The organism is Chryseobacterium taiwanense (assembly GCF_000813825.1).
In the GTDB taxonomy this organism is placed as follows: domain Bacteria; phylum Bacteroidota; class Bacteroidia; order Flavobacteriales; family Weeksellaceae; genus Chryseobacterium; species Chryseobacterium taiwanense.
The window spans coordinates 1-57,671 of sequence record NZ_JWTA01000002.1; the positions used below are offsets into that span (position 1 = coordinate 1).

Genomic DNA, 57,671 nt, shown 5'->3' on the forward strand with positions numbered 1-57,671 from the left:
AGATTGCAATCTGAAAGGTTTCTGTATCTTTTTAAAATTTAAAAATTTACTGCGCTGGAGTCTGATTTACTAAAACATCCTGAAGCTCCTCGTGTTTCTGGAAGCTGGCTTTTGCAAAAGGACAAAGCGGAATAATGGTTTTTCCATTTTTTCTTGCGAATTCTACAGCTGCCAGAAGCATTTCTTTGCCAACACCTTTTCCGTTGTAAGCTTCTTCTACTTCAGTATGATCTATAATAAATCTCTCTTCTCCTGCCCAAGTGTACGTCATAAGCCCAGCATGGTTTCCGTCTATGAATGCTTCAAAATTTCCGTGTTTTTCGTCGTTGTTTTGTTTTACTTCAATCATATTATGAGAATTTAGTTAGTATTTCGATATCGTTTGTTAATATTTTATGGACAGGACAGGCATCTGCAATGGTGTGAAGTCTTTTTAGCTGTTCATCATCAAGATCGGTTCCTTCAAAAGTGATGTCTCTTTTGAAAACAGCTCTTTTGGTTAAAGGAAAGTTTTCCAATTCTACTTCTACATTTATTTTTTCAACATCCCATTCTTTTCTTTCAATATACATTCTTAGAGTAGCTGCGGTACAGCTTGCCAAAGACGTAGCTAGTATTTCGAATGGATTGAAGCCTTTATTTTGTCCACCTTTATCCACAGGTTCATCGGTGATCAATGTATTTTCACCAGCGACAACTTCTGTATAATATTTTTCTTTTCCTAAACTTGCTTTTACGGTGATTGCCATTATTTTTCTGTATTGAATTGATAACTTAATGCTCCGGAAGGACAGTGATCGATTTGATTCTGGAGCTCCTGAACCGATGCATTTTCTGCTTTTATCCAAGGGCGATCCTTGGGATTGTACACTTTGGGCAGCATTTTTACACAAACTGTGGAGTGAATACACTTTTGGGGTTGCCAAATAACAGTAAGGTTGCCATTAATATACTCGTGCTTTTCCATATTAGTCTTTGTTTAATGATTTTTCAATTCTTCTGTCCGGAATCAGCCACATCAAAGCCGTAAAATAATAAAACCCTATTGCAATATAAGGATAATAAAATGAAGTTACGATTCCGAGAGCATATAAAACAATGGAAGCATATTCTTTAATTTTAGAAGAAATGGCTTCTTTCAGTTGGGAACCTTCACCATCAGACTTGATAATTGTGTTTTCCAGAATTGTATAGGCTACGGCACACATTACCAATGTAATCCCATAAGTAGCCACTGGATTTTCTGCAAAACGGGTTGATCCGATCCATTCTGTTGCAATAGGCATTAAAGAAAGCCAGAACAGAAGATGAAGATTAGCCCAAAGAACTTTTCCGTTGATCCTTTTTACGGTTTGAAACAAATGATGATGGTTATTCCAATAGATTCCGACATAGATAAAACTGAAAATATAGGCTAAAAACTTAGGAAGAAGAGGTTTGAGGTCATTCCAGCTGTTACCTTCAGGAACTTTCAGTTCAAGAACCATGATCGTGATAATAATCGCTAAAACCCCATCGCTAAAAGCTTCCAGTCTTCCTTTTGTCATGAGTTTCCGATTTGAGTTTTAAAACTTTCAATTTTGGTTTTCAAGTCATTTAGCATTTCAGGATTGATCACTCCTCTCTCCAAATCAAAATTTTCGTAAAACTTCGAAAGAGAAAAGGTTTCTTTAATGTCTGCTCCAAAATTTGGAAAAAATGTTTTCGCGGTATTCATAACATTTCCACCACCATAACCACCTGGAGAAGTTGACATCAAAAACATGGGTTTATTTTGAAAAACTTTTACATTAATTCTGGAAGCCCAATCAAAAACGTTTTTAAACGCAGCACTGTACGATCTGTTGTGCTCTGCCAAAGAACAGATGATTACATCGCATTCTTCAATTGCTTTTAAAAAGTTGTGCGCTTCATCCGGAAAACCTTTCTTTTCGCGATCTACAGAAAAAACAGGCATATCAAAATTGTTGAGATCAATTAAATTGATATCCTCATTCTGAAAATCTTTCAGAACAAATTTTACCAGTTCTCTATTGATGGAAGTGGAAGAAGTGCTTCCTGCAAATGCTAATATTTTCATCATTTATATTTCTTAAGGTTTTCTGTTTAAAATTGCTTTCGGAAGCGGAACATATTCTTCTTCATCACCCGGAACTAAAGGAAAGGCCTCGTGATTTTGGTCATGCCAGTTTACTTTAGCTTCGTCTATGAGTTCTTTATTTGAATTTACAAAATTCCAGAATATAAAACGTTCTTCATCGAAAGGTTCCCCTCCGAAAAGATAAACCGTTCCGTTTTCGCTCATTTCAAATTCGCATAATTTCGTGTCTTTAGCAATCATTAATTGTTTTGAACCGTAAGAATTTCCATCCGTAGTCACCGTTCCGTCTAAAACATACATGGCTGCTTCACCGTAAAGATCTTTTCCAATGCTGATTTTTTTTGCCTCTTTTGTTTTGATCTCAATAAAAAATAATTTACTGTGAACCGGAACCGGAGATGTTCTTCCGAATGCTTCTCCTGCGATCAATTTATACTGAATTCCATCTTCTTCCCAAACCGGAATATCTTCTGCTTCGATATGATGGAACGTAGGTTCAGATTGTTCCAGATGTTTTGGTAATCCTACCCAGATTTGGAAACCGTGAAGTTTTTTATCAGAATGTCTTAGATATTCCGGAGTTCTTTCTGAGTGTACAACACCTTTTCCTGCCGTCATCCAGTTTACCGCTCCCGGTTTTATTTCTAAAGCACTTCCGATACTGTCTCTGTGAAAGATAGATCCTTCCAGAAGATAAGTTAAAGTTGAAAGTCCGATATGCGGATGCGGAGGAACGTCAAGATTTTGATAATCCTTTAATTCAGAGGGTCCCATATGATCGATAAATACGAAAGGTCCCACTGCTCTTTTCTCACGGAAAGGTAAAAGTCTTCCAACTAAAAAGTTTCCTATATCTGCTGATTTTTCTTCAATGATAAGTCCTATGTTTGACATGATGTGTAATGAGGTTTTTATATTTTGTTTAAACGAATGTAGTGATTTTTCTAATGTTTATGGTGTTTTGAAGCTTTTTTGCTATTATGAAATCCGGATTGAAGCTGATCTTTAATGAATTTAATTTCAATCTTAATTCTTCATACCTATAAAATTTTATTTTTATGAATGGTCTTTGATCATGTATGAATTTAAACCATTAAGATGTCTTAAGATTTTTAGAATATTAAGTGGAGCTTTGCTTTAAAGGATTTCGCTCGCAAAAAATCTTTGATTTTTTCTTAATTAACTTAGTAACTTAATATATCTTAATGGTTCAAATAAATATTTAATGCTAAGAACAATCTTTCCTTTTTTTTCAGAATGATAATATATAAAGTTAAGAAAAAAAGAAATAAATGAGTTTTAAGTTTAGTTTAATTCTTATTAGTCAGCTAAATACCCGAATTTTCCTAAATTATAATCTTCAAAAGCCTGTATGATTTCTTCTCTTGAATTCATCACAAAAGGACCATGAGGATAGATTGGTTCGTTTAGAGGCTGTCCGCTTATGATTAATACAATAGCATCTTCAGTAGCTTCAATCGTGAAATTTTCACCTTCATTTTTGAAGAGCGCTAAGTGGTCTGTTTTTACTTTTTCTTCTCCATTTACCAAAATACTTCCTTCAATCACTAAAGCTGCCGTGTTGAAATTTGCAGGGAAATCAAATGCTGCTTTTCCTCCTTTTTTCAGTTTTGCATTCATCATATGTACCGGGCTGAAAGTCGTTGCAGGCCCTTTTTCATCTTTATAGCTTCCTGCAATAATTTCTACCAATCCGTTTTCTCCAAGATCAACGTTTTTCATCTCTGAGTTTTTAATGGACTGATATTTAGGATTGCTCATTTTATCTTTTGAAGGAAGGTTTACCCAAAGCTGAACCATTTGGAAAATACCACCTTCTTTTGCCCAGTCCGTTTCATGGTATTCTTTGTGAAGAACTCCTTTCGCAGCAGTCATCCATTGTACGTCTCCCTGACCAATGATTCCACCACCACCTGCACTGTCGTGATGTTGTACTTTCCCTTGATAAGCTATGGTTACGGTTTCAAAACCTCTGTGAGGATGTACACCTACACCTCTTGGATTTTCAGTTCCGTTGAAATGAAATTTTGAATTATAATCAAGCATAATGAAAGGATCCATTCTTTTCATATCCATTCCGCTTACTCCGGGAATAAAATTATGAACTCTAAAACCGTCACCTACAAAATGGGCAGGTTTTGGAGCTACTACCATTTCTACTTTTTTAGTTGCCATATTATTGTAATTTATATAGCAAAGGTAGGGTAGTGAAAGATCAGATGCATTGATCTGTGGTAAGTAGTATAATCCTTCTAATCCTCCTTAGATTTCATGTTTTTTCCATCTGAAATATGAAGTCTTCTGAAAACAAATCCTGAAATAATCGTGAGGATTCCTACGGTAAGGAACGTGTATCGGAATGCATTGTGAATTTCGCCCTTGATGAGGTCTGTGTTTTCAAATATTTTTAAAACAATTAATCCAAAAGCAATTCCAAAACCGATTGCCAATTGTTGGTTTACGGATAATAATGAATTTCCGCTACTGGTCTGGAAGTTTCTTAAATCAGCAATAGAAATGGTATTCATGGAAGTAAACTGAATAGAATTGAAAAATCCTAAGACGGAAATAATGGGAATGAACCAGTATAAAGAAGTATTAATGTTTGGGATGGCAAGTAAACAAATTAATGTTCCAATGATAAAAGTATTGATCATTAAGGTTTGTCTATACCCGAATTTATCTAATATTTTAATGACATACGATTTTCCAAACATAGCGGTGATTGCCATGGGTGCAATGATCCATCCGGAAGTAACGGCCGATTGTTTGTAGGCAATCTGAATCATTAACGGTAATAATAAAGGAACAGAGCTGATTCCTAATCTTGTTGCAAGGTTTCCAATGATTCCTACACGGAACGTTCGCACCTGAAATAAATTTAATGGGAAAATAGGGCTTTCATCTCTTTTGGCATGTCTGTAATAATAGTACATAAAAAGAAAGCCCAAAATAAAGACAACCAAAACCGGTGTTGTATTTTGCATATCACCAAAGAGTTCCAGTGAAATGGAAAGCAGGAGAGAGGCTGCTGCAAAAATTAAAAATCCTTTCAGATCAAAGTCTACATCTTTTGAGGTGTAGTTGGGCATGAATTTAAGTCCTAAAACAATTCCCAGTACTCCGATTGGAATGTTAATTAAAAAGATCCAGTGCCATGAAAGGTAATCTACCATATATCCACCAACTAAAGGTCCTAAAACCGGTCCTATAAGTGCAGGAATGATGGCGAAGTTCATAGCTTTTAATAATTCGTTTTTATCGAAAGTTTTAATTAAAGCTAATTTTCCAACGGGCGTCATAAGACTTCCTCCAACTCCCTGAATCACTCGTGAAATAACGAGGTGAGTAAGGTTTTGTGATAAAGCACAAAATAAAGATCCTAAACTGAAAAGTACTAATGAAAAAATGAATACTTTCTTGGTCCCGAATCTGTCAGCTAAAAATCCACTAGCAGGCATAAAAACAGCCAATGTTAAAACATAACTGATGATGGCGTTTTGCATGTTGAGCGGAGATTCTTGAAGATCTTTTGCAATGGAAGGTAAGGAAGTATTTAAAATGGTGGAATCCAGCATCTGCATGAAAATTGCGGTGGCAAGAATCAGGGGTAGGATTTTTTTTATTGAATTGGGCTGCGAAATTACTTCTGACATTTTTTTAGATTTAGATTTCTCTGCGATAGGAATTTTCACCATTGTAGTATGAAAAATTTCCGACGCGATAACCTACTGTATGAATACAAGCTGTTACTTAGATAAAGAAATCCATATAAAATTAAAAAAGTCTTGCGAGATTTCACAAGACTTTTTGATTTATTTTCTAGGTTTTTCTACTCCTTTCCACTCGTCACCAGCTTTTCTGTACTGGCTTAAAATGTAAGTTTTGAAATCTTTTGTTTTATACTCTATATTATCAGTGTTTTGCTCGAATGGCATAATGTAATAATAGTCAGTGTCCGTTTTATCAGTTTTAGTTCCTTTTTTTACAGATGGAACGTATTTTGAAAATTTATAGTTCGGAAGATATTGTCTCAGTCTTGTGTAGAACGCTTTATCTTCTTTTTCGTTAGGAATAATGTCTACAATATTGAAATCATCCTTTTTCTTGTCAATCCAAAGATAATATGTTACCTCTTCCTTTGTTTTTTTGTTTAATGAATTGAAAGCAAATAATTCTTTCGGTACCAGTTCCTTGATTTTTTCAGGGTCAACTTTTGTGAAGTATTCACCTTGAGAAGGATCTACATACGTTTCAAGATTGTACATCAATACAGAATTGTTCTCAAAGTTTTTATTCTTGAAATATTGGTTAAGAGATAATTCCGCAGTAGCTCTCAGTTCTTTTCCTCTTGCATCTAATTTTTTAGTAGGATTCTGAGGATTTACTTTTTTTACAAATTCATAAAGAACTGCAGGTTTCACATCTTTAAGGTGCGGATATGTTTTAAGGTACTCAGCTTTTGCCAGCCAGTAATATTGTTGATAGTAATCATCTTTTTCGTTGTCTTTTACGGTTTTATACGCTAAAGCAAGTTTCTTTGAGTTTAAATATTTGGCAAATTTACCTTGTCCAAAAGCAAAACTCATGGATAATAAAGCAAAAAAGATAGTAATGTTTCTTTTCATTTTCTTATAATTGAATTTTCGATTTCCAAATATAATTATTTATTATATATTATTTTTGATTAACGGTTAAAATCTGACAATATTATTAACGTAAATTCAAAAGAAAATCCTGTATTGCTACAGGATTGATAAATTTTTATTGTAAAGCTGAAAATTGTAAGTCAAAAATTAGGTTAATTTAACTCATCCTTAACAACTTATCATTCATCACTATTTGTCGTATGATGTTTCATGTACCTTTACAGCTCTTCCGCTTGGATCGTTCATTTTCTTGAAAGCTTCATCCCATTCCAATGCAATAGGAGTAGAGCAAGCTACTGATGGAACAGAAGGTACTGTTGCAGCGGCAGTTTCACTTGGGAAATGCTCTTCAAAAATCGTTCTGTAGCGATATTCTTCCTTGTTTTGAGGAGTGTTTAAAGGAAATCTGAATTTTGCATTAATCATCATTTCATCGGTGACTTCCTTTTCAGCGATTTCTTTTAAAGTATCGATCCATGAATAACCCACTCCGTCAGAAAACTGTTCTTTTTGTCTCCATACAATCGATTCAGGAAGAATGTCTTCGAAAGCTTTTCTTAATACCCATTTTTCGATTTTACCTTCGGCTGTACTGATCATTTTATCTTTAGGATTAATGGTCATGGCAATATCCATAAATTCTTTATCCAGAAAAGGAACACGGCCTTCAATTCCCCAACTCATCAACGCTTTGTTGGCTCTCAAACAATCATACAAATGAAGCTTTCCTAATTTTCTTACCGTTTCATCATGGAATTCTTTCGCATTCGGAGCTTTGTGGAAATACAAATATCCACCGAATAGCTCATCTGAACCTTCTCCGGAAAGCACCATTTTGATTCCCATCGATTTAATAACCCTTGCCAAAAGATACATCGGAGTAGAAGCTCTTATTGTCGTAACATCATAAGTTTCCAAATGATAAATCACATCGCGAATAGCATCCAATCCCTCCTGAATGGTAAAATTAACCTCATGGTGAACGGAACCGATATGTTCGGCTGCTTTTTTTGCCGCGGCGAGATCCGGAGATCCTACTAATCCTATTGCAAAACTGTGCAATCTCGGATACCAAGCTTCCTGAGTATCTCCACTTTCAACTCTCTGTCTTGCAAATTTTGCTGTAATTGCAGAAATTACAGAAGAATCAAGTCCGCCGGAAAGTAAAACTCCGTACGGTACATCACTCATCAGTTGTCTGTGAACAGCATCTTCAAGCCCTTTTCTTAATGTTGCAATATCAGTTTCGTTGTCTTTTACGGCGTCGTAACTTTCCCAGTCTCTTTTGTACCATTGCTGAAGATCACTTCCGTCTTTGCTGTACACAAAATGTCCGGGAAGAAAAGTTTCAATGGTTTTACAAACTCCTTCTAATGCTTTTAATTCTGAGGCTACGTAATAGTTTCCGTTTTTATCCCAACCGTGATACAATGGGCAGATTCCCATATGATCTCTGGCGATTAGATAAACATTGTTTTCAATATCATATAGAGAAAAGGCAAAAATTCCGTTTAATTTTTCCAGAAAATCCTTTCCGTATTTTTTATAAAGCGCTAAGATAACCTCACAGTCTGACTGAGTCTGAAATTCATAATCAGGAAATTCTTTTTTCAGTTCCTGATGATTGTAAATCTCACCGTTCACAGCTAAAACAATATTACCATCTTTGCTGAATAATGGTTGTTTTCCTGAAGTTGGATCTACAATAGCCAATCTTTCGTGAGAGAAAATTATTTTATCATTTTGAAATACACCGCTCCAATCGGGACCTCTGTGGCGGATTTTTTTAGACATTTCCAAAACTTGAGGTCTTAATATTTCTGTTTTTTGTTTGGCGTTAAACAAACATACAATTCCACACATTTTTTATAATTTTTTTATATGTGACAAATGTATAAGGCTTGTGTAAAAATAACAAATAAAAAAGTATAATTGATTTATTATTTATTTTTTTTAATATGTTTTAGTTTAAAATTTTCTATATAAATAAAATTTTGTTTTATTTTAAAGGAAAATTTTAATTCGGGGTTGTTATTATTTACGAAATAAAAACTAAAAAAAAATTAATCTATGATAATTAATTTGACATTTTTTTGTCGTTTATTTGTTCTTCGAAATAATTTTTTTTCATCATTTGTGTTTTTACCTTCTTGCAGGAACTCCTGCAAGAAGGTTTTTTTTTATTCATTTCCTAGTAAAACCCCTGAAACGTTCCATGAACTGAAGCTTGTTCCTTCTGTTGATCCTTGAGGAATTTTTACCTGAATGGTATGTTTTCCGGCTTTTAAATCTCCAAGCGGAATGAAGTTAGGATTGGTAACGGTTCCGGGACACCAGTTTGATCTGCTTAAATCGGAAGAAGAAAGTCCATCTGCGAAATTTCCGGATGCAGGATTATAGAGACGGTAAGATCCGCAATCTGATCTCCATGGTACAAAAGAGAAGGTTGCTTTTCCGTCTAGGAAGATAGAGTTGGCTTTAGGAACAAATTCGTCCCCGTTTTCCCAACCGCCATGACCGGTGGTAATGTATCTCAACTGAGCATTTTTCAAATCTTTTTTCAAGGTAAATTCTACAAACAATCCTTTATTCTGATTGAACATCGTGGAATAATCCTGTCCTGCCATTTCCATAATGTTTAATGTATTAAACAAAGGAATTACCGTGTTGTTTTTATATATTGTCTGGTCGCTTTTGTGAATGGTGATTTCCATACTCACTTTGTGACCACCTTTATCATAATTCCCGATAAATATTCCGATCCATAATTCTTTTTCCGATAAAGATGGCTTCAATTCGGTTATATCCTGACGATAAGGACTGATGGTTTGCCAATTTTTATCTTTCAGCTGAATGTGATTGAATTTATTGATTCCGAAAGCTGTAAAAAATCTCATCATCTCAACAGCCGGATTGTAATTTTCCGTAGCAGCTACTCCAAAATACTGTTTCCCGTTTCCGTTGTCATAAACGGGAAGGGTTTTTGCTCCCTTTTCTAAACCATCGAAGAATGTTTGAGATTTATCCTGAGGAATAAAAAATACAGTTCCGGTTCTGTCGTAAGCGTCTCCGTTTGATTGTTGCTTTAATTCAACAAAAATATTTTCTCCTTCAGTGATTTTTGGAAACTTAATTTTTTTAAGAATGATGGTTCCGTTTGCAAATCGTTTTACGTTTTCATTAGATTTTGAGGCGTCGGAAAAGTTGATGATTTCATTATCAAAAACTTTTAAAATAGTGAATCTGCTTTTCCAAAGGAGATCTTTGTAGCCTAACTGATCTGTAGAATTAATCGAACCTTTAATAATATTGTCGATATCGGTTTTCTTAACTTTTTTAATGGAGCTTGCCGTGATCAAAGAGTTTTTATTTCTTTCGATTTCTAAAACAAAGCCAAGATTTTGTCCGATTGTTGAAGGTCCTCCCTGAATTTTTAAATCATTGGTATACCAAACTTCAATCGTGTTTGAGTTGATTTTCGTAACTGCTTTTTTACAAGTGTAACCTAAGATTTTCTTGGTTTCATTGGTGAATTCAAAAGTCTGTTTTCCTACAGATTCTGCATCGGAAGCTGAAATGGTCTCGTTGGGTTTTAAAAATGCGTAAGAAACAACTGTATTTGAAGGCTTTTCAACCTTGGTAAGTTCAAACGGGAAATCTGCTTTTTGCTCTCGGATTTTATTGTTCAAGATGAAATTTTCCTTTTCATTTGCCCAAACTAACGTTGAAGGCTGTTCTGTCAATACTTTCCCGTTATAAGAACTGGTATATTGCACTTCATAAGTTTGTGCAAAAGCAAGACCACATAAAAAGGTGAAAAAACTTAATAAAATTCTTTGATACATAATTAAAGCTGGTTTTTTACAAAGATAATTTTTAATTTATATTAAGAATATTCTTTATGAATTTTATATCTCTATTAGTATGAAATAATTTTAGAAATGTTACGTTCAAACAAAAAATAATAACCTTGACTCGAATTTTTCTTCTTTTTATATTTCTGCTATTTTCGGAAATTCTGACTGCTCATAAGCCTAAAGTTAAAGTTGCAAACTTTGGAAATGTGAAAACCTTTTATATTTCAGAATTCAACTTTGGTTCTAAAACAGTTTCTTCTGAAGAATTGAAAATGGAAATTTTTGGTAAACTTTCCCAGCGTATAGCAGAGAAATATGCTTATAATGACACAATTCTTATAGAAAGAATGACAATGCCTTATTATAATACTAAAGATTTTTTCATTATTGAGAATGAAAATTCTGCACATAAATTACCATGGTTGAATAATGGTTTTGTTGCAAAAAGCAATAAAAGAGGATTGGCGATTCGGATTATGAGTTCAAAAATAGAGGTTAAAACGGTTTTAAAATGTGTTGAATACGCAATTTTAAATCAGAAAAAATTAAATCGACATCTTATTACTGTAAATTTTCAGTATAATTTAAATGATAAAATACCTTTAGAAGTAAGCCCTGATGATTTTATTAATGAAATTATTGCTAAACCTTCAGGATTGGTTGGAGAATTGATGAATACTGAAATTTTATTGCTTAAAGATCAGCAAATCATACAATGGAAAAATGATGAGTTTGTTTTTGGTATAAATACTGAAGGGTTGAAAGATGATAATTTATATAAATCACTTTATTCCTCTCATAGAATTCATGATTTTTTATATTATATCGAATCCTATTATTCAGATTATTTTTTAATATTTAAAGACACTAAAACTTTTACTTTCTTTAATGGATTACGGGAAAATACTGTAGAGAATCTTAAGGTGGAAACTCAAAGTTGGGAACCTTTTCAACTAATAAAGGAAAAAATTGGAAGTAGAATAATTTTCTATGATACTCGTGATTATTTCTATTTATATCATGTAAACAAAAAACTACTCCAAAAAATAGAGTAGTTTATATATTGTATTTTCGATTATTTTAAGAAACTCTTTCGATCAGAGCCATATAGAATCCGTCATAGCCTTCACTTGGCATTACTTTTTCGTCTTTGATCATTTTGAAGTTCGGATTGTTTTTGATGAATTCGTCAACCTGCAAATTGTTTTCAGAAGGTAAGATCGAACAAGTAGCGTACACCATTTTTCCTCCTTTTTTAAGGATTTTAGAATAATCCTGAAGAATCTGCTGTTGTTCTTTTTTGATTCTGTCGATAAAATCCTGATCAATTTTCCATTTGCTGTCCGGATTTCTTTTCAATACCCCAAGTCCAGAACATGGAGCGTCAATCAGCAATCTGTCTGCTTTTTCATGAAGTCTCTTGATTACTTTATTATCAGAAATCATACGTGTTTCGATGTTGTGAGCTCCTGCTCTTTTTGCACGACGCTTCAATTCTGCCAATTTCCAGTCGAAGATATCTAAAGCAATGATTTGTCCTTTATTTTGCATTAAAGCAGCTAAGTGAAGTGTTTTTCCACCTGCACCTGCACAAGCATCAACAACTCTTTGTCCTTCTTTTACATCAAGGAAGTATCCGATTTTTTGTGAAGAAGCATCCTGAACCTCAAACAATCCTTCTTTAAAAGCTGTGGTAAGGAAAACATTCTTTTTCTCCTCAAGCTGAACAGCATCAGGATAATTTTTGATAGGATAAGAAACGATATTCTCATCGGAAAGATCAGAAATAAGCTCTTTTGGTGTCGTTCTCAAAGAGTTTGCTCTTAAAACGGTAGGAGCCTGCTCGTTCAAAGCATGCATCTCTTTTTCCCATTTTTCACCTAATTCTTTTTCTAATGTTTCAGCCAACCAATCAGGAATAGAGTGTTCTATTGCTTTTGTAGGAACGGTGTTCTTTTTAAGTTTGGTTAAAATATCAGCAATTTTGATCCCATCGAATTCTTCAAACTTTTTATAGTTGGTTTTGCTCCAAAGAAGATAAGCAATGATCAGTTTGTAAACATTATTAGGTTTTACGCCTTCCCCCATATAGTATTCCAAACGTTTTTTCCAACGGATGATATTATAGAAAATTTCAGAAACAACGGCTCTGTCCTGGCTTCCCCATTTTTTATGGGCTTTTAAAAGTCTTTCGATTACTTTATCGGCGTATTTATTTTTCTCGAAAAATGTTTCCTGTAAAGCATCGTGAATTCCGATGGCTAAGTTTCTGTGAATAAGTTCCATAAAATTGGGTTCTGCTATTTTGAATCTGCAAAAATACGAAAAATTTAAATTTTATTAGGTTATAAATTATAAGTTATAAATTATGAGTGGGTTTCAGTCCTATTTTAAATTTCAAATGTGGCGAACTTATAACTTATAATTTTTAACTCATAACTCAAAAACCCTACCTTTGCAAAAATTAAAAATATGAGTGATACTGTACTTTGTCCGAAATGTAGCTCAGAGTTTACGTATGAGCAGGATGGTTTGATGGTTTGTAGCCAGTGTTTCCATGAATGGGATCCTGCAGAAGCCGGAAATGATGATAAAATCTTAGACATTAACGGCAACGAACTACAAAATGGTGATTCGGTGATCGTAATGAAAGATCTTCCGGTAAAAGGAGCACCAAAACCTGTAAAAGCGGGAACTAAAGTGAAAAATATCCGTCTGAGACCAGACAGTGATCATAATATTGACTGTAAAATTGATGGTTTCGGCGCGATGGCTTTAAAATCAGAATTTGTGAAAAAGGCATAAAAAAAAGGAAAAAATTGGATAGGGTAATCTTTCAAAGATTCATTGCAGGATTGCTAATTTTATCTTTAAGGCAGAAAGAGAATTAACCAAAAGTTTCCTTATGCTGTGGAAGTACAAATGTAAGAAAAGTTTAAATTCAATTCTTGCATTTGTATTTTTTTTATTAAAATTTTAACAGTATAAGTGTAAGGAAATGTGAAGGTTGGGTTGATTTAAATGAAAGATATTTTGATAGAACTGTTTAGGCTTTTATCTGTATATAAGACAATCTCTTTGTTTTTTGCCTTTATTTTATTCCAATAAAAATTTCCGGCAAATCTACTTTCCAACACTTCTGCTTCGATACCGTTTTCAGAAATGCTGATTTCTTTCGGATAATAAGAGAATTTCTTTAGATCAAAATCGGCAACTTCTGTTTCGTTAAAAATATTCACTTCTCCAAAAAGCTTGGCAACATAAGCATTATACGGATTTTTAAATGTGTCTTCCGGATTATCATTTTGAATTAATCGTCCGTTTTGAAGCACAATGATCTGATCCAGCCAAGGAATAATATCCTGAAGCTCATGGGTGGAAATAATTAAGGAGATTTTATTTTGTTTTACATAAGAAAAAAGTCTTTCACGAAGTTCAATTTTTCTTGGGAAATCCAGATTACTGAAAGGCTCATCTAAGATCAAAAGTTTGGGCATAACGGAAAGAGCTCTTGCAATAGCGACTCTTTGTTGTTGCCCGCCACTTAGATATTTTGGTAAAACATTCGCATATTCTGATAGTCCGACTACTTCTAGAAGTTCTGTAACTGTTTCTTTTTTCTGGGCTAAATTAATATTAGAAATAAACTTTCCTACATTTTCAGAAACAGTAGCGTAAGGCATTAAGTCAAAATTCTGAGCGACAAATTTCATTTCGGCTTCTCCGGGAACAAGATTTCCTTTAGGACCCATTAGTTTTTCTCCATCAAAAATAATCTCTCCGCTTTCCCAATCCAAAAGACCATAGATCAAACTCAGTAAGGTTGATTTTCCGCATCCGCTTTCTCCTGCCAATGCAATTATTTTACCGGCTTCAAATTTCAGATTAAGGTTCTGAAACAGAGGTTTTTCTTTTGTATGTGAGAAGTATAAATTGTTTATTTCTAATAGCATAGTACAAATGTAATGAAATGATATGTTTGAAGGAGCAAAGATTTTTTATTATATTAGCTGTGGTAATGAAAATTTATGAAAATGAAAAAAAAGCTGTTTTTATTGGCGATTCCCACCTTTCTTGTTGCTGCTGTTGCTGTTTCTTGTAACAAGGAGAAACCATTGACGAGTGAAAGCAATGAAATTGTAACCACTAAAGATGGTAATCAGTTTATTCTCGACACCCTGAACAGTAGAGTAGAATGGAAAGGATATAAAATTTTAAAATCTGAAAGCACCAGTCATTTCGGAACGATAAAATTTGAAAGCGGAGATGTTACAGTAAAAGACGAAAAGCTTGAAAGTGGAAAATTTGTGGCGGATATGAACTCTTTAACGTCTGTTGATTTGAAAGATGATGCAGAGCAGCTGGAGAAATTAAACGGGCATCTGAAAAGTGGTGACTTTTTTGAAGTTGAAAAATTTCCTACCGCTTCTTATGAAATCACAAAGATTACTCCATTAGCAGAAGGAGATTATAATACGCTTTTGGATGGTAATTTGACCATTAAAGGAATTACAAAATCTATTGCCTTTAAAGCGAATGTGTCATTAAAGGATGGAGTAGTAAGTATAGCCACTGAGCCTAAAGATATACCGAGAGAAGAATTTGGAGTAAAGTTTCAGGCACCTGCTGAAAACGGGGTGATTAAAGATGAGGTCACATTGCAGATTAATGTGAAAGCTTTAGAAAAAAAATAATTTTTTTATTAAGATAAAATAAGTGATTATAGTCTGCCCCTGAAAAGAGGCAGATTTTTTTTAACAGTTTAAGGAAAATTATTCCGTTGAAAAATCGTATTTTTGCAAAACATTTTGAAAGGGTAAAACAATGATAGAAAAGATAGAAGAATTACTAGTTGAAGTAAACAGCTTCAGTACCACATCAAAAGAAGAAATTGAAAACTTCCGAATTAAGTACAATGGTAAAAAAGGAATTCTGAACGATTTTTTTGAAAAATTTAAAGAAGTTCCGAACGACCAAAAGAAAGAATTTGGACAAAAGATCAATACGCTTAAGAACGCGGTTAATGTAAAGTTGGAGGATTTAAAAAATTCTTCCGCATCTTCTATTATCTTAGAGAAAGAGGATTTAACAAGACCGGCTTTCCCATTAGATTTAGGTTCAAGACACCCAATCAACTTGGTGAAAAATAGAATTATTGAAATCTTTAAATCGATCGGTTTTGCTGTTGCAGACGGACCGGAAATTGAAGATGATTGGCATAACTTTACCGCATTGAACCTACCGGAATATCATCCGGCAAGAGATATGCAGGATACGTTCTTTATCGAACAGAATCCTGATATTTTGTTGAGAACGCACACTTCTTCGGTTCAGATCCGTTATATGGAAGAAAATCAGCCGCCGATCAGAATTTTGTCTCCGGGAAGAGTATTCCGTAATGAAGCGGTTTCTTCACGTTCGCACTGTATTTTCCATCAGATTGAAGGGTTATATATTGATGAGAATGTAAGCTTTGCAGATTTAAAGCAGACGATCCAGTTCTTTACCACTGAGCTTTTTGGAAAATCGAAAATCAGATTGAGACCTTCTTATTTCCCTTTCACAGAGCCAAGTGCTGAAATTGATGTATATTGGGGATTGAATTCTGAAACTGATTACAGAATTACAAAAGGAACGGGATGGTTGGAAATCATGGGTTGCGGAATGGTAGATCCTGCCGTTTTGAAAAACGTAAACATTGATGCTGATAAATATTCAGGATACGCTTTCGGAATGGGTATTGAAAGAATTGTAATGCTTCTTTACCAAATGAGCGACATCAGAATGTTCTTTGAAAATGATATCAGAACGTTGGAACAGTTTAAAACATTATAAAAAATCAACCCTCCGAAATTTTCGGAGGGTTTTTGTTTTTAATTACTGACCTAAGAAACAAAACGTAATTAAAAACTGTATTCATAAAAAATTACTTCGGTTATTAGCTTTTTACATTCTTTTTCTTCGTCCAGCCTTTCACGCGATTATAATCTAAAAAGTAGGTAAGCTTTAATGAAAAGTTATTTACGGTAGGCTCACTGAAAAGCATGTCATAATTCTTTGTCATATTCAATCTTGACATTTCGAGATAATTTGAAGTTGCATTTCTGTACAATAAAGTCAGTTGACTTCCCGGAGCAAACCACCATGAAAACCTTAGATCAACATTCCATGCGTTGTACGTTCCGTTTAGATTTTTGTTAAAAAGATCGGTTTCTGCCAAACTTCCATCCTGATTTAAAGTATAAAACTGTTTGTAGGTAACGTCAGAAAAATAATGTCTGAACGTTAAGGTAAGAGCAGTTTTTTCATTGAATGTATATTTTGAGGTTAAGGCATTTTCGTAGGTGTTTCTTTGTCTTCTTCCAATGAAAATATCGGTGTCGCTTTTCCCTGTAAAACCGGTTTCGTTATTACTGAAACTTGGATTAAAACTCCAGTTTACATTGAATCTGTCTGAAAATCGATAACGAAGCCCAAAGTTGGTAAATACCTGGTTTCTTCCTTTTTCGTCAAACGCGTAATAATCTATCGTGAAATTATATTGCAGTTTTTTTCGGCTGTCACTTTCAAACCAAACCCAAGAATCAAAATATCCGGGAACTTTAAGATGTCTTCCGAAGGTACGAGGCTCATAAATATCATTCTGACCAAAAGGGGTAAACTCAATTCCCCCACCGAAATTTCTGAAGTTCTTATCGGTAAAGCTGTTATTGTGATTGAAAACAAAATTCTGGAAGATAAAAGGTTCTAATCTATGATAATAATTCAGGTTAAAATTTAAATATATATTGTTGAATGTTTTGGTAGGCTGCAAAATTCTGTAACCGTACCAAGCATTATAATTTGCGAAGTTTGTTTTTGTTGAAAATCCTACATCATTAATATCCCAGTCTTTTGTCGTCAAATTCCCATTAAGGCTGAAACGATGTTTTCCTGATATTTTTTCCAGCCCGGCTTCAGCTTTTGTTCCGAATTTTGTTCCTTCATCCATTACCCAGCTTCCTTTCACACTTCCGAAGGTTTTATACGTGTTTTTCTTATTGTTCAGATCCCAAAGAAGCCCTGTTGCATTCGCATCCCTGAAATTTCCGTCTCTCGTAACATTTGTGTTGATTAATGATACGGATGAATTTCCGTTAAATCTTTGGTCAAAAACCAATACGTTATAATTCGTCCACGGTTCTACTACTTCCTTTCTGGTTTCTCCGGTTTCAAGGTTAAGGATAGATGCTTCCATTTTCTGAGTGACTCCATTGAAAAAGCCGATTCCCAATCCTTTTTTTGTTCTTCCTGAAATTTTAAAAGCATTAAATAATTTTACTTTTGCAGGATATTCGGTGACTTCTTCATGGTCATTGATTGCCGGATAATGTGACGGTTCTCCGCCAACTCTTCTTGAGTAAAACATTCCTCCTTTGCTGAATAATTCGGTTCCTTCCGTAAAGAAAGTTCTTTGCTCAGAAAACTGCTGTTCAAAAGGGGTTAGATTTAAGATTGAATTATCAAAATTAGCCTGTCCAAAATCCGGAATCAGGGTCATATCAAAAGTGAAGGCATCATTAATTCCATATTTTACATCCATTCCACCGTTGAAGCTTGAAGTGGTTTTTCCGTCAAAACTATTCACATACGTAGAAAAATAAGGGGTGAAAGACAATCGGGTAGGAGGATTGATGTTTTCAATTCCTTGTAAAACTCCGTCAAAAAGAGTGTAAGAATTCTTGGCATTGTCTACGAAATTCCAGTCATAAGATGCTTTAATTCTCTGAATTCTTCGGAATATATTCATACCCCATTCCTGAACATTATTTTTGGGAAACCTGAGTTCCGAATAAGGAATTTTTATTTCTACCGCCCAACCTTTCTCATTAATTTTTGCGCCACTGTACCAAATCGAGTTCCAGGTATCGTCTTCACCATCTGTAGTAAGTTTTGCATCGTACTGAACACCTGCAGCGGTCACTACAAATTCTAAACTCTGCTGCTTATCATTATAACCGTTCAAAGCTACGCCAAAGAAATCATCATTGTTGATCCCATCTCTTTCCGTCAGTTCTTTAGCAATTTTATTGGGAGTGGGATCATACATTTGCGCTCCGAAATAAATACCAGTATCATCATATAAAATTCTGACTTCAGTTTTTATAGAATCTGCTTGTGGTTTTCCGTTATTGGGATTTCGTTCAATAAAATTGGTGGCAATGGGAGCATTTTGCCATACTGCATCATCTAAAATCCCATCAATCTTTGGGGAAGATGAGGTTTTTGCGATGAGCATTTTCTTTCTTACAATAGCTTCGTCTTCCTTTTTCTGGGAATATATGAAACAGGAAAATAATAAGAGTGTAAAGAGCAATTTGGTTTTCATGATGTTCTTAGGCTTATACATTCATGACAACCGATATTGAAAATGTATTACATCACTCAGGAAATAAAAATGAAAAATTTTCATTTTATTCAATTAGAAAAGGTAAATGTTGTTGAGGGAGAATTAAAACTGGTTTCGGCTGCCCTTTGGGCAGCCGAAACCAGTTTTATATCAAAAATTGACGCTGTTATTTTACAAACTTTAAAGGGTATTTTACATTTTTAAAATCATCAATACTTGCCTTTAAAGAACCAACCGCCAACTCCGCTTTTAAGAGCATAGGAATATGGTTGTAGTCATTAGAAACCCACATCGTTACTCCTTCTTTCTCTTTAAAAACTCTTCCGCTTTTTACAGATGGAATAATTTTTAGACAGTTTATAGTTCCGAATTTTGTTTTTAAATTTTCTGTACCTACTACTTTTAACTGAAAGGGAAACATCTCATCATCAATCCAGACATTCATGTTGATGATGGTACCTGTCTTTAATTCGGTAGGACTTTTACTTCTTAAATAATAAAAACAGGAAAGCATATCCTGAACTCCTTTCACTGATTTTATGACTTTAGAACCGTTTGCAGGTGTTTTTTTATCAGTTAAAATCAAAGTGTTATTATCATGATTGAAAGTGGTTTCAAAATGCTGACGATAGCTTCCTTCTTTTACGTTTCTTACATAGAAACTGGGTAATCCCGTATGGATATTTATATAACTTTCGTATAAATCATCTACTTTGAAAAAAGCTCTTACAGCACCTGTTGTTTGTCCTGTTCCTTTTACGTAAAGATGAGGTACTCCTTTGTAGTTGATATTTTGAGCAGTAAGATTTGCACTTCCTGCATTCAGAAACCCGTAATGAATTCTAAGTGTGATGGATTCACCGTTCGCAATATTGTCTATTTGAGCAAAACTCAGAGAGAATATAAATATCGCAATAAGGTTTAAAATTTTCTTCATGGTTAGACATTTACAAAAAGGTTGCCAAATTTTTAGCCCTGTTTTTCTTATTATTTGACAAATCTCAGTTTTTTATTTAGAATGAATTAAATATGCTTCGCATTAAAATTAGTAAATTTGCAGCTACAAGTATAATTAAATTATCTTATAATTATGATAACTACCGATATATTGATCATAGGAGCAGGACCAACGGGGCTTTTTGCTGTATTTGAAGCAGGATTATTAAAAATGAAGTGTCACATCATTGATGCACTTCCTCAACCAGGAGGACAATTGGCAGAGCTTTATCCTAAAAAACCTATTTTCGATATTCCGGGGTATCCGTCTGTAAATGCAGGTGAATTAGTAGATAACTTGATGGAGCAGATCAAGCAGTTTCAACCAGGATTTACATTAGGCGAAACAGCGGTTTCTTACACTAAAGTAGATGATGAGTGGTTTGAAGTGGTGACTAATAAAGGAACTGTTCACAGAGCTAAAGCTATTGCTATTGCAGGAGGTTTGGGAACTTTTGAGCCTAGAAAGCCAACAATGGATAATGTTGCAGACTATGAAGAAAAAGGTCTTGAATATTTCGTAAAAGAACCTGAACATTTCAGAAATAAAAGAGTAGTGATTGCCGGAGGAGGAGATTCTGCACTTGACTGGAGTGTTTTCTTATCTAATGTTGCAAGTGAAGTTACATTGATCCACAGAAGAAATGAGTTCCGTGGTGCTTTAGATTCTGTAGAAAAAGTTCAGGATTTAAAAAATCAAGGAAAAATTAAATTGATCACTCCTGCTGAAGTTACAGCGATTAAGGGGGACGGAAAAGTTGAAGCGATCACGGTTGCTGTAGATGGACAAGATCCTTATGATATTGAAACAGATTACTTTATCCCATTATTCGGTTTAACTCCAAAATTAGGGGAAATCGGAAACTGGGGATTAAATATCGAGAAAAATGCAATCGTTGTAAATAATGCATTAGATTATCAGACGAACATCGATGGTATTTACGCAATCGGTGATATTAACACATATCCTGGGAAACTGAAGTTGATTCTTTGTGGTTTCCATGAAGCGACTTTGATGTGTCAAAGTGTTTATAACAGACTGAATCCGGGTAAAAAATTCGTATTGAAATATACAACAGTAAGTGGAGTAGATGGTTTCGACGGAAGTAGAAAAGAAGCAGAGAAGGCTGTTGTGAAAAAAATTGACTAATTTTGCAAAATTATGTCAGATATTAATATAAAAATCACCGACAGAGAAGGTGTAACTCACGATATTGTAGCTCCTACGGATATGTCCATGAACTTAATGGAAATTATCCGTTCATATGAATTGGCAGAAGAGGGAACGATCGGAGTTTGCGGAGGAATGGCAATGTGTGCTTCTTGTCAGGTATATGTAATAAACGATCCAGGATTGGTTGAAATGGGTGCTGAAGAAGATGCAATGTTAGCTGAAGCATTCCATGTGGAAAGCAACAGTAGATTGGGTTGCCAGTTGCATATGGTTCCTGAAATGGAAGGACTGGAAGTGGAAATTGCTCCTTATCCTTAGAAGAATTTTTAATTTAAAATAAACAAAACCTCCTGAAGAAAATCTTCAGGAGGTTTTGTTTATCTTATTTTTTAGAAGGCTGAAAATCAGGATGTCCAACCTGCCACAATGCAAAAGCAAAAATATCTGCATATTCTTTAAAAATAACATCATAATCGCTGGTAAAGTGACCGTTATCATAATTTGCATAAAGTAAAACCGGTTTTCCGGAAGCTGAATTGTTTTGTAAAGCTGCTGCAAATTTACCAGGCATCCAAGGAACCACTCTGGAATCGTTCATTCCTACACGTACGATTACTGCAGGATATTTTACTCCTTTTTTTACCTTACTTTGAGCATCCATTTCAATCAGATGCTTTGTATCTTCTTCATTTTTTAATGTTCCAATTTCCGGGATTTGGTTGGGCCCATTTGCAGTGATTTCTGTTCTTAAAGCATTAGTCAAACCAACTTCAGGAATGGCTACTGCATAAAGATCCGGTCTTGCAGTGATCGCTCTTCCGATAAGAATTCCGCCTGCGCTTACTCCGTTTCCGATTAATTTTGAAGGAGACGTATATTTTTGATTGACCAGATATTCTGAACAGGCAATGAAATCTTTCCAGGTATTGGGTTTTGTTGCTTTCATTCCCGCTTCATGCCATCTTTCCCCTTTTTCTCCACCACCTCTTACGTGAGCTACAGCAAGGATAACACCTTGTTCCAACAATACGGAAAGTCTTGCTGAAAAACGAGGCTCGTAAGAAAAACCGTAACCGCCATATCCTGTAATATATGCAGGATTACTACCATCCATTTTCATGTTTTTAGGATAAATGATAGAAAGAGGTACCATTACACCGTCATGGCTTTTCACTTCAATTTCTTTTACCGTGTAAAGTGCATTGTAATCAGGATAATTTGTTTCGGAATTAAGGTATTTGCTTTTTACAATATCTCCTTTTTCCGGATTGTATTCATAAGTGGTTAATGGAGTCAGCCAATTGACATTATTACAAAATATATTGTCATTTTCTCTTTGGTTAAGAGATAATGAGCTGTTGACTCCGGTTGGAAAATCAACCTTTTTCCCTACCAGTGTATTGATATTTACCTGATATTTATCTCTCACGATACCGTCTCCTAAAGAATAATAAAGGTAATTTTTAGAATTATGAATGCTGATAATTACTTTGTCTTTGCTCTCGGGAACAACCACTTTTGCATTGTTTAAATCAGGTTTTGAAAGGCTTGTAAGCGTTATTTTGTAATTCGGAGTATCTTTATGGGTAAGCAGGAAAAGCTTGTCGCCAGAAATGAATACATCGGTAATATCATCCGAAGGTTTTATAATCTGTCTCCATTTTACTTTTTTATTCTTTAATTCTGAATAAGGGGCAACAAAAATCGGACTTTCTGATTTTACAGAACTTAATCTCAGAACAATATATTTATAGTCATCGGTAAAATAAACACTTGTGAATTGCTCTGTTAAAGCATTCAGTTCCGGATATTCTTCTCTTGAAGCCAATATTTTATCGGTTTTTGTATCCATTCCGATTACATGAAGCATCGCTTTCATATCTTTTAAAAGCATATTGCTGTCGGGATCCGAAGTACTCATTTTAGTGTAAAGGATTCCTTTATCATCCTGTGTGAATTCAAAACCAAATTCACTCCAGATAGGCCCGATTTCATCCTTTAACAGTTGGTGAGTCGTGAGATCTAAAATCCTCAAATTACAAATTTCACCACCGGATTTTGAAAACAAAATAGCAATTTTTTTTGCTTTAGAATCAATAGCGAAATTGGTGATCTGAGTGTCTTTTCCAAGGGTTTCAGGGTCGAAAATTAATGTTTCTTTTCCTGAAGAAAGGTCTCTTGAATATAATTTAGAAAGATTTTCGTTTTTCTTGGTTTTTGTATAGAAATACGTGTTTTGTCTTTGAAATATAGCATCGAAAGAATCACCGTTCATTTCCTGTACTTCCTTCATACGTTTGTATAAATCTTCACGATGAGGGATTGTATTAATGATGCTATGACTAAAATCCGATTGAGATTTGAACCATTTTTCTACTTCAGGGTTTTTAAGATCTTCCAGCCATCTGTATTGGTCTGTGATTTTGGTTCCGAAATAATCATCTACAACCGCTTTTTCAGGGGTTACAGGGTAATTGTACTGCGCAGAAATGATTTGACTTAAAAAGAGTCCTGCTGCCAGAAAAATATTTTTCATTATTATATTTCTTTTGTGTGTGAAAAATTTAATATTGCAAATATATTAAACTTCACCTTTCGAAATCCATTTTCCGACTGTCGGAGCTTTGTAATTTCTCATCATCTCCAACACTTCATCAATATTGTCACTGATCAGCAACATCTCCCGATTGATCTGTTTTAAAAATCCTTTATCAACCATCGTTTGTACGAGTTTAATCAAATCATCATAAAAGCCGTCAATATTCAAAAGGACGATTGGCTTTTTATGAAGACCAAGTTGTGCCCATGTGATCATTTCGAAAAACTCCTCCAGAGTTCCGTAACCTCCCGGAAGAACAATCACGCCGTCACAGAGGTCGTTCATTTTAGTTTTTCTTTCGTGCATGGTTTCTACCAAAATTAATTCAGTCAGTTGTTTATGAGCAATTTCTTTTGACTGTAAAAAGTGGGGTAGAATTCCAATCACTTTTCCACCGGAATGCAAGGCTCCATCTGCAACAGCGCCCATCAAACCTACATCTGCACCGCCATAAATCAACTGAATATCTTGTTTTGCCAACGTCTGCCCAAGTAAAGTCGCCTGTTCTTTAAAAACATCATCCGAACCAAAGCTTGAACCGCAAAATACTGTGATACTTTTCATAATTATTTTAAATATATCTTAATGATTAAAATTAAAAATATCCAAAATCTAATGACTTTGGATATTCAATATTGTATTTCTCTATTTTATTTTAAAGGAATATTCGCTAAAATATCTTTTGTAAACGCCCAGAATTTCTGAGCCGAAGTAATATTGGCCTTTTCATCAGGAGAGTGAGCTCCTCTGATGGTAGGTCCGAAGCTTACCATTTCCATTTCAGGATAATTAGCTCCGATAATTCCACATTCTAAACCAGCGTGACAAGCCACAACGTGTGGTTTTTCATTGAATTTTTCAACATAGATCTTTTCCATCAGCTGAACGATCTCCGAACCTGGTTTTGGCTTCCATCCCGGATAAGAACCACTGAATTCTACATTCATTCCTGCTAATTCTGCTACTGATTTTAACTGCTCAGCTACAGAGTATTTAGAAGATTCTACAGAAGAACGGGAAAGGTTTAAGATTTTTAAAGCTCCTCCTTTCAATTCTACTCTTGCTACATTGTTTGAAGATTCTACCAGATCTTTTACATCAGGACTCATTCTGTAAACTCCGTTGTGCAGAGATTTTAATGCCAAGATAATTTTCTTTGAATCTGCTTCAGAAAGAGCTTTTTCAGAAGAGGTCGTATTTTCAATATTGATGTGAAGACCTGCTTCGATAGTTGCAAACTCTTCCAGAATTTCTTTTTTAAGTTCAGTAACTTCTAAAATGAATTCCTGAGCATTTCTTACAGAAACAATCGCTACAGCTTCTCTTGGAATTGCATTTCTCAATCCACCCCCATCAATAGAAATTAGCTGGATGTTTTCTTTTTCCAACCCTTTGTAAAGAAGTCTTCCTAAGATAATATTGGCGTTTCCGAAACCTTTGTGGATATCCATTCCGGAGTGACCACCCTGTAATCCTTTTATTTCAAATCTTACGATTTGTCCGTTTGCAGCTTCAGTCTCGTAGTTTTGAGTGATCGTCACATCAATTCCTCCTGCACAGCCGATATCAATCTCATCGTCTTCTTCAGTATCAAGATTTAATAAAATCTGTCCGGTTAACTGACCTGGTTTTAAACCTAAAGCACCTGTCATTCCAGTTTCTTCATCTATTGTGAAAAGAGCTTCCAAATCAGGGTGAGGAATATCTGAGCTTTCAAGAATTGACATAATAGTAGCAACTCCTAATCCGTTATCTGCTCCTAAAGTCGTTCCTTTTGCCTTTACCCAGTCTCCGTCAATTTCCATTTTAATTCCTTCAGTTTCAAAATCGAAATTAACATCACTGTTTTTCTGGCAAACCATATCCAAGTGTGATTGTAAAACAATAGATTTACGGTTTTCCATACCTGCGGTTGCTGGTTTTTTGATGATTACGTTTCCTACTTCATCTACCGTAGTTTCCAATCCTAGATTTTCACCAAATTCTTTGATGAAAGCAATGACTTTTTCCTCTTTTTTTGAAGGTCTTGGAACAGCATTTAATTTGGAGAAGTTTTTCCAGATTATTTGCGGTTCTATATTAGATAATTCCATGAAATTTTATTTTTCTCAAATTTACGAAATAAAAAATGCTTCCGGTCTATCGGAAGCATTCTTTTGTATTTTCTCGGAAGTCATTTTAACATCCACATTCACCGTAAATAGGCATGGTAATTCTTGTACCATCTGGTTTTTCAATGGTCAGTGTACCTTGGAATAATAAAGCTTCTTCGTTCTTTATTTTCTTCCCTTTTACAGAGATTTTATATTCTCCACTTTCTATTTCTTTGTTAAGCTCTTCATCTACTTCCATGTCGCTTGAGGAAATAAGATTCATAGCCAATCTTTTACCGTCAAGTTTCATATAAGCCGTTTTTCCGGCATCATCTGCATAGATGTATTTTTCGTTTTCAAAGTCTGCTTTGTTCTTTGCAAAATAGCATGAACATTCTTTAATCTCCGTAGGAAAAGGAAAGGTTTCTACAGAAATTTCTCCTGATGAAGTTTCATTTTTCATCGAGTCCTGAACGATAGTTGAAGAATCTCCCGATGCTTGGGAAGAAACAGTTTCTTTATCTTTTTTACATCCGATCAATAAGAATGCTGAAAAGAAAATGATAAAATATTTCATGTGATTGTATGTTTTGATTATCCTCTGGCTCTTTCTAGCAGAACCATCATTAATAGGGAGAGTACAACTAAGCTTTCTTCTTCATCATCAATATCAATAAGTCTGTCGAGCTGAAATCTTCTTCCAAAGAATGAAGGCATTTTTTTTAATTTAAAGTACGCTTTTCCGTCTACTCCTGTTACCGTATAACAAGGGTTTAGGAAATATCCTGTAAACATTCCTATGATCGGAAGCTCTCCTACAAAGTTGTCCCAGAATCTTACCCACGCACTGTCTTCCTGGATTTTAAATTTCGGTTGATCATGAGCATCTAAAACATCATAGCTTGCTTTCCAGATAGAACGCATTCCTTTTCTTGCCAATCTCCCAAAATTCTTATTTTCGATTAAATCATTTAAAGAATAAGATGCATTAAAGTCTATCCATTGATTAGCTCTGATTCTGAAAAGCTCCTTCGATTTGCTTTCATCATTAAACACAATAACGTCTTCTTTTAGCTTGAACATTTTCTGACGAACATAAGCCACATAATTTCCGTTTTTGTCCGTAATGTTGAAGTCGCTGGCTAAAGTTGTGATTTTAAATTTAAAATCTAATGGATAATTTAGGTTGTTAAGTACCATTTAGTGTATTTTTTTCATATTTCGGCTCAAAGATAAAATTTTTATAATAAACAGGTGAGATTTTACGGTCTCTAAACGATAAATACTCGGGTTTTTATTTTATTTTTGTAGCTATGGACTATCCTAGTAAAGTTTTAGCGAAGGCAGTAGATGAAATCTCCGGATTGCCCGGAATAGGAAGGAAGACGGCTTTAAGACTGGCCTTACATTTATTGAAACAACCAGCTTCCAGAGCAACCAGCTTGGGGAATTCTATTATTAATCTGGTGAATGAGATAAAATACTGTAAAGATTGTCACAACTTTTCTGATTTCGAGATATGCGAAATATGTAGCAATGATAAACGTAATGATGAGACGATATGTATTGTTGAAGATGTTCGGGATGTCATAGCGATTGAGAATACAGGAAAATACACCGGAAAATATCTTATTCTGGGTGGGAAAATATCTCCAATGGAAGGAGTAGGGCCTCATCAGCTGAATATTCCAAGCATTGAAAGAAAACTGAATGAGGGAACTGTAAAAGAGCTAATTTTTGCCTTGAGCGCTACTATGGAAGGAGATACTACAGCGTATTATATTTATAAAAAATTTAAAAATTCTAAGGTGAATTTCTCCAGTATTGCAAGAGGGATCTCTGTAGGGGATGAATTGGAGTATGCTGATGAAATTTCTTTAGGAAGATCGATAATCAACCGATTGCCTTACAACGAAAAGGATTAATATGAAACTGTCAATTATTATTGTTAATTACAATGTAACCCAGTTATTGAGAAACTGTCTTTTGTCTATTCAGAAATATCTGGAAGGTATTAGCTATGAAGTAATTGTAATTGATAATGCTTCTACTGATAATTCTTGGAGGAACCTTATACCTGAATTTCCAAAAATTCATTTTATCTCATCTTCTGAAAATGAAGGTTTTGCTAAAGCTAATAATAAAGCAATAAAAACAGCGGACGGAGAGTATTTGTTAATTCTTAATCCAGATACAGAAATAGAAGGAGACTATATTCAAGATATATTAGATTTTGCTGATTCTAAAGACAATTTTGGATGTCTTGGAGTAAGGATGCATGATGCAAAAGGGAATTTTTTACCGGAAAGCAAGCGTTCAGTTCCGGATATGTTTAATTCTTTTGAAAAACTTTTTATAAATTTTAAAAGAAAAGAATCAAAATCTTATTATCAAAATAATATTTCTGAGTTTGAAAATGCAGAGGTAGAAGTGATCACAGGAGCTTTCTGTCTTGTAAAGAAAAAGGTCTATGAAGAAGTAGGAGGATTTGATGAAGCTTATTTTATGTATGGGGAAGACGTAGATTTGTGTTATACGCTTTTAAATAGTGGATATCAAAATTTTTATTACGGTAAAGCATCCATTCTTCATCATAAAGGAGAAAGTACAATCAAAAATGAAGTTTATCTTGAACGATTTTATGGTGCGATGCAGATTTTTATTTCCAAATATTATAAAGAGCCAAAACCGTTGCAATATTCTTTACTCAAAGCGGGTTTGAAATTAAGGCATAAATTGGAACTGATTAAAATGAAATAAAAAAGCAACTCTGAAAAGAGTTGCTTTTTTATTATATAAAGATAAGATCTTTTATTTAGTTGGAGCTACCGGAGTAGTTGATTGAGAAGCTGGAGCTTGTTGTGCAGGAGTCTCTTTTTTCACTGGTTGTTGTGCGGCCGGAGCAGCTTGAGAAGGTTTACCGGTGATTACAACGCTTATCAGGATAAGAACGATAATTGTTCCACCTAATGTCCAAGTTGCTTTTTCCATAAAGTCGTTGGTTCTTTGTACCCCAAACTGAGCAGAAGATGCACCTCCAAATGTACTGGAAAGACCTCCACCTTTAGGATTTTGAGCCATGATAACGATTGTCAATAAAACACTGGCAATCATAATAAGAACCATTAATAGTGTAAATATAGTATCCATTAATTCTGATATCTTTTTGAGTAGGCAAATTTAATCTTTTTTTACTGAATAGCAAAATAAGATAGAAGTAAAAATAAAAACAGCAACATTTGTTGCTGTTTTTATGATGAAATAGACCTGTTTTTATTTAAAATCAGAATCTTTAGCTTGGTTTACTTCGTATGATTTTACTTTCATTACCATATCCATTCCCATTTGATTAACTGAGATGGTGTAAGGCATCTTCACTCCGCTTACGTCTTTATAATCAGCAAAAGTAGTAGGGATTGTCATTGTTTGCCCCTGTGCTTTTACCGTTTCAGTTTCTCCTGTTTTAAGACCTGTTTTTACACTGTAGTAATATGCTTTATCACCTGACTTAATCGCGTAAGAATCTTCTCCGTTGATTTTTTCAATACCTGCTAGTTTGTAATCTGCAGATTTAGCAAAACCTAGTTCTTCGAAAAGTTCGGTGTTCTTAAGGTTGTCAGCGATTTCTTCCTTAGTCATTTCAACTTTCTGTCCAGCTTGCTCAGAGTATCCTGTTTTACCGTCAAAAACTTGCTTTTGAACAGTCATTGCTCCCATAGAAACGGTTTGCAATTCTTTTCCTCCTTGAGCTTTCACGATTTTGAAGTCAAGAGTTTGTCCCTGCATAGACATTGATGCGTTGGTTGTGTATGAAGTGATTTTCGCCAAATTAGCTTTTCCTCCAATAGCATCGATGTATTTGTCAACAACAGAAGCTACAGTTACATTAGCGTCAACTTTTTGTACAGTTGGTTTTGCAACAGGGTTTGCATCTTTATCAAAATATTTTACTGGGTATCCTAATTTTTCCAATCCTTCAGAAATATCAGATGCTTTACCAGCAATGAAAATTCTGCTTTGGTTTGGTAAGATTGTAGCTTTTACAGCATTGGTAACATCTGCAGCAGTTACTTTATCAATAGATTTCAAGTAATTGGTATAGAAATCAGCAGGAAGATCTTGTACTTTTTGGCTTAATGCAAATCTTGCAATCGTTGCAGGTTGCTCCAATGACATGATGAAAGATCCTTTCAACTTAGCTTTAGCATTTTCCAATTCTTCTGGTTTTACAGTAGAAATTGCATTAAGTTCGTTCATAAATTCTTTTACAGCTTTATCTGTAACCTCGTTTCTTACACTTGCACTTGCTGAAAACTGAGGAGAATATTTACTTGCTACCATGCTTGAGTAAGCACCGTAAGTGAATCCGTTTTTCTCACGAAGATTCATGAAAAGTCTCGCTTCACCACCACCACCAAGAATGTAGTTAGCGATTGTTGCAGGGAAATAGTTTGCATCCTTCATTTTCAATGTGTTCAGGTTGTTCAAAGAAACAACAGACTGTACAGCAGAAGGAACGTCAACGATATTGATTTCTGTTTTAGCAACATTTGCAGCCGGCTCTAGCGGAGTGATCGGTGTATTTGCCTTTTTCCAGTTGTTGAAAGCTTTTTCCACCAATGATTTTACCTGATCAAACTTTACGTCTCCTACGATTACTAAATAAGCATTGTCCGGAGCGTAATATTTTGTGTAAATATTTTGTACGTCAGCTAATTGAATTTTGTTGATAGATTCAACCGTTTCAAATTCTCCTCTTGATGTATTTTTTCCATACATCAAAGCATTAGAAACTCTTCCGGCAATAGAAGAAGCATTTTTCTCGTCAGATTTTAATCCTTCAACAGCTCTTTCTTTTGAGTTTTGAATTTCATCAGCAGAAAACTTAGGGTTAATAATTGCATCAGCCATTAAACCTAAAACTTCAGGGAAATATTTTGAAAGAGAGTTTAGAGAAGCTCCTCCTGAGCTGAAATTAAGGTTAGCTCCAAGATAATCAACCTTTTTGTTGAAATCATCTTTGCTCATGTTTGTCGTTCCGTTTTCGAACTGTTCAGCCATGATTTCGCTTACACCCGTTACACTTCCTTCATTGTATGGAGGTCTGTCCATAGAAAGACTTGCGCTTACTCTTGGTAATTTGTTGTTTTCTACAACCATTACCGTAAGACCGTTCTTCAATTGGAAAGTCTTTGGTTTAGCAATGTTGATTGTCGGAGTAGGCCCCGGTTTTGGCATTGCATTAAGATCTATTTTTTGTGCTGAAACCGTTCCTGCGAATAAAAACGCTACAGCTATATATGTTAATTGCTTTTTCATTTGTAAAAATTTAATTTTAATAATCAATTGTAACCTAATAATTCAGCTGATTATTTCTTCTTTTCAGGTACGTAGTTAATGATTATTCTTTGGTTGGAATTCAGATACTTTTTAGCCGCATTTTGAAGATCCTGTCTTGTGATTCCTCTGTAAATGTCGATTTCTTTGTTGATCAAATTCGTATTACCCATCAATACGTGGTTTGTAGCCAATGACGCTGCAATCCCCTGAATACTAGAGTTTGAATTTACAAACTGGTTTTCGTACTGGTTTTGAAGTTTCTGATAATCCTCTTCAGAGATTAATGTAGTCTGAAGTTTTTTGATCTCAGCATCGATGTCAGACTGTAAAGCCTGCTTTGTAGTCTGTCCCATTGGGATAGCGAAGAATGCAAAAATACTGTAATCTTCAAGACCTTGGTTGAAAGCTGCTACTTGAAGTGCTTTCTTATCCTGATCAACTAATTTTTTGTATAAAACTGAAGATTTACCATTACTTAAATAAGAAGAAAGCATGTCTAAAACATAAGCGTCTTTCTCTTTATTACCCGGTGTTCTGTAAGCAAAAATATATGCTGGAAGTTGAATGTTCGGGTCAGTTGCCGTAACTTCTTTTTCCTGAGTGATAGGAGCATCTTTCGGGAAATCTTTTGGATAAATCGTTCCTTTTGGAATTCCTCCGTAGTAGGTTTCGATCCATTTTTTAGTTTGCTCAGGCTTAATATCTCCTGCAACCACTAAAGTAGCGTTATTTGGAACGTAATATTTTTTATAGAATGCTTGGAATTCTTCCAGTTTTGCAGAGTTCAAATCTTCCATAGAACCAATTGTCGGCCAGTTATACGGGTGATTTGTAAATAAGTTTTTCTGAATTGTAGTGAAAAGATTTCCATAAGGTTGGTTATCCATTCTCAATCTCTTTTCTTCTTTTACAACCTCTCTCTGAGTATCTACACCCACTTGATTGATTACTGCATGACGCATTCTTTCAGCTTCCATCCAAAGACCCAATTGTTCGTTGTTTGAAGGGAAAGTTTCGTAGTAATACGTTCTGTCGTTTGTAGTGTTAGCGTTGTTTTGTCCTCCGTTTGAAGAAACTATCTTAAACCATTCACCTCTTTTGATGTTTGGTGTTCCTTCAAATAAAAGGTGCTCGAAGAAGTGAGCAAAACCAGTTCTTCCTTTTACTTCATCCTTTGCACCTACATGGTACATTACCCCAGTTGTTACAACCGGTGCAGAATTATCCTGATGTAAAATTACGTGAAGACCATTTGGCAAGTCATATTCTTCAAATTTAATTTGTTGTGCATTCAAAGCCATCCCAAAGAAAGCCGCTGCAGCAACAGAAAGAAGTCGCTTTTTCATAAATAGAAATTGTTTTGTCAATTAGTGCCAAATTTACTTTAAATGTTACAAAAAGTTAAAATAAATTTTATTGAAAGAAGATTAAAGAGGTCATATGAGAAATTAGAGATTTAAATTCTGAACGCTAAAACCAGAATTTGAATTCTCCATAGAATACACTAATTTTGTGTTCCCAAAATTTTTTGCAGCATGGAGGATTATTTGAAAGGACTGAATGAATCACAATTTGAAGCCGTTACTACACTACAAGGACCATTAATGGTACTTGCAGGAGCCGGTTCCGGAAAAACGCGTGTACTTACCATGCGTATCGCACATTTGATTACGAATGGAGTAGATCCTTTTAATATTTTGGCATTGACCTTTACCAATAAGGCGGCAAAAGAAATGAAAGAACGTATCGCAAAAGTGGTGGGACAAAGCAATGCAAAGAGTCTTTGGATGGGAACTTTTCACTCGGTATTTGCGAGAATTCTGAGAAGTGAAGCACATTATTTGGGCTATCCTTCCAATTTTACCATTTACGATCAGCAGGATGCATTGAATGTTATCAAAAAAGTGTTGAAAGACATGAATATTGATGCTGATCTGTATAAACCTAAAAAAGTTCAGGCGAGAATTTCCAGTTATAAAAACAATCTGATCACGGTAAGAGCATATTTTGCCAATCCCGAATTGATGGAAGCTGATGAAAAGGCCAATATGAAATTCCTTGGACAAATTTATCAGAGATATGTAGAGCAGTGCTTCAAAAACGGATCGATGGATTTTGATGATTTATTGTTAAAAACCAATGAATTATTGACTCGTTTTCCAGAAGTTCTGGCTAAATATCAAGATCGTTTCAGATATATTCTGGTGGATGAGTATCAGGATACCAACCATTCTCAGTATTTGATCGTAAAAGCATTAGCTTCAAAATTTGAAAATATTTGTGTGGTAGGAGATGATGCACAGTCTATTTACTCTTTCCGTGGCGCTAATATTTATAATATTTTAAACTTTAAAAAAGATTATCCCGATGCGGTAACGGTAGCTTTGGAGCAAAATTACCGTTCGACTCAGAATATTGTAAATGCAGCGAATGTTGTGATTGCGAAAAACCTTCAGCAGTTTAAGAAAAACGTTTTCAGTGAAAATGAAGAAGGAGAGAAGATCAAAGTCTATCGCTCGATGTCCGATGCGGATGAAGCGAATTTCGTAGCCGGAAATATCTGGGAAACCAGAAACCGCGAACAAAGAAAATATGGTGATTTTGCCATTTTATATAGAACAAACTCTCAGACGCGTGCTTTCGAAGATGCTTTGAGACGTAAAAATATCCCGTACAAAGTATACGGAGGGTTGTCTTTTTACCAAAGAAAAGAGGTAAAAGATCTGATTGCTTATCTTCGACTTTTGGTGAATGAAAATGATTCGGAAGCATTGATGAGAATCATTAATTATCCGGCAAGGGGAATTGGAGAAACAACTCAGAATAAATTGGTTGTCTTTGCTGATGCTCAGAATGTCGCTGTTTCAAGTGTGTTGAGTAATCTTCCGATTTATGCTCCACAATTAGGCTTAAATAATGGTGTTTTAAACAAACTGAATGATTTTTGGTCGATGATCAAAGCATTTCAGGTGTTGCTAAAAACCGAAACAGCTTATAATGTTGCAATGGAAGTAGCAAAACGAAGTGGTTTAATTAAATTTTTAAAAGACGATCAGACTCCGGAAGGAATTTCGAGGGTAGAAAACGTTCAGGAATTGATGAACTCGATGCAGGGTTTCATCGAAGAACAGATGCAGGTAGAAGATGGAGATCCAAGTTTACCGAACTTCCTTGAAAATATTGCCCTTTCCGCAGATACGCAAGTGAAAGATGATGAAGAAGACATGGTTTCTTTAATGACAATTCACCTTTCAAAAGGATTGGAGTTTCCGGTAGTTCACTTGGTTGGGCTGGAAGAAAACCTTTTCCCTAGTTTCATGAGTTCTGCAACCAGAGAAGATCTGGAAGAAGAAAGACGTTTGTTCTATGTTGCGTTAACAAGGGCTGAAAAACAGGTGTATTTCACTTATGCAGTTTCTCGTTTTCAGTGGGGGAAAATTACCGATGCGGAACCTTCAAGATTCTTAAGCGAAATTGATGATCAGTATATCGAATTTGTAAATCCTGCGATTGAAAAGCGTTTCATCAATAATGCAGGGGTAAAATCCAATATTTTTGATGAGCATCCATCTGAAATGAAAAGTTTCAAAAGGGTTGAAAAGAAAACGATCGAAAGATCAGAAAGCTCAAAACCCATCGCTGAACCACGTAAGTTAAAACCTGTAAGTACTGCGAGAATCATTAATCCTAGCGGGGCTTCATCTCAGGATATTGAAGTTGGGGATAAGGTAAGACACGACCGATTCGGAATCGGAGAAGTCACTTTCCTTGATGGGACGGATCCTCAAAATATCAAAGCAAAAGTGGTTTTCATGCATGAAGGAGAGAAAAATCTAATCCTGAAGTATGCTAAACTGACAAAAATATAATCGATACATAAGAAAGGTTTTATGAAAAAAATAATGTTTTTATGGGCTATGATGATGTGCTTTAGCGGTTTTCTAAAAGCACAAACCCAATCCGTTCCATGGTCTGCAGATCAGGTAATGGCTCCGGATATTTTAGCGGCTAAAATTGTTAAAAAACAAACCAAAAATATTCTGATCCTGTCTGTCGGTCCTTCTGCTGTGGTAAAAGGTTCTGTAGATATGGGAATGGCCAATGATCCTCAAAATCTTGAAAAGCTGAAAGATTATGTGAGAAAATTAGATAAAAATAAAGAGATCATTGTTTATTGCGGCTGTTGTCCGTACGACAGGTGTCCGAATATTCGTCCTGCTTTCAATACATTGGTGGAAATGGGTTTTAAAAAGGTGAAAATTTTAGATCTCCCTAAAAATGTAAAAACTAATTGGATTGATCATGATTATCCAACCAATGACTAATATTTTGAAAAAGCTACTCATATCAGGAATTTTGTTCTTGAGTTTCGGGTTCATGACCGCACAAAATACCTTGAAGCTTAATGATAATGCTCCGGAAATTCATCTGAAGACATTTCAGGGAGCTGATTTTACATTAAGTTCACTCAAAGGAAAAGTTGTTTTACTTGATTTCTGGGCAACTTGGTGTGCTCCATGTGTTGAAGAACAACCTTTTTTAAAAGGAATTTATACCGAAAACGAAAAAGCGGTAAAAGCCGGAAAGTTTGAAATAGTAGGTGTTTCTTTAGATAAGTCTAAAGAAAACTGGAAAAAGATTATTGATAGGGAAAATATCAATTGGCTACAAGTCGGTGATCTTCAATTTTGGAAAAGTCCGGTTGCCAAAACATACGGAATCGAAGAATTACCATATAATTTGGTATTGGATGCATCCGGAAAAATCATTGCCGTTAATATTCATGGAGATGAACTGAAAGCTTTTATTACCAATGAATTGAAAAAAGAATTTGAGTAATTCAATACTATAAAAATTTTACGCATAACAACTTTGTAAGTCCTACTTGCAAAGTTTTTTTTAACCTTTAAGTAAACAAAATTATTTTGTTATATGTTTTATAATAATGCAGTCTGCGATATTTACATAGGAAAAAGAGCAGGCGCAAAACTGTTGCAGGATATTAGGAATGCAAAAACCAATGTGAAAATAGTATCTCCTTATCTCTCTCCTTCGCTGATTAAGGAACTGATCTTTTTACATAGCAAAGGAATTAAGATCAGTCTTATTACTAGTGATGAAATAGAAGATTTTTACGGAAACGATAAAAATATTAATAAACTGATCGTCCAGAAAAGACATACCGATGAAAAAGCAAAACAATCCAGAGATGGCTTGATTAGCTTATCGGGAACACTTCTTTTTACAATGATAGGATTGGCTATCGTTTTAGCTCCTTTAATTTTCCTTTTAAAAGAATGGAAGTTTGCCTATGGTTTTATCCTTGTTGTTTTGCTGTTTTTCGTGAGAGATTTCATTGTGAGACAGATTAAAAACAAACGGATTTATTATTATACTTATAAACAACTGTTTCCTTTTAAAGTGTTCATTTCTCCGAATATCGAAAATAATTCCTTTAATAAAACTTTTGTTCATAGTAAAATATACGTGATTGATGATGAGATCGCTTATATGGGTTCTTTAAACTTTACCGCAAAAGGATTAAAAGATAATCATGAGACAAGAATCAGAACTTCCGATCCGGTTGCTGTAGCAAAGATTGTAGAAGAAGTAAATGAGGTGTTTTTTAATTCCAACTTGGCGGAAAGAGATTTGCAGTTTTGGGGAAGTCAGTTGTACATGGAACCAATTAATTAATTACCGCATTTATTTTTTGCCATAAAACATTATCAAAATCTGAAAGAGCAAGATTTACATTGTCTGCAGCATCACCCATCCTGATAATCACCAGTTTTTTACTTGGAACAACATAGATTTTCTGGTCATTTTTTCCTAAAGCACAAAATAAATCATCCGGAGCGCTTGGGATTAATTTGCCATTAAACTGCAATTGAGTTTGAGGCAGATGATAGCTTGCTTTCCCATTAAGCCACCATAAATATCCGTAAGCCAGGTTGATATTTTGAGAAGTGTTTGTTGCACTTTGAAAGTAGTCTGTATTAATGATCTGCGTACCGTTCCAGTTTCCCTTATTGAGAGCCATTAATCCAAAACGAGCCATACTTCTTGTAGTGCTCCAGTATACGCTATTGTCACCACTTTGAATCCAGCTTCCGGTCATCCCGATTTTATCTCTGAGTTTTGTATTGAAATATTGTGACCAACTTTGTCCGGTAGCGGCTGCCACGACATCCTGAAGTTTTACGTAGACATTATGATAAGCCCATCTTGTGCCTGCATCAGCTTTGTATTGAAGATTGGTAGGAGTTACATCGTCACCCAAACTATCATCTAGTCCGGAAGTCATCGTTAATAGGTTTTTGCAGGTAATGAGGTTTTCTTTTGCTAAAGGTTCACTCGTCCATCCCGTACCGATGTATGTAGAAACTTTGTTATTGATATTTAAAAAGCCTTCCTGTTCCGCAATTCCAGTCATGGTTGAAGTCAGAGTTTTTCCCGCACTCGCCCAGTACCAAGGAGTTGTAGAAGTATGCCCCGCAAAATAATTTTCCATTACAATTCTTCCATTTTGAAGAACCATGAAGCTTTTGGAGTTTTTTGTCTGTAAATAATCCAGTAAATCCTGAACTTTATCCTGATGCCATCCTAAACTGGAAATAGATTTTGTTTCCCAAGTATCATTATTCGAAGGTGGAAAATACATAGCTTCTGCTACAACTGTTTCTGTAGGAGCTGGTTGTTCTATCGAATCTTCGGAGCTACAAGTGATTACTATAAAACAGACAATAGAAATCGAAAATAATTTTTTTATTTTCATGTGAAATTAGTTTACATTCTATTTTTAGATAAATAAAGTTTTGAATAGTTAAACTTTGAATAGTAAATCAGTGCTAATATTGAATAATTATTAAAAGTAAATTTGAAAAGTCACTTTTTGTGCGCAACAATGAAATCTACCATTTCATTGGAAAGCTTTTCCAGATACGCTTTATCGGTTGTTCCAAAACCATGTGTGCCATCTTCTACAATCATAAGCGTACTGGCGATATTTTCTTTTTTAAGTTCTTTATTTAATTTTTTAGACTGTTGTATCGGAACTATTTTATCTTTATTTCCCTGAAGAATCAAAGTGGGAACACCGTTGTTTACATAAGAGACAGGAGAAATGGTTTTGAAATATTCAACAATTTTTCGTTTATCTTTTTTGATGTCATAGCCGGAAATTCCTAAGACAATTTTAGATCTTAATTCTACAATGTTTTTCGCAAATAAATTAATAAAGAATACAGGGATTTTGCCTGCACGAGTATGTAGCAGTTTGTTCATATCTGCAGGACCAAAATTATTGACCACATAATTAACTTTCGCAGAATATCCGGAAAGTTCAGGATTTCCAACGAATTCATTATCGTTGGTATAAGCAGCTAACATAGTAAGATGAGATCCTGCCGAAGCTCCAAAAATTCCTATGTTGTTGGTATCGAAATTATATTTTTCAGCATTTTTTCTTACCCACCGTATCGCGTCTTTGGTATCCTGAATCGGTAAAGGGAAATGGACAGTTTCGCTTACCAAAGTATATTCAATGCTAATCACCGCGTAATTTTTCTCTACCAGTTTTAAGATAGTATTTTCTATATAAGTATCTGCGTGAATCGTTTTATCTCCGGCTACCCAACCTCCTCCATGAACATAAATTAAAACCGGGAGTTTTTCAGAAGATGTATTTTTAGGAGTGTATATGTCTAAAAGGATAGGTTTCTCATTATTGATTTTGTAGGCTATGTTTTCATACACCTTAGCTTTCTCAGGTAATAGAATGCTTTTTGGGGACTGTTTTTGAATTTGATTTTGAGAAAAAGTTAGATTGAATAATCCTAATAAGGAAATAAAAAACAGGTTTGTAAAAAACCTGTAAATTATATTGTGATTCAATGATTTCATAGAGTAACTTTTAAGAAATGGTTATTTTACTAACTCTTCAAAAAGTTTACCAAAAGTCTTTTCAAGATCTTTAGATTTCCCCGGATGAGGTCTTGAAGTTTGCACTACAGAACTTCGTACTGCTGTCAACCAGCGAAAACGTTCAGGAATTTCAAGTTGAGCAATCGGTCCGCCATCCTTTTCTCCATTGGCTATTTTCTGAAAACTTTCAAGATTTTGAATGATATCCTCATAATCCAGCTTGCTGTGCATAAGTTTAAATTTATTAGGACATAAATAAAACTCTACCTTGATGAATTTTTCTTTTTTGGAAAACATCACCAAGCCTATATTGAAAAACTCTTCTCTTTCAACCTTAGGAACCAGACGTATTACTGCGTATTCGTATATTTTATCCTTTTGCATTTTTGGCTTCGTTTAAAAAGATTTCAGAATTTTCTAATCGGGTCTTCAGGAAGTTGAAATAGATTTCACGGATTTCTTCCGGAGTTTCGTCTGCATCGTTCCAATGTAACCAGTCTTCAGGAATTAAGTTGACAATTTCTCTGAAAACGGTCTCATTCAGAACTTCTTTTGCAAACTTATCTGCTTCATCAAGTTTCGTTGCCTGTGGAAGCAAAACATGGTCTTTCACATATTTGAATGGCGTTTTTGCTGCCGTATCAAAATTCTGCCAAGAATGATGGAAATAGAAAGAAGCACCATTGTCGATTACCCATAATTCTTTATGCCACATCAAAAGATTGGTATTCTTAAATGTACGGTCGATATTGGTGATAAATGCATCCAGCCAAACGATTTTTGAAGCAAGAAGAGGATCAACTTTTACACTCGGGTCATAAGCAATAGAACCTGAAAGATAATGTAAACCAAGATTTAATCCTTCCGAGAATTTCAATAAATCCTGAATTTCTTCGTCAGCTTCTGTTCTTCCAAAATCGACATCGAGATTGACAAAAGTAAGCTCAGGAATCTTTAATCCTAAAACTTCTGTGATTTTTCCTCCCAATAGTTCTGAAATCAACATTTTAACTCCATGACCTGCGCCACGGAATTTTAAAACATATTTAAAATCATCATCAGCTTCTGCTAAAGCAGGAAGAGAACCTCCCTCCCGAAGCGGCAGAATGTATCGCATTACGGTTACCGTTCTTAAATCCAACATGCAGCAAAAATAGGGCTATTTTTTGATAATTTTTTTAGTGTACTCTTTTTCATCAATTTTATATTGCAAAAGATAAACGCCACTAGGTAGATGTTGCAAAGAAATGCTATATCCTGATTCTGTTTTTCTCAAATTATAATTAACAATTCTTCCGGAAGCATCTTTTAATGAAACTAAAGAAAATTCCGAGTTAGTAATGATGTTAATAAAATTATGTGTCGGATTTGGGTAAATTTGAACGATATTTTTCGAATTTTCAAGAGTGCTTAAATTATTTACGGTAAGGTATTTTGTTTTGGTAGAATTGCCTCCACAAGCATTTGTGGTTAAGCTTACCGTATAATTTCCTGGTGTAGTATAAGAATGTTGAGGGTTTTCTAAAATAGATGTTGTCCCGTCTCCGAAACTCCATAAAAAGGACGTCGCATTTTGAGTCTGGTTGGTAAATTGAACATTTTGAGAACTGGGATACGTGTACGAAAATTGACTGTGAACATCATTTGCTGGAACCAACCAAGTATCCATATGATCAAAAACCACATTTTTTACTGTATTTTTAAGAATACTTGCTTCACTTGTCGAAAGATTTCCGCTAAAGGTTGCCAAAGTAGGATCCTTTTTGAAAATGATCGTGTAAAAAGTATATGCTGCAGCCATAGAACCTAAATAAGAAGGGTGAGACTCATCGGAAGAATAGAGTTCTAACGATGGATATTGTGTTCTGATCGTTCTCCAAACTTTTCCTACAGGAGAAACCAAACTTTCATTGTCGGTTGCCATTTGCATATAACGGTCGTACAATTTATCATCCATTCCTTCATAAGTACAAATGTATGGAAGAGAAGCGCAGTTAGACTGATCTCCAAATTTTCTTCCCCACGTCATGTAGAAGATTACATTTCCACAAGGGTTTTGAGTGTTTACTAATGTAGAAAGCTGTTGTGCAAATGGAAAAACATCAGTTTGTACCTGGGTTAACGGAAAAGATGGAAGCTGGCTTTGTTCCTGTAGAACCACATAATCCCAGTTTCCTAAGCCGATGGTAGAGAGTACGTTTTGATTATTCACATGGTCCTGTAAAGTTGATCCACCCGGAGTATGGCTTTGATGGGTTAAAACATCTCCTGTAGAGGTAGCAATACTGGCGATTAAAACCGGAAGATCATTATAGTACGTATAGCTGTTTCCCACAAAAAAGACTTTTTTGGTAGTCTGTCCAAATACGAATGCTAATGAAGTTAATAATAAAAGAAGTAAAGTTTTTTTCATATATTTAATTTAAAGTGAATGGCACAAATTTAAAAAGATATTAAACAAAACATATTTATTTTATGGAATTGGTGAAAGAAATTGATATACAGTTGAATAACCCGGAAACAGGAACTTTTCTTGCAGATGCATTATACCCTGAATCAGACCAGAAACTCCCTTTAATTATTTTTGTTCATGGTTATAAAGGCTATAAAGATTGGGGAGCTTGGAATGTAATGGCGGAAAAATTTGCAGAAGCAGGTTTTTTCTTTGTGAAATTCAACTTTTCGCATAACGGAACTACCATTGAAGATCCTCATAATTTCGCGGATTTGGAAGCGTTTGGAAATAATAACTATTCCAAAGAACTTTCGGATTTAGGAGTGGTGATCGATCATTTTATTACCAATGAAAACGTGGACGATCAAAAATTGATTTTGATTGGTCATAGCAGAGGAGGAGGGATTTCCATTATTAAAACTTTTGAAGATGAAAGAATTAATGGGTTGATAACCTTAGCAAGTGTTGATACATTAGATCGTTTTCCTAAAAACGATGCCTTTGAAAGATGGGAGAAAGCAGGTGTTTTTTATGTGGTAAACGGAAGAACGAAACAAGAGATGCCACATTATTATCAGTTTTATGAAGATTTTAAGCATAACGAGTTTCGTTTTGATGTTGAAAGAGCAACTGAAATGGCAATGGCACAGATGTTAATTGTCCATGGAACCAATGACGAAAGTGTGAAGGTGAAAAGTGCGGAACATCTTCATATTTTAAATCCGAATTCTGAATTGTTTTTAATTGAAGATGCCAATCATACGTTTGGAGCTAAAGAACCTTGGGAGGAAAGTGAGTTGCCAAAAGATTTGAATACAGTGGTAGAAAAAGCAATTGAATTCATCAACCATAAATTATAGATATAAAGATTTTTTTTTTTTTTTTTTAATTTATTGAATTTCAATGTGTTTAATTATTTTTTTCATATATTAGTGAAAAATATTAGTAACACTAAAAATTCAAATTATTATGAAAAATTCAAATTTAAAAAAAGGACAAAAATTAAGCAGAGAGGCTCAGAAAAGTGTTTTGGGAGGAGATTTTGAAATCCAATGCGCAAGTGGATGCTATAATTTCTATTTAAGTGACGGACAGGGAAATTGTCTTGTCCCTCCATGTGCTTCTCCTAATTTCGGGACAGAAGTTAAGGGTGCTAATGGACGTTATCAATGTTGTTACTAGATAGTTGATCTAATAAAAAAGGAGTGAATATGTTCACTCCTTTTATTTTTATCTTAGTTTGGATAACTTATTTAATTAAAATTTTCCAGGCCTCTTCAATTTTACTTTCAAGCAAAAACTTCTGAGCATCCTGATGAATCTTTTCATCAGAATGATATTCTCCAGCTGGTAAAACCTCAACATTGGCAAGCATCCCTAAATCATTTCCTGTAAAAATTGTACTCAGTTTTATTTCATCAGGAAGAAGATCGAAGCCGATACCTTTTGTTACCAATGGCTTTGGAACTTCAAAAAGATTATTTTCATTGTTTCTGGAATACCAGTTTCCGCCTAAACGGGCAACCATATCCAGTTTTTTCTGATCAAGATTTCCTTCTTCATTCAGATATTCTTCTCTGATATGGATTTTCTGAACTTCACAAATTACCAAATTTCCTGCGCCTCCCTGATCACCCAAAGATTTTACCTCTAAAACCTTGCATTCAAAGTTTACAGGACATTCTTCAATTAATTTAGGTTGTACCAAATCAGCGTCTTTCATTGTTAAGCCGGATTTGATAAATTCATTTACGCCGTCACCGTATTCTGTGGAGGCTAAAGAAATTTGCTGAACAATTGGAAAATTAACCGTTCCGATTACGACTTCAGGAACCTCTAAAACATTTTCTAAGGTATGTTTTGTAGTATTATCGCGCACTCTTCTCGAAGGTGAAAAAATCAAAATCGGAGGAACAGTACTGAACATATTGAAAAAACTGAATGGTGACAGATTGATCTCGCCATTCTTATCAACCGTAGATGCCAATGCAATTGGTCGTGGTGAAACGGCAGTCTGCATTACAGTCTGTAGCTGTACCGGAGTTATTTCGGATGGAATAAGTATTTTCATATATAATTAACCACAAAAGTCACAAAAGTTTTTAAAGTAAATCATTAAATCTTTTAAAGATCAAAAAAGCATATCGTAATATTTGTTTACAAAAGTTTCATGTCCTTGATGATATAAATTTTTCACATTAAAATTAACTAGTATCCCTTTGGGTTTCTTCATTAGATTAATATAATTTAAAATTTGGGCTCGATGAATTTCATTCAGTTCTGAAACTGCTTTTAATTCAACAACAATTAAGTCTTCAACTAAAAAATCACAAAAGAAATCACATTGAATTTCCTTTCCTTTGTAAATGACTGGAATTTTGAATTCAGATTTAAAATCGATGTTTCTTAACCTGAATTCTTCTTCCAAGCATTTGTGATAAACACTTTCTAATAAACCTGCTCCTAAGATTTTGTGAACTTCTATGCAAGCTCCATTTATCTTATAAGTCAAATCGGTTAAATAAGATTGTGTAATCATTTAAATCTTTTGTGACTTTTGTGGTTAAAAGTTTTAAACTGTAGGAATAATTTTACCACTTACTTCACCGAAACCAACTCTTACACCGTCTTTTTCAGCCCAAGCTTTCATAGTTACCGTATCATTATCGTTGATGAATTTTCTTTCTTCTCCATTGCTTAGTTGAATTGGGTTTTGCCCTCTCCAAGTTAATTCAAGCATAGAACCGAAAGATTTTGGATCGCTTCCTGAGATAGTTCCACTTGCGTATAGATCTCCAACTTCAATGTTACAACCATTTACTGTGTGATGAGCCAATTGCTGCGTCATATTCCAGTACATATGTTTGTAGTTGCTTTCGCTGATTAGATTTTGGTCACCGTTTTCAGGTTGTAAATAAACTTCTAAATTGATGTCGTAATTTTTATCTCCTTCAAATTTGAGATAATCCAAAACTTCAGGATCTTGAATCGGAGAAGCAGTTCTGAATGGCTCTAAGGCTTCTAAAGTAACTACCCAAGGAGAAATTGACGAACCGAAATTTTTAGCTAAAAATGGTCCTAGAGGAACATATTCCCAAGACTGAATATCTCTTGCAGACCAGTCGTTGAAAACTACCATTCCGAAAATAGCATCTTCAGCCTGTTGTGTAGAAATACTTTCGCCCATCTCCGTATTTTTGTTGATGATGAACCCCATTTCCAATTCGAAATCCAATTGCTTACAAGGTCCAAAAACTGGTTTTTCTACGTCTGCAGGTTTCATTTGACCTTTCGGACGGTTGATCTCAGTTCCTGAAACTACAATAGAAGAAGCTCTACCGTGATATCCTACAGGAAGATGTTTCCAGTTAGGTAACAAAGCGTTTGCTGGATCTCTGAACATTTTTCCAACGTTGGTTGCGTGTTCTATGCTGCTGTAAAAATCCGTATAGTTCGGAATGTGAACAGGCATCATCATTTTTACTTTATCCAAATCATAAAAAGCGTCTTCAATCGTTTTCTCATCTTTTGACAACGTGGAACCTTCCTGCAATAATTCCTGAATTTTCAAACGAACGGCATTGGTAATTGGTTTTCCAAGTTCAATGAATTCGTTGATGGTGTATGCTTCAAAAACATTATCATCAAGACCTTCGATCTCTTCGAAATAACCAAGATCATACAATGTGGCAAGGTCAATTACCTGATCTCCGATTCTTGTACAGCAGCCAATATATTCTTTGTTGAAAACTGCTACACCAAAAGGAATATTATGGATAGAGAAGTCTGAATTTGACGAATATTCTACAAATGATTTCATAAGTTTAGGATTAAATTAGGAATGTAAGGAGTGTGTTTCCTGAATTCCGGGTTGTTATTTTTTTGAATAAGATTCTTCATCGATCCACCTGTCTTTACTATTGATGTCGATAAGGTATAGAATGTCTTTTTGTTTGGTCAGCAGCAAGGTTTTAGTAACCGGAATCGGAACTTTTTGATTTTCCAGCATATCTGCACGTAAGGAAATAATATTTTTTTTACTTCTTACAATATCACCTGAAAAAACATTTGAACTGCTTTCGCCTGTTGCTTTATCATCAAAAACTTCTACATAAGTTACTTTGTTTCCTTTGATCACAATAAAATCTCTTTCTGTGTGATCTGTTGCATCTTTAATGAAAACAAACTTTTTATTGTCAATACTTACGTTTCCCAAGTTTTGAATAATACCTTTTCTCTCTTCAAGTTGGGTGAGAATTTCGTTCATAGTTCCGTATTGTGCTTTTGCACATACAAGAGTGCCTAATAATGAAATTCCGATGAATATTTTTTTCATATTGTGTGGTGCTTTATAAAAAAGTTTTGCCAAGATAAAAATCCTGACAAAACTTAGTATTATACTTTAAATTAAAGATTTCCTCTTTTTTCCTGCTCTCTTTCTAAAGCTTCAAATAATGCTTTAAAGTTACCAGCACCAAAACTTTGAGCTCCATGTCTTTCAATGATTTCAAAGAATAGAGTAGGACGGTCTTCTACAGGTTTAGTAAAGATCTGTAATAAATATCCTTCTTCATCGTGATCGATAAGGATACCTAGATCCTGAAGTTTTTTAAGGTCTTCGTCAATGTGACCTACTCTTTCAGGAACCATGTCGTAATATGCTTCTGGTGGAGCAGAAAGGAATTCTACACCACGTTTTTTCAATTCAGTTACGGTGTGGATGATGTCTTTTGTCGCTACTGCGATGTGTTGTACTCCTTCACCTTCGTAGAAATCAAGATATTCTTCTACCTGAGATTTCTTTTTACCTTCTGCAGGTTCGTTGATAGGGAATTTTGCATATCCGTTTCCGTTTGACATTACTTTAGACATCAAAGCAGAATATTCTGTGTTGATTTGCTTGTCGTCAAAAGAAAGGATGTTTACAAATCCCATTACTTTTTCGTACCATTCAACGGTTGGAATCATTCTGTCCCAATCTACGTTTCCTACACAGTGGTCTACATACAATAATCCTGCATCTTCAGGGTTGTAAGCACTTTCCCATTTTTCATAACCAGGCATGAAAGGTCCCGTATAGTTTTTTCTTTCAACAAACATGTGAACTGTTTCTCCATACGTATAAATTCCGGACATTCTTACTTCACCGTTTTCATCTGTCAAAGTTACAGGCTCCAAATATGGTTTTCCACCTCTTTTAGTCGTCTCTTCGAAAGCTTTATAAGCGTCATCTACCCAAAGTGCCAAAATTTTTACTCCATCACCATGTTTCTTTACGTGTTCGTTGATGGGAGAATCTGATTTTAATCCTGTTGTAAGAACCAATCTGATTTTTCCTTGTTGTAGAACATAAGATGAACGATCTCTTACTCCTGTTTCAGGACCAGCGTATGCTACAGACTGAAAACCAAAAGCGGTTTTATAATAATGAGCAGCCTGTTTTGCATTTCCTACATAAAACTCAATGTAATCTGTACCATTAATTGGCAAAAAATTCTCTGCTTGAGCAATTTTTTCGGCAAATGTAAGTGTTGACATATTTTCTATTTTTACTTTTATTTATAGCGTGCAAATTACGAATTTCCCCGAAATATTTAAAATTGATGCAAACAACCGTTAGTTAAAGTTTTAATAAAATATTCGGGAGTAAATAAACTGCAAAAAATTTAAACCATTAAGGTCGCTTTCTGTTATTTTTTTTAAGATAAATTAATGTCTAAATCTTTCGAAAGCTGCTTTTTCCAACATTTCCCGATCATCCGGATGGGCGATACTGATCAATTCCTGAGCTCTTTGGCGTAAGTTTTTTCCGTATAAATAAGCCGTTCCGTATTCGGTAACCACATAATGGATGTGACCTCTTGTGGTAACGACTCCCGCTCCCTGTTTCAGATAAGGAACGATTCTGGAAATTCCCTTTTTCGTTCTTGAAGTAATGGCAATGATAGGTTTTCCGTCTTCGCTTAATGCGGCTCCTCTCATGAAATCCATCTGTCCGCCAATTCCGCTGTATTGAAGACTTCCTATAGAATCTGCACAAACCTGACCCGTTAAATCAATTTCAATGGCAGAATTGATGGCCATCATTTTTTTGTTTCTCATAATATTAATCGGAAAATTGACCGTACTTACATCGTCAAATGAGAAAACAGTATTGTCATCTACATAATCGTACAATTTTCTTGTTCCAAAACAGAAACTGGTGATCGTTTTATTGTCGTTGTACCCTTTATATTTGTTGTTGATAACATCGTTTTGAATCAGATCAATCACTCCGTCACTCAGCATTTCAGTATGTATTCCTAAATCTTTATGATTTCCAAGGCATTTTAAAACCGCATCAGGAATCGTTCCTATCCCCATTTGGATCGTAGATTTATCCTCAATTAATTCAGCAACATTTTTTCCCACTTCCATTTCCTCAGGGCCTACTTTTGAACCGTAATCTACTGTCGGAAGCTCTTCTTCATGCCAAACCAGTTTATTAATTCTGCTTACATGAATCATTCCGTCACCGTGAGTTCTGGGCATTAATGGATTGACGATCGCTACAATGGTTTTCGCGGTGTCTACTGCCGCTCTTGCGATATCAACAGAAGTTCCTAATGTACAAAAACCGTGTTTGTCGGGAGGAGAAACTGTAATCAAAGCAACATCAAGAGGGAGAATGTTTTTTCTAAATAAAATCGGAATCTCACTTAAAAAAACAGGAACAAAATCTCCTCTGTCGGAGTTCACGGCATCACGAACCGGTGTTGAAACGAAAAGAGAATTCACAAAAAAACTGTCTTTATATTGTGGTTTTGCGATTTCTACATTTCCCTGCTGGGTAATCGACACCATTTCTACATTGGAAAGGCGGTGAGATTGCCTCGCCAGTTCGTCAATTAAATAATTGGGAGTACATGCACTTCCGTGAAAAAATACTCTGTTTCCGCTTTTTACGGTATAGACAGCTTCTTCAGCACTTATATAGTTGTACATAATAGTAATATTTTATGATGATGTTGGCTAATTTATTCTGAACTAAAAAATACGCTTTTTTCAAAGATAATTCATATCGTTTTTATTTGGTCTAAATTTTACAGACTCATCAGGAGACTTTTATCATGTTTAATAAAATTAATAAAAACTTACAAACAAAAAAAGACTAAGTGTATTACACCTAGTCTTTTATATGATATTTTAAACTGATTAATTTAAAACTTCTGTAGTAATTTCTTTCTTCATACTTCCTGTCTGTGAGAATCTTAAATGCCAACTGAAAGATTCTTCCAGAAGGTGCGGAGTATGTCCTCCTCTTTCACAGGCACGGTCAAAATATGACTGTAGCTCTTCTCTATAATCCGGATGAACACAGTTGTCGATGATTTTCTGAGCTCTTTCTCTTGGAGCAAGTCCTCGTAAATCTGCTAAACCTATATCGGTAACTAAAATATCAACATCATGCTCAGTATGATCTGTATGAGAAACCATTGGAAGAACGTGTGAAATCTTATTTTCTTTAGAAGCAGCTTGAGTTACGAAAATACTTAAGTAAGCATTTCTGGCAAAATCACCTGAACCACCGATTCCGTTCATTATCTTTGTCCCTCCGATATGAGTAGAGTTTACATTTCCATAAATATCAAATTCAATGGCTGTATTGATAGCAATTACCCCCAGTCTTCTGATCAATCCCGGAGTATTAGATATGTTTTGAGGTCTTAAAACAAATTTTTCTCTGTATTTGCTGAGATTCCCAAACACTCGGTCATAGCAATCTTTAGAAACGGTTACAGAAGACGCAGAAGCAAAACTTAGCTTTCCTGCATCAATAAGGTCAAAGGTGCTGTCTTGCAATACTTCTGAGAACATGGTCAGATCGTAGAAGTTACTATCTTTAAATCCGGTAAGAACTGCATTGGCTACTTTACCGATTCCAGCCTGAAGAGGAAGAAGTCTGTCTGTAAGTCTGCCTAGACGAACTTCATTTTCAAAGAAATCAATGATGTGTTTTGCAATAGCTGTTGTTTTTGCATCCGGTTCAGCGATATCAGCCGGACTGTCTTTAAGATTGGTAAAAACAATCGCTTCAATTTTTTCAGGATCCACCGGAATACTTTTTCTTCCGATTTTGTTCCAAGGGGCAACAATTGGAATTACATTTCTGTACGGATAATCTTCAGCCTGATAAATATCGTGGATTCCGTATACTTCTTCAGGAACTTCTGTATTGATCTCAATAATTACCTTTTTAGCCAAAGCAGCAAAAGTTACCGAATTTCCTACGGATGTTGTCGGTACGATGCTTCCGTCTCTTTCGATATAGGCCGCTTCAATAACAGCAACATCAATATTCAGTAAGTTTTTGGTGTGAAGAAGTTCTGCACTTTCACTTAAATGCTGATCGATGAAGAGAATTTCACCTTTGTTGATTTTATTCCTGAGAATAGGATCTACCTGAAACGGCATCCTTTTTTTTATGACATTGGCTTCTGCAAGCTTTCCGTCTGTTCCGTGTCCTAAAGAGGCACCGGTCATTAATGTGATTTTAAGATCTTCAGTTTTGCCTTTTTCAGCCAATGCGGCTAAAATAGCTTTGCTGTCTCCGGCTTTTGTAAAACCGCTGGATCCTACTACCATGCCATCTTTAATGATATTGACGGCATTTTCTACTGTAGTTACTTTCTTGTGTAGACTTTCTAGTCTGATTCTTTCTAACATTTACTCTTTATTTGATTTTATCCACCCATTTATTCCATGTTGTAGTATAAAATAAAGGATGATAAAAAATGTTAATCCTAATCTCACAAATTTACAAAAAAAAGATGCTTTAAACAGTTGTTTAAGGCATCTTTTATATTTATTTCATAATTCTTTCTAAAGAAAATTTTTATTCCTCCAGCCAAGAAGTTTTATAAGAAGGATCTTCCACTTTCAAAGCTTCTTCTGTAATTTTTAAAGGACGGAAAGGATCGACCATTACCGCATATTCCTCTGTAAATTTTTTACCGATACTTCTTTCCATTGCTCCTGGGTGAGGTCCATGCACGATTCCTCCCGGGTGAAGAGTGAAATCCATTAAATCAATGTGGTTACGGCTCATGAAATCTCCTTCTGTATAGAATAAAACTTCATCAGAATCAATATTGGAGTGATTGTACGGTGCAGGAATTGCCATCGGATGATAGTCATACATTCTTGCACAGAACGAACAAACCACAAAATTGTGGGCCTCAAACGTCTGGTGAACCGGTGGCGGTTGGTGAATTCTTCCTGTAATCGGTTCGAAGTTTTTGATATTGAATTTATAAGGATAAAAATACCCGTCCCAACCTACCACATCAAATGGATGTGTTGCGTAGATGAAATCTGTGATCTGATTTTCCTTTTTTACTTTAATTAAAAATTCTCCTTTTTCGTCTTTAGGCTCAACAAAAGTCGGTGCAATGATATCTCTTTCGCAGAACGGAGAATGTTCCAATAACTGTCCAAACTCATTTCTGTATCTTTTCGGAGTATAAATCGGAGAATGACTTTCTACCACAAAGAAAACCGTATCATCAGAATGTAATTCAACCTGATAAATCGTTCCTCTTGGGATAATTAAATAATCACCCACAGAAAATTCAAGGTTTCCAACAAAAGTTTTCAAAATTCCGCTTCCGCTGTGAGCGTATAAAAGTTCATCACACTCAGCGTTTTTGTAGAAATAATCCATCGATTTTCTTGGCTTCGACAATCCCATTTTCAGGTCATTGTTTACCATCAAAAACTTACGGCTGTCCATAAAATCGTCTTCAGGAGTTACATTCATTCCCTTAAACATTCTTGGAGTCACGTTTTTCTCGACTGCAATTTTCGGTGCCACATCTTTGGGTTCGCCAATCGATTTGATTTGAGTCGGACGGTGAATGTGGTACAATAATGAAGAAATTCCATGAAAACCTTCCGTTCCGAAAAGCTGTTCATAGTAAAACTTATCTTCAGGAGATTTGAAAATCGTATGCCTTTTTTGTGGGATATTTCCCGACTGATGATATCTCATTTTACTTTTATATGTTGACTCTCAAATTTAATACTTTTTCATGAATTCGATTTAATATTATTTTTTAGGATAAGTTTTGTAATTAAAAAATAATTGTTAGTTTTGTCTAACAATTTTAATTTCATGAAGCGAATATTACTTTCTGCCTTATTTTTTTCCGGATATTGTTTTTCACAAGAAGCTGATAGTTTGCATTTAAAGCCATCAGAGAAAATGGATTCAGTCAAAATTTCAGATAGAAAACTCAAAACAAAAGACATCGACGATGTAGTCATCACCGGAACGATAAAACCGATCAGTAAATCTAAAAGTCCGGTTGCGGTAGAAATTTATACCTCAAAATTTTTCCAGAAAAACCCCACTCCAAGTATTTTTGAAGCCATTTCTATGGTAAATGGAGTAAAACCTCAGTTGAACTGTTCGGTTTGTAATACGGGAGATATTCACATCAACGGATTGGAAGGTCCTTACACGATGATTTTGATTGACGGAATGCCGATTGTAAGTTCGCTTTCAACAGTTTACGGATTAAGTGGAATTCCAAATAGTTTGGTCGACAGAATTGAAGTGATAAAAGGGCCTGCTTCTTCCATTTACGGTTCTGAAGCGATGGGAGGAGTTATAAATATTATTACTAAAAATGCTCTGACTGCACCAAAATTAAGCGTCGATCTCATGACAACAACCTGGAGCGAAAATAATGTTGATTTGTCGACAAAATTTAATTTGGGTAAAAATGTCGCTTCCTTATTAAGTTTAAACTATTTCAATTACGAGAAAAGATTTGATTATAATAAAGATAACTTCACGGATGCGGCTTTGCAGAACAGAATTTCTGTTTTTAATAAATGGAATTTCCAACGAAAAGAAAACCGATTGGCCAGTTTTGCCTTGAGATATTTATACGAAGACCGTTTTGGCGGAGAAATGCAATGGAATAAATCATATCGTGGAAGTGATGTGGTTTATGGAGAAAGTATTTATACGAATAGAGTAGAAGCTTTTGGGGTGTATCAATGGCCTATAAAAGAAAATATTATTACTCAGTTCTCTTATAATTTTCATGATCAGAATTCTTTCTATGGAAGTAATCCTTTTGTGGCGACCCAGAAAGTGGCTTTTACACAAACCTATTGGGATAAAAAATTAGGGAAACACGATTTAATTGTAGGCGCAACTTTCAAGAAAACGTATTATGATGACAACACTCCGGGAACATTTTCTTCAGACGGCTTAACAAATGAGCCGATGAAATCACCTATTTTTGGAGCTTTTATTCAGGATCAGTGGGAAATCAATGAAAAGAATACCTTGTTATTAGGATATAGATTTGATTATGATAAAATTCATCATTCCGTTCATTCACCGCGTTTTGCATGGAAGTTTTCCCCGAATCCTTATCATACATTGCGATTCAATTTTGGAACGGGATTCCGTGTGGTAAATTTGTTTACGGAAGACCATGCAGCATTGACGGGCTCACGTGAAGTGGTAATTAAATCAGATTTAAAACCTGAAAAATCAATCAACGGTAATTTAAACTATGTTTGGAAAATTCCTGTTGGAGATAAGTTGATTAATCTTGATGCTTCAGCGTTTTATACCTATTTCAGTAATAAAATTGTCGGTGATTTTGATACCGATCCTGAGAAAATTATTTACGATAATCTGCATGGTTACGGAATTTCAAGAGGAGCTTCTTTGAATGTGGATTATACCTTTAGTTTTCCATTGAGTGTTAATTTGGGAGTTACTTATTTGGATGTTTATCAGAAATTTGATGGAGAAAGTGAAAAATCACAACAACTTCATGCCCCCAAATGGAGTGGTACCTATAATTTAAGTTACAAATTTAGGAATAATTTAACCGTAGATTTTACAGGACAGTTCTACGGACCGATGAGACTGCCTGTTTTACCGGATGATTACCGACGAGAATATTCTCCGTTTTATTCTTTGGCAAATATTCAGGTTTCGAAGAGTTTCAAATCCGGATTTGAAGTGTATTGCGGAATCAAAAACCTGTTCAATTTTACACCGAAAGATCCTTTGATGAGACCGTTTGATCCGTTTGATAAAAATGTGGATGACCCCATCAGTAATCCTTATCATTATACGTTTGATACGACGTATGGATATGCGCCGATGCAGAAGATAAGAGGATTTCTTGGGGTGAAATATACTTTGAAATGATTGAATGTTGAAGATTTTTAACGCCAAGATTTTATAGTAAAAATGATGATTTTTTAGGAGGCAAAGGCAAATGAATTTGCTGCACGAAGCTGAAACGAACCGCTTCATCAAATCAAGTTGAAGATTTTTAACGCAAAGATTTTATAGTAAAAGTGATAATTTTTTAGAAGGCAAAGGCAAATGAATTTGCTGCACGAAGCTGGAACGGATCGCTTCATCAAATCAACTTGTTGATTCATCTTTGCTCATTATTATAAAATTAAAGAAAATTAAAAACTTTGCGTTTAAAACAGTATTTCCAAAATCATAAAATTAAAAAGAATAAAGTGAAACTTTCAGCAATATTTTTATTTTTAATGTTAGTGCCTTGTTTTTGTCTTTCACAGATGAAAACAGGCACTTTTTCGGAGCTGGAAATTCAGCAGAAAGAAAATCCGAAGCCGATCATTATTCATATTTATACCAGTTGGTGTTCAGTTTGTAAAATAGAATCTTTTCAGCTAAATAAAGATAAAGACTTAGTTCACCTTATCACTGAAAACTTTTATCTGATCAATTTTGACCCAGAAAAAATGAAAGAAAAGATCAGTTTCCAGGGAAAAGAATTCAATTATTTACCGAATGGAAATTCAGGAATTCATGAACTGGCTTTAGCGTTATCAAAAAATAAAAACCAGCCTGTATATCCGTTGTGGATTGTTTTGGATAAGGATTTGAACTTGGTTGAATATCATGAGGGATTTTTTAAGGCTGAGAAAATGAAAGAGAAACTTAATGCGGTTTTGAATTTTTGATTCTCGCAGATTTTGCGGATTCTGCAGATTTTTTTAATCTTTAGTTTTTTAATTTATTTCCGTAGAGATTGTCATTCCGTAGGAATCTAAGCGTAGTATTAGAAATTAGTATTGGAAAGATTTGCGTCGAGATTCCTACGGAATGACAAACGTTGTAAATATTTTTCAAATACTTAAATGGATGACTGGAACCATAGCCCCGATTGCAATGAAAATCCTTTTTTGCAAAAAAAGATTGTAATGGAAAGCGGGAAATAGCTCCTAAAAAAATATAACACAAATATCTGCGCAATCCGTAAAATCTGTGAAAGTATTTATTTTATAAAATGTGTGGGAAAATTATTTTAAAAGCACCGCAATAATCGCCAAAATTGCCGGTAAAGCCTGCACAAAAAATATCTTCTTGGTTGCAGAAACAGCACCGTAAATTCCGGCTACTGCAACGCATCCTAAGAAAAATAAAGCAATATTGGTCTGCCATTTTGGATCATCAATCAGGAAAGACCAGATCAGTCCGGCTGCTAAAAAACCATTGTACAGACCTTGGTTGGCTGCTAAACCTTTTGTGGGTTTAAACATTTCTTCAGGAAGAGCTTTTTTAAAAACTTCTTTGCCCTTGGTTTCCCATGCAAACATTTCCATCCATAAAATATAAAGATGCTCGATGGCTACGACTGCGATTAGAATTTTGGCTACGATTTCCATGAATTAGTATTTTGTGATTGTAAAACTAAAAAAATAAAGTTAAGTTTGGTTATACAATTACAATAATGGAGACTTTCAAACAACATTTAGATAAATTCGTTACGATTACTGATGAAGAATTTGCTTCGGTTCTTTCATTTTTTCAGGAATTGGAAGTAAAGAAAAAACAGGATCTGATGTTGAATGGTGAAGTTTGCAGATCGATGTATTTTGTAATTAAAGGCTGTCTTCGAAAGTTTTTTGTGAATGAAAAAGGAATAGAACAGACGACAGAATTTGCTATTGAGAACTGGTGGATCACCGATACTTTTGCTTATGAAAGACAAATGAAATCTGATTTTTGTATTCAGGCGGTGGAACGTTCTACGATTTTAATGATTGATCTTCAGACTCAGGAAGTACTACTGAAAAAACATCCGGTGATGGAGCGTTATTTCAGAATGATTTATCAGCGGGCTTATGCGGCTTCGGAAAGAAGGATCCGTTATTTATATGAAATGACAAGAGAAGAATTGTATGTGCATTTCAGTACGCAATATCCTTGGTTTATTCAACGAATTCCTCAATATTTAATTGCTTCGTTTTTAGGTTTTACTCCGGAATATTTAAGTGAAATCAGAGCCAAATTACGTTCTTAAACCAGTTTAAGATTTTTGCGATTCAGAAGTCGCAACTTTGTCCTGTTCATAAAAACAATTACAATGACAGGCAAAAACACTATTCAGTTCCCGCAATTATTTTTAAGAATAGCCATTGCAGTGACGATGCTTTCTGCAGTAGCAGACAGATTTGGATTTTGGGGCGAAAACTCTACCTGGGGAAACTGGCAAAACTTTGAAAAGTACACCCAACAGCTTACCTTTTTTCTTCCCGCAAGTTTAGGCACTTTTTCTGCCTATGCTGCCACTTTTTTAGAAATCCTTCTTCCGTTAATGCTTATTCTTGGATTTAAAACCCGAATTGCAGCGTATGGAGTAGGTTTTCTGTTATTGATTTTCGCTTTTTCCATGACCATCGCTTTAGGCGTAAAAGTGCCTTTGGATTATTCGGTCTGGGTGGGAAGTGCCGGTGCATTCTTATTAGCATTTCAGGAGAAATATTCATTTACAATAGACAATTTAACAAACAAAATATAAATCATTATGAGCGTAAGAATTAATATGGCAACCGTAGATGCTGCCGCGTACAAAGCAATGTTAGGGTTAGAAGGTTATCTTCAGACGATTTCTTTAAACTACATTCAGAAAGAATTAATAAAAATCAGAGCTTCCCAAATCAACGGATGTGCTTTCTGTCTGGATATGCATACCAAAGATGCCATGAAATACGGGGAAACTCCTCAGAGAATTTACCTTTTAAATGCATGGAGAGAAGCATTGGAATTGTATACAGAAGAAGAACAGGTACTTTTGGCAATGACCGAAGAGATCACGCTGATCAGCCAAAAAGGATTAACAGAAGAAACTTATTACAAAGCAAAACAGCTTTTTGATGAAAATCAGATCGCTCAAATTATCATGGCGATTATCACGATTAATTCATGGAACAGAATTGCGATAAGTACACATATGCCGATTGCAAAATAAAAATCAATTATTTTAAAATTAAGTTATTTACAAAAAGCGTCTCCCAATCTTGAGAGACGCTTTTATGTATTTTGAGATTGCTTCACTTCGTTCGCAATGACAACTGTGTATGTATTAAAGCTGAGCTAATTCAGCATTGATAAAATTCAGTTCTTCCTGAGAAAGATCAAAAGACAGTGCTTTTGCATTTTCAATCGCTTGCTGAGCATTTCTTGCCCCTGCTAAAACCACTGTAATTGCAGGTTGCAAAGTTGTCCATCTCAAAACCAACTGCGAAAGAGTGGCGCCTTTTTCCTGAGCAATCGGTTCTATTTTATCTAAGAAAGTTTTCACTTTATGTAAATCAAACTGTGAAAAATATCCGTTTCTGTGATCGTTTTCTTTCAGTTGGCTTTCTTTGAAATATTTTCCAGTTAAAAGACCTCTTTCCATTGGGCTATACACGATAATTCCCGAATTGTTTTCCAAAGAATAAGGAGCCAGATCATTTTCAATAGCCCGGTTCAGCATACTGTAAGAAACCTGATTGCTGGCTAATTTCAGGGTTTTATTAGCTTCTTCCATCTGTTCAACAGAATAATTACTTACTCCTGCAGTTCTGATCTTTCCTTGCTGAATCAGTATTTCTAAAGCTTCCATTGTTTCGCCGATCGGTGTGGTAGAATCCGGCCAGTGCAACTGTAAAAGATCGATATAATCTGTTTTCAGTCTTTTTAAGCTTTCTTCAACTTCTTTGATGATATTTTCTTTAGAAGCGAATTTA

At 34.9% G+C, this 57,671-nt stretch carries 57 protein-coding genes (1 of these 57 running past the window's edge); 19 read left to right on the forward strand and 38 right to left on the reverse strand.

Annotation, left to right across the window (positions count from 1 at the left end):
• Positions 1-46 precede the first annotated feature (46 nt).
• The 11 genes from RM51_RS01930 to RM51_RS01980 all read right to left on the reverse strand — a co-directional run bounded on the left by RM51_RS01930 (position 47) and on the right by RM51_RS01980 (position 10,616).
• Positions 47-349, reverse strand: a complete 303-nt coding sequence (locus tag RM51_RS01930; RefSeq protein WP_185094990.1) for a GNAT family N-acetyltransferase — start codon at positions 347-349, stop codon at positions 47-49.
• A 1-nt stretch (position 350) separates the two neighbouring features.
• Positions 351-749 carry an OsmC family protein gene (locus RM51_RS01935; RefSeq protein ID WP_039364596.1) on the reverse strand — a complete coding sequence of 133 codons (399 nt, stop codon included), beginning with the start codon at positions 747-749 and terminating at the stop codon, positions 351-353.
• Positions 749-967 (reverse strand): (4Fe-4S)-binding protein, encoded by a 219-nt coding sequence (locus RM51_RS01940; protein WP_039364597.1) that lies wholly within the window; start codon positions 965-967, stop codon positions 749-751. Before RM51_RS01940 ends, RM51_RS01935 begins: the two co-directional genes overlap by 1 nt.
• 1 nt (position 968) lies before the next feature.
• On the reverse strand, positions 969-1,547 hold the full coding sequence (locus RM51_RS01945) for a TMEM175 family protein (protein WP_039364599.1): 579 nt from the start codon (positions 1,545-1,547) through the stop codon (positions 969-971).
• Positions 1,544-2,080 carry an NADPH-dependent FMN reductase gene (locus RM51_RS01950; protein WP_039364870.1) on the reverse strand — a complete coding sequence of 179 codons (537 nt, stop codon included), beginning with the start codon at positions 2,078-2,080 and terminating at the stop codon, positions 1,544-1,546. The genes RM51_RS01945 and RM51_RS01950 overlap by 4 nt, the downstream gene beginning before the upstream one ends.
• Before the next feature lie 12 nt (positions 2,081-2,092).
• Positions 2,093-2,995 carry a pirin family protein gene (locus RM51_RS01955; protein WP_039364601.1) on the reverse strand — a complete coding sequence of 301 codons (903 nt, stop codon included), beginning with the start codon at positions 2,993-2,995 and terminating at the stop codon, positions 2,093-2,095.
• 426 nt (positions 2,996-3,421) lie between these two features.
• Positions 3,422-4,297: a pirin family protein gene (locus tag RM51_RS01960; RefSeq protein WP_039364603.1), complete on the reverse strand. Its 876-nt coding sequence runs from the start codon at positions 4,295-4,297 to the stop codon at positions 3,422-3,424.
• A gap of 77 nt (positions 4,298-4,374) precedes the next feature.
• A complete protein-coding gene (locus RM51_RS01965) occupies positions 4,375-5,778 on the reverse strand; it encodes a DHA2 family efflux MFS transporter permease subunit (protein WP_039364871.1) in 1,404 nt (467 codons plus the stop codon).
• Positions 5,779-5,937: 159 nt separating this feature from the next.
• Positions 5,938-6,750, reverse strand: a complete 813-nt coding sequence (locus RM51_RS01970) for a hypothetical protein (protein ID WP_039364605.1) — start codon at positions 6,748-6,750, stop codon at positions 5,938-5,940.
• A 210-nt stretch (positions 6,751-6,960) separates the two neighbouring features.
• The gene (gene asnB, locus RM51_RS01975) at positions 6,961-8,634 is read right to left on the reverse strand and encodes an asparagine synthase B (protein WP_039364608.1); all 1,674 of its coding nucleotides are present in this window, start codon (positions 8,632-8,634) and stop codon (positions 6,961-6,963) included.
• 317 nt (positions 8,635-8,951) lie between these two features.
• On the reverse strand, positions 8,952-10,616 hold the full coding sequence (locus RM51_RS01980; RefSeq protein ID WP_039364610.1) for a GLPGLI family protein: 1,665 nt from the start codon (positions 10,614-10,616) through the stop codon (positions 8,952-8,954).
• A gap of 125 nt (positions 10,617-10,741) precedes the next feature.
• Here RM51_RS01980 and RM51_RS01985 point away from each other — a divergent pair, with 125 nt between their 5' ends.
• The gene (locus tag RM51_RS01985) at positions 10,742-11,683 is read left to right on the forward strand and encodes a hypothetical protein (RefSeq protein ID WP_039364612.1); all 942 of its coding nucleotides are present in this window, start codon (positions 10,742-10,744) and stop codon (positions 11,681-11,683) included.
• Between the two features lie 25 nt (positions 11,684-11,708).
• Here RM51_RS01985 and RM51_RS01990 read toward each other — a convergent pair whose 3' ends face one another.
• Complete coding sequence (locus RM51_RS01990; protein WP_039364614.1) at positions 11,709-12,914, reverse strand: RsmB/NOP family class I SAM-dependent RNA methyltransferase; 1,206 nt, start codon at positions 12,912-12,914, stop codon at positions 11,709-11,711.
• 186 nt (positions 12,915-13,100) lie between these two features.
• Here RM51_RS01990 and RM51_RS01995 point away from each other — a divergent pair, with 186 nt between their 5' ends.
• Entirely contained in the window at positions 13,101-13,433 is a 333-nt protein-coding gene (locus tag RM51_RS01995; RefSeq protein WP_039364616.1) for a zinc ribbon domain-containing protein YjdM, read from the forward strand.
• Between the two features lie 212 nt (positions 13,434-13,645).
• Here RM51_RS01995 and RM51_RS02000 read toward each other — a convergent pair whose 3' ends face one another.
• A complete protein-coding gene (locus RM51_RS02000) occupies positions 13,646-14,581 on the reverse strand; it encodes a sulfate/molybdate ABC transporter ATP-binding protein (RefSeq protein WP_039364618.1) in 936 nt (311 codons plus the stop codon).
• Between the two features lie 81 nt (positions 14,582-14,662).
• On the opposite strand from RM51_RS02000, the gene RM51_RS02005 reads away from it, so the two are divergent.
• A complete protein-coding gene (locus tag RM51_RS02005; protein WP_039364872.1) occupies positions 14,663-15,322 on the forward strand; it encodes a YceI family protein in 660 nt (219 codons plus the stop codon).
• A 130-nt stretch (positions 15,323-15,452) separates the two neighbouring features.
• The gene (pheS, locus tag RM51_RS02010; RefSeq protein WP_039364620.1) at positions 15,453-16,463 is read left to right on the forward strand and encodes a phenylalanine--tRNA ligase subunit alpha; all 1,011 of its coding nucleotides are present in this window, start codon (positions 15,453-15,455) and stop codon (positions 16,461-16,463) included.
• Positions 16,464-16,566: 103 nt separating this feature from the next.
• Here the strand turns inward: pheS and RM51_RS02015 are convergent, their stop codons facing one another.
• Complete coding sequence (locus RM51_RS02015) at positions 16,567-18,996, reverse strand: DUF5916 domain-containing protein (RefSeq protein ID WP_039364873.1); 2,430 nt, start codon at positions 18,994-18,996, stop codon at positions 16,567-16,569.
• A gap of 187 nt (positions 18,997-19,183) precedes the next feature.
• A complete protein-coding gene (locus RM51_RS02025; protein WP_039364624.1) occupies positions 19,184-19,954 on the reverse strand; it encodes a DUF3108 domain-containing protein in 771 nt (256 codons plus the stop codon).
• 153 nt (positions 19,955-20,107) lie between these two features.
• Here RM51_RS02025 and RM51_RS02030 point away from each other — a divergent pair, with 153 nt between their 5' ends.
• Together RM51_RS02030 and RM51_RS02035 are read left to right on the forward strand one after the other, a co-directional pair.
• Positions 20,108-21,163 carry an NAD(P)/FAD-dependent oxidoreductase gene (locus RM51_RS02030; protein ID WP_039364626.1) on the forward strand — a complete coding sequence of 352 codons (1,056 nt, stop codon included), beginning with the start codon at positions 20,108-20,110 and terminating at the stop codon, positions 21,161-21,163.
• Between the two features lie 12 nt (positions 21,164-21,175).
• Positions 21,176-21,505, forward strand: coding sequence for a 2Fe-2S iron-sulfur cluster-binding family protein (locus RM51_RS02035; RefSeq protein WP_039364628.1), 330 nt, complete (start codon positions 21,176-21,178; stop codon positions 21,503-21,505).
• A 64-nt stretch (positions 21,506-21,569) separates the two neighbouring features.
• Here the strand turns inward: RM51_RS02035 and RM51_RS02040 are convergent, their stop codons facing one another.
• The 5 genes from RM51_RS02040 to RM51_RS02060 form a co-directional block, all read right to left on the reverse strand.
• Positions 21,570-23,723: a prolyl oligopeptidase family serine peptidase gene (locus RM51_RS02040; protein ID WP_039364629.1), complete on the reverse strand. Its 2,154-nt coding sequence runs from the start codon at positions 23,721-23,723 to the stop codon at positions 21,570-21,572.
• 45 nt (positions 23,724-23,768) lie between these two features.
• Positions 23,769-24,350: an LOG family protein gene (locus RM51_RS02045; protein WP_039364631.1), complete on the reverse strand. Its 582-nt coding sequence runs from the start codon at positions 24,348-24,350 to the stop codon at positions 23,769-23,771.
• 86 nt (positions 24,351-24,436) lie between these two features.
• A complete protein-coding gene (locus RM51_RS02050) occupies positions 24,437-25,879 on the reverse strand; it encodes an aminoacyl-histidine dipeptidase (protein ID WP_039364633.1) in 1,443 nt (480 codons plus the stop codon).
• Positions 25,880-25,964: 85 nt separating this feature from the next.
• On the reverse strand, positions 25,965-26,456 hold the full coding sequence (locus RM51_RS02055) for a hypothetical protein (RefSeq protein ID WP_039364635.1): 492 nt from the start codon (positions 26,454-26,456) through the stop codon (positions 25,965-25,967).
• Between the two features lie 17 nt (positions 26,457-26,473).
• Positions 26,474-27,079 carry an LURP-one-related/scramblase family protein gene (locus RM51_RS02060; RefSeq protein ID WP_039364637.1) on the reverse strand — a complete coding sequence of 202 codons (606 nt, stop codon included), beginning with the start codon at positions 27,077-27,079 and terminating at the stop codon, positions 26,474-26,476.
• 113 nt (positions 27,080-27,192) lie between these two features.
• On the opposite strand from RM51_RS02060, the gene recR reads away from it, so the two are divergent.
• A complete protein-coding gene (gene recR / locus RM51_RS02065; protein WP_039364639.1) occupies positions 27,193-27,804 on the forward strand; it encodes a recombination mediator RecR in 612 nt (203 codons plus the stop codon).
• Positions 27,800-28,639, forward strand: a complete 840-nt coding sequence (locus tag RM51_RS02070) for a glycosyltransferase family 2 protein (RefSeq protein ID WP_117590320.1) — start codon at positions 27,800-27,802, stop codon at positions 28,637-28,639. Before recR ends, RM51_RS02070 begins: the two co-directional genes overlap by 5 nt.
• A gap of 51 nt (positions 28,640-28,690) precedes the next feature.
• On the opposite strand, the gene secG is transcribed toward RM51_RS02070, so the two are convergent.
• From secG to RM51_RS02085, 3 genes are all read right to left on the reverse strand, one after another.
• Positions 28,691-29,029 (reverse strand): preprotein translocase subunit SecG, encoded by a 339-nt coding sequence (gene secG, locus RM51_RS02075; RefSeq protein WP_039364643.1) that lies wholly within the window; start codon positions 29,027-29,029, stop codon positions 28,691-28,693.
• Between the two features lie 123 nt (positions 29,030-29,152).
• On the reverse strand, positions 29,153-31,198 hold the full coding sequence (locus RM51_RS02080) for a M16 family metallopeptidase (protein WP_039364645.1): 2,046 nt from the start codon (positions 31,196-31,198) through the stop codon (positions 29,153-29,155).
• Between the two features lie 50 nt (positions 31,199-31,248).
• Positions 31,249-32,565, reverse strand: coding sequence for a M16 family metallopeptidase (locus RM51_RS02085; protein ID WP_039364646.1), 1,317 nt, complete (start codon positions 32,563-32,565; stop codon positions 31,249-31,251).
• A 189-nt stretch (positions 32,566-32,754) separates the two neighbouring features.
• Here RM51_RS02085 and RM51_RS02090 point away from each other — a divergent pair, with 189 nt between their 5' ends.
• The 4 genes from RM51_RS02090 (at position 32,755) to RM51_RS18975 (ending at position 36,916) form a co-directional block, all read left to right on the forward strand.
• Entirely contained in the window at positions 32,755-35,088 is a 2,334-nt protein-coding gene (locus RM51_RS02090) for an ATP-dependent helicase (protein ID WP_039364648.1), read from the forward strand.
• 21 nt (positions 35,089-35,109) lie between these two features.
• Positions 35,110-35,544, forward strand: coding sequence for a rhodanese-like domain-containing protein (locus RM51_RS02095; protein ID WP_039364650.1), 435 nt, complete (start codon positions 35,110-35,112; stop codon positions 35,542-35,544).
• Positions 35,522-36,058 (forward strand): TlpA family protein disulfide reductase, encoded by a 537-nt coding sequence (locus RM51_RS02100; RefSeq protein ID WP_228375762.1) that lies wholly within the window; start codon positions 35,522-35,524, stop codon positions 36,056-36,058. Before RM51_RS02095 ends, RM51_RS02100 begins: the two co-directional genes overlap by 23 nt.
• Before the next feature lie 93 nt (positions 36,059-36,151).
• The gene (locus RM51_RS18975) at positions 36,152-36,916 is read left to right on the forward strand and encodes a phospholipase D-like domain-containing protein (RefSeq protein ID WP_052248354.1); all 765 of its coding nucleotides are present in this window, start codon (positions 36,152-36,154) and stop codon (positions 36,914-36,916) included.
• On the opposite strand, the gene RM51_RS02110 is transcribed toward RM51_RS18975, so the two are convergent.
• The 5 genes from RM51_RS02110 to RM51_RS02130 form a co-directional block, all read right to left on the reverse strand.
• The gene (locus tag RM51_RS02110) at positions 36,909-37,997 is read right to left on the reverse strand and encodes a serine hydrolase domain-containing protein (RefSeq protein ID WP_039364652.1); all 1,089 of its coding nucleotides are present in this window, start codon (positions 37,995-37,997) and stop codon (positions 36,909-36,911) included. The genes RM51_RS18975 and RM51_RS02110 overlap by 8 nt on opposite strands.
• A gap of 110 nt (positions 37,998-38,107) precedes the next feature.
• Complete coding sequence (locus tag RM51_RS02115) at positions 38,108-39,124, reverse strand: alpha/beta hydrolase (RefSeq protein ID WP_039364654.1); 1,017 nt, start codon at positions 39,122-39,124, stop codon at positions 38,108-38,110.
• A 21-nt stretch (positions 39,125-39,145) separates the two neighbouring features.
• Positions 39,146-39,529, reverse strand: a complete 384-nt coding sequence (locus RM51_RS02120) for a DUF3037 domain-containing protein (RefSeq protein ID WP_039364656.1) — start codon at positions 39,527-39,529, stop codon at positions 39,146-39,148.
• Entirely contained in the window at positions 39,516-40,289 is a 774-nt protein-coding gene (locus RM51_RS02125) for a HipA family kinase (protein ID WP_039364658.1), read from the reverse strand. Before RM51_RS02125 ends, RM51_RS02120 begins: the two co-directional genes overlap by 14 nt.
• Before the next feature lie 15 nt (positions 40,290-40,304).
• Entirely contained in the window at positions 40,305-41,558 is a 1,254-nt protein-coding gene (locus tag RM51_RS02130; protein ID WP_039364659.1) for a PKD domain-containing protein, read from the reverse strand.
• Positions 41,559-41,620: 62 nt separating this feature from the next.
• On the opposite strand from RM51_RS02130, the gene RM51_RS02135 reads away from it, so the two are divergent.
• Together RM51_RS02135 and RM51_RS02140 are read left to right on the forward strand one after the other, a co-directional pair.
• Positions 41,621-42,460 (forward strand): alpha/beta hydrolase family protein, encoded by an 840-nt coding sequence (locus RM51_RS02135; RefSeq protein ID WP_039364661.1) that lies wholly within the window; start codon positions 41,621-41,623, stop codon positions 42,458-42,460.
• A gap of 109 nt (positions 42,461-42,569) precedes the next feature.
• Positions 42,570-42,782 carry a hypothetical protein gene (locus tag RM51_RS02140; RefSeq protein WP_039364663.1) on the forward strand — a complete coding sequence of 71 codons (213 nt, stop codon included), beginning with the start codon at positions 42,570-42,572 and terminating at the stop codon, positions 42,780-42,782.
• A gap of 67 nt (positions 42,783-42,849) precedes the next feature.
• Here the strand turns inward: RM51_RS02140 and RM51_RS02145 are convergent, their stop codons facing one another.
• The 8 genes from RM51_RS02145 to RM51_RS02180 all read right to left on the reverse strand — a co-directional run bounded on the left by RM51_RS02145 (position 42,850) and on the right by RM51_RS02180 (position 51,630).
• Positions 42,850-43,671 carry a flavin reductase family protein gene (locus RM51_RS02145; protein ID WP_039364664.1) on the reverse strand — a complete coding sequence of 274 codons (822 nt, stop codon included), beginning with the start codon at positions 43,669-43,671 and terminating at the stop codon, positions 42,850-42,852.
• A gap of 60 nt (positions 43,672-43,731) precedes the next feature.
• Positions 43,732-44,139, reverse strand: a complete 408-nt coding sequence (locus tag RM51_RS02150) for a GxxExxY protein (RefSeq protein WP_039364665.1) — start codon at positions 44,137-44,139, stop codon at positions 43,732-43,734.
• A 33-nt stretch (positions 44,140-44,172) separates the two neighbouring features.
• Positions 44,173-45,420 (reverse strand): fumarylacetoacetase, encoded by a 1,248-nt coding sequence (gene fahA, locus RM51_RS02155; RefSeq protein WP_039364666.1) that lies wholly within the window; start codon positions 45,418-45,420, stop codon positions 44,173-44,175.
• A 54-nt stretch (positions 45,421-45,474) separates the two neighbouring features.
• Positions 45,475-45,936: a hypothetical protein gene (locus RM51_RS02160; protein WP_039364669.1), complete on the reverse strand. Its 462-nt coding sequence runs from the start codon at positions 45,934-45,936 to the stop codon at positions 45,475-45,477.
• A gap of 71 nt (positions 45,937-46,007) precedes the next feature.
• Positions 46,008-47,138, reverse strand: a complete 1,131-nt coding sequence (gene hppD / locus RM51_RS02165; RefSeq protein ID WP_039364671.1) for a 4-hydroxyphenylpyruvate dioxygenase — start codon at positions 47,136-47,138, stop codon at positions 46,008-46,010.
• A gap of 171 nt (positions 47,139-47,309) precedes the next feature.
• Positions 47,310-48,584: an acetyl-CoA hydrolase/transferase family protein gene (locus RM51_RS02170; protein ID WP_039364673.1), complete on the reverse strand. Its 1,275-nt coding sequence runs from the start codon at positions 48,582-48,584 to the stop codon at positions 47,310-47,312.
• A gap of 210 nt (positions 48,585-48,794) precedes the next feature.
• Positions 48,795-50,306 (reverse strand): succinate CoA transferase, encoded by a 1,512-nt coding sequence (locus RM51_RS02175; RefSeq protein ID WP_039364676.1) that lies wholly within the window; start codon positions 50,304-50,306, stop codon positions 48,795-48,797.
• A 169-nt stretch (positions 50,307-50,475) separates the two neighbouring features.
• Positions 50,476-51,630 carry a homogentisate 1,2-dioxygenase gene (locus RM51_RS02180; protein ID WP_039364678.1) on the reverse strand — a complete coding sequence of 385 codons (1,155 nt, stop codon included), beginning with the start codon at positions 51,628-51,630 and terminating at the stop codon, positions 50,476-50,478.
• Positions 51,631-51,753: 123 nt separating this feature from the next.
• Between RM51_RS02180 and RM51_RS02185 the strand changes: the two genes are divergently transcribed.
• Together RM51_RS02185 and RM51_RS02190 are read left to right on the forward strand one after the other, a co-directional pair.
• Positions 51,754-53,823 (forward strand): TonB-dependent receptor plug domain-containing protein, encoded by a 2,070-nt coding sequence (locus RM51_RS02185; protein WP_039364679.1) that lies wholly within the window; start codon positions 51,754-51,756, stop codon positions 53,821-53,823.
• Positions 53,824-54,209: 386 nt separating this feature from the next.
• Positions 54,210-54,617: a thioredoxin domain-containing protein gene (locus RM51_RS02190; protein ID WP_228375763.1), complete on the forward strand. Its 408-nt coding sequence runs from the start codon at positions 54,210-54,212 to the stop codon at positions 54,615-54,617.
• Positions 54,618-54,956: 339 nt separating this feature from the next.
• Here the strand turns inward: RM51_RS02190 and RM51_RS02195 are convergent, their stop codons facing one another.
• Complete coding sequence (locus tag RM51_RS02195) at positions 54,957-55,322, reverse strand: DUF1304 domain-containing protein (protein ID WP_039364681.1); 366 nt, start codon at positions 55,320-55,322, stop codon at positions 54,957-54,959.
• A gap of 65 nt (positions 55,323-55,387) precedes the next feature.
• On the opposite strand from RM51_RS02195, the gene RM51_RS02200 reads away from it, so the two are divergent.
• From RM51_RS02200 to RM51_RS02210, 3 genes are all read left to right on the forward strand, one after another.
• Positions 55,388-55,960 (forward strand): Crp/Fnr family transcriptional regulator, encoded by a 573-nt coding sequence (locus RM51_RS02200; protein ID WP_185094991.1) that lies wholly within the window; start codon positions 55,388-55,390, stop codon positions 55,958-55,960.
• Between the two features lie 63 nt (positions 55,961-56,023).
• Complete coding sequence (locus RM51_RS02205) at positions 56,024-56,458, forward strand: DoxX family protein (RefSeq protein WP_039364685.1); 435 nt, start codon at positions 56,024-56,026, stop codon at positions 56,456-56,458.
• 6 nt (positions 56,459-56,464) lie between these two features.
• Positions 56,465-56,908 carry a carboxymuconolactone decarboxylase family protein gene (locus tag RM51_RS02210; RefSeq protein WP_039364688.1) on the forward strand — a complete coding sequence of 148 codons (444 nt, stop codon included), beginning with the start codon at positions 56,465-56,467 and terminating at the stop codon, positions 56,906-56,908.
• Positions 56,909-57,022: 114 nt separating this feature from the next.
• Here the strand turns inward: RM51_RS02210 and RM51_RS02215 are convergent, their stop codons facing one another.
• Positions 57,023-57,671: the 3' portion of an aldo/keto reductase gene (locus RM51_RS02215; RefSeq protein ID WP_039364689.1), read on the reverse strand. The gene runs 335 nt beyond the window's last position; only the last 649 of its 984 coding nucleotides appear in the window; the start codon falls outside the window, past its right edge — the gene reads right to left on this strand; the stop codon is at positions 57,023-57,025.

What these genes read in the sequence shown, in the direction of transcription:
- RM51_RS02150 (WP_039364665.1), bottom strand. Translation starts at nt 44,139, where the DNA reads ATGATTACACAATCTTATTTAACCGATTTGACTTATAAGATAAATGGA.
- RM51_RS01965 (WP_039364871.1), bottom strand. Translation starts at nt 5,778, where the DNA reads ATGTCAGAAGTAATTTCGCAGCCCAATTCAATAAAAAAAATCCTACCC.
- recR (WP_039364639.1), top strand. Translation starts at nt 27,193, where the DNA reads ATGGACTATCCTAGTAAAGTTTTAGCGAAGGCAGTAGATGAAATCTCC.
- RM51_RS02190 (WP_228375763.1), top strand. Translation starts at nt 54,210, where the DNA reads ATGAAAACAGGCACTTTTTCGGAGCTGGAAATTCAGCAGAAAGAAAAT.
- RM51_RS02175 (WP_039364676.1), bottom strand. Translation starts at nt 50,306, where the DNA reads ATGTTAGAAAGAATCAGACTAGAAAGTCTACACAAGAAAGTAACTACA.
- secG (WP_039364643.1), bottom strand. Translation starts at nt 29,029, where the DNA reads ATGGATACTATATTTACACTATTAATGGTTCTTATTATGATTGCCAGT.
- RM51_RS01950 (WP_039364870.1), bottom strand. Translation starts at nt 2,080, where the DNA reads ATGAAAATATTAGCATTTGCAGGAAGCACTTCTTCCACTTCCATCAAT.
- RM51_RS01955 (WP_039364601.1), bottom strand. Translation starts at nt 2,995, where the DNA reads ATGTCAAACATAGGACTTATCATTGAAGAAAAATCAGCAGATATAGGA.
- RM51_RS02095 (WP_039364650.1), top strand. Translation starts at nt 35,110, where the DNA reads ATGAAAAAAATAATGTTTTTATGGGCTATGATGATGTGCTTTAGCGGT.
- RM51_RS02180 (WP_039364678.1), bottom strand. Translation starts at nt 51,630, where the DNA reads ATGAGATATCATCAGTCGGGAAATATCCCACAAAAAAGGCATACGATT.
- RM51_RS02195 (WP_039364681.1), bottom strand. Translation starts at nt 55,322, where the DNA reads ATGGAAATCGTAGCCAAAATTCTAATCGCAGTCGTAGCCATCGAGCAT.
- fahA (WP_039364666.1), bottom strand. Translation starts at nt 45,420, where the DNA reads ATGAAATCATTTGTAGAATATTCGTCAAATTCAGACTTCTCTATCCAT.
- RM51_RS02045 (WP_039364631.1), bottom strand. Translation starts at nt 24,350, where the DNA reads ATGAAAAGTATCACAGTATTTTGCGGTTCAAGCTTTGGTTCGGATGAT.
- RM51_RS02205 (WP_039364685.1), top strand. Translation starts at nt 56,024, where the DNA reads ATGACAGGCAAAAACACTATTCAGTTCCCGCAATTATTTTTAAGAATA.
- asnB (WP_039364608.1), bottom strand. Translation starts at nt 8,634, where the DNA reads ATGTGTGGAATTGTATGTTTGTTTAACGCCAAACAAAAAACAGAAATA.
- RM51_RS01980 (WP_039364610.1), bottom strand. Translation starts at nt 10,616, where the DNA reads ATGTATCAAAGAATTTTATTAAGTTTTTTCACCTTTTTATGTGGTCTT.
- RM51_RS02135 (WP_039364661.1), top strand. Translation starts at nt 41,621, where the DNA reads ATGGAATTGGTGAAAGAAATTGATATACAGTTGAATAACCCGGAAACA.
- RM51_RS01945 (WP_039364599.1), bottom strand. Translation starts at nt 1,547, where the DNA reads ATGACAAAAGGAAGACTGGAAGCTTTTAGCGATGGGGTTTTAGCGATT.
- RM51_RS02040 (WP_039364629.1), bottom strand. Translation starts at nt 23,723, where the DNA reads ATGAAAAATATTTTTCTGGCAGCAGGACTCTTTTTAAGTCAAATCATT.
- RM51_RS01960 (WP_039364603.1), bottom strand. Translation starts at nt 4,297, where the DNA reads ATGGCAACTAAAAAAGTAGAAATGGTAGTAGCTCCAAAACCTGCCCAT.
- RM51_RS02120 (WP_039364656.1), bottom strand. Translation starts at nt 39,529, where the DNA reads ATGCAAAAGGATAAAATATACGAATACGCAGTAATACGTCTGGTTCCT.
- RM51_RS02085 (WP_039364646.1), bottom strand. Translation starts at nt 32,565, where the DNA reads ATGAAAAAGCGACTTCTTTCTGTTGCTGCAGCGGCTTTCTTTGGGATG.
- RM51_RS02035 (WP_039364628.1), top strand. Translation starts at nt 21,176, where the DNA reads ATGTCAGATATTAATATAAAAATCACCGACAGAGAAGGTGTAACTCAC.
- RM51_RS01930 (WP_185094990.1), bottom strand. Translation starts at nt 349, where the DNA reads ATGATTGAAGTAAAACAAAACAACGACGAAAAACACGGAAATTTTGAA.
- pheS (WP_039364620.1), top strand. Translation starts at nt 15,453, where the DNA reads ATGATAGAAAAGATAGAAGAATTACTAGTTGAAGTAAACAGCTTCAGT.
- RM51_RS02145 (WP_039364664.1), bottom strand. Translation starts at nt 43,671, where the DNA reads ATGAAAATACTTATTCCATCCGAAATAACTCCGGTACAGCTACAGACT.
- RM51_RS02125 (WP_039364658.1), bottom strand. Translation starts at nt 40,289, where the DNA reads ATGTTGGATTTAAGAACGGTAACCGTAATGCGATACATTCTGCCGCTT.
- RM51_RS01990 (WP_039364614.1), bottom strand. Translation starts at nt 12,914, where the DNA reads ATGGAACTTATTCACAGAAACTTAGCCATCGGAATTCACGATGCTTTA.
- RM51_RS02050 (WP_039364633.1), bottom strand. Translation starts at nt 25,879, where the DNA reads ATGGAATTATCTAATATAGAACCGCAAATAATCTGGAAAAACTTCTCC.
- RM51_RS01935 (WP_039364596.1), bottom strand. Translation starts at nt 749, where the DNA reads ATGGCAATCACCGTAAAAGCAAGTTTAGGAAAAGAAAAATATTATACA.
- RM51_RS02140 (WP_039364663.1), top strand. Translation starts at nt 42,570, where the DNA reads ATGAAAAATTCAAATTTAAAAAAAGGACAAAAATTAAGCAGAGAGGCT.
- RM51_RS02185 (WP_039364679.1), top strand. Translation starts at nt 51,754, where the DNA reads ATGAAGCGAATATTACTTTCTGCCTTATTTTTTTCCGGATATTGTTTT.
- RM51_RS18975 (WP_052248354.1), top strand. Translation starts at nt 36,152, where the DNA reads ATGTTTTATAATAATGCAGTCTGCGATATTTACATAGGAAAAAGAGCA.
- RM51_RS02200 (WP_185094991.1), top strand. Translation starts at nt 55,388, where the DNA reads ATGGAGACTTTCAAACAACATTTAGATAAATTCGTTACGATTACTGAT.
- RM51_RS02110 (WP_039364652.1), bottom strand. Translation starts at nt 37,997, where the DNA reads ATGAAAATAAAAAAATTATTTTCGATTTCTATTGTCTGTTTTATAGTA.
- RM51_RS02210 (WP_039364688.1), top strand. Translation starts at nt 56,465, where the DNA reads ATGAGCGTAAGAATTAATATGGCAACCGTAGATGCTGCCGCGTACAAA.
- RM51_RS02160 (WP_039364669.1), bottom strand. Translation starts at nt 45,936, where the DNA reads ATGAAAAAAATATTCATCGGAATTTCATTATTAGGCACTCTTGTATGT.
- RM51_RS01970 (WP_039364605.1), bottom strand. Translation starts at nt 6,750, where the DNA reads ATGAAAAGAAACATTACTATCTTTTTTGCTTTATTATCCATGAGTTTT.
- RM51_RS02055 (WP_039364635.1), bottom strand. Translation starts at nt 26,456, where the DNA reads ATGAAATATTTTATCATTTTCTTTTCAGCATTCTTATTGATCGGATGT.
- RM51_RS02060 (WP_039364637.1), bottom strand. Translation starts at nt 27,079, where the DNA reads ATGGTACTTAACAACCTAAATTATCCATTAGATTTTAAATTTAAAATC.
- RM51_RS02030 (WP_039364626.1), top strand. Translation starts at nt 20,108, where the DNA reads ATGATAACTACCGATATATTGATCATAGGAGCAGGACCAACGGGGCTT.
- RM51_RS01940 (WP_039364597.1), bottom strand. Translation starts at nt 967, where the DNA reads ATGGAAAAGCACGAGTATATTAATGGCAACCTTACTGTTATTTGGCAA.
- RM51_RS02000 (WP_039364618.1), bottom strand. Translation starts at nt 14,581, where the DNA reads ATGCTATTAGAAATAAACAATTTATACTTCTCACATACAAAAGAAAAA.
- RM51_RS02080 (WP_039364645.1), bottom strand. Translation starts at nt 31,198, where the DNA reads ATGAAAAAGCAATTAACATATATAGCTGTAGCGTTTTTATTCGCAGGA.
- hppD (WP_039364671.1), bottom strand. Translation starts at nt 47,138, where the DNA reads ATGTCAACACTTACATTTGCCGAAAAAATTGCTCAAGCAGAGAATTTT.
- RM51_RS02015 (WP_039364873.1), bottom strand. Translation starts at nt 18,996, where the DNA reads ATGAAAACCAAATTGCTCTTTACACTCTTATTATTTTCCTGTTTCATA.
- RM51_RS01995 (WP_039364616.1), top strand. Translation starts at nt 13,101, where the DNA reads ATGAGTGATACTGTACTTTGTCCGAAATGTAGCTCAGAGTTTACGTAT.
- RM51_RS02130 (WP_039364659.1), bottom strand. Translation starts at nt 41,558, where the DNA reads ATGAAAAAAACTTTACTTCTTTTATTATTAACTTCATTAGCATTCGTA.
- RM51_RS02090 (WP_039364648.1), top strand. Translation starts at nt 32,755, where the DNA reads ATGGAGGATTATTTGAAAGGACTGAATGAATCACAATTTGAAGCCGTT.
- RM51_RS02170 (WP_039364673.1), bottom strand. Translation starts at nt 48,584, where the DNA reads ATGTACAACTATATAAGTGCTGAAGAAGCTGTCTATACCGTAAAAAGC.
- RM51_RS02005 (WP_039364872.1), top strand. Translation starts at nt 14,663, where the DNA reads ATGAAAAAAAAGCTGTTTTTATTGGCGATTCCCACCTTTCTTGTTGCT.
- RM51_RS02100 (WP_228375762.1), top strand. Translation starts at nt 35,522, where the DNA reads ATGATTATCCAACCAATGACTAATATTTTGAAAAAGCTACTCATATCA.
- RM51_RS02115 (WP_039364654.1), bottom strand. Translation starts at nt 39,124, where the DNA reads ATGAAATCATTGAATCACAATATAATTTACAGGTTTTTTACAAACCTG.
- RM51_RS02025 (WP_039364624.1), bottom strand. Translation starts at nt 19,954, where the DNA reads ATGAAGAAAATTTTAAACCTTATTGCGATATTTATATTCTCTCTGAGT.